Origin of the sequence: Nocardia stercoris (assembly GCF_003696265.1) — a bacterium.
Taxonomy (GTDB): Bacteria; Actinomycetota; Actinomycetes; order Mycobacteriales; family Mycobacteriaceae; genus Nocardia; species Nocardia stercoris.
This window is the reverse complement of sequence record NZ_RFFH01000005.1, coordinates 54,829-112,499: the sequence shown is the minus strand read 5'-3', so window position 1 is coordinate 112,499 and position 57,671 is coordinate 54,829. Positions and strand designations below refer to the sequence as shown.

Below are 57,671 nucleotides of genomic sequence, written 5' to 3'. Positions count from 1 at the left end.
AGGGACCGCTGGTGGTGCTCTCCCACGGGATGGGCGACCACCGCAACGCGTTCCGGCACCTGGCGCCACTGCTGGCGCGAGCCGGGTATCGGGTTGCGTCCGTGGACATCCGGGGGCACGGCGAGTCGAGCATGAACTGGACCTCGCACGACGGCAGCACCGCGATCAGCCGCACCGACGTCGGCGGCGACCTGGTCGCCGTCGTCCGGCACCTCGGCGGACCGGCGGTGATCGTCGGTCACTCGCTCTCCGGCGGCGCCGCGACGGTCGCCGCCGCGACCGCACCGGACCTGATCAGCGCCGTGGTGGAGATCGACCCGTTCACCAAGAAGCAGAGCCTCGCGTTCGGTGCCCTGTTCACGAACTCGCGGTACCGTCGCGGCCTGATCCGGCTGGCGACGACCGGCATGTTCAGCAGTCTCAGCGAATGGTTCAAGTACCTGGACATCGCCTATCCGCTGCGCCCCGCCGACCACGACGAGGCGATGGCGGCCCTGTCCGCGGTGCTGACCGAGCCCGGCCGCATGGCCGAATTCATGAAGACCACCAAGTCGACTCCCGCCGACGCCCACGAGCACCTGCCCGGCGTCAAGTGCCCGGCCCTGCTGGTCTTCGGCACGGCGGACCCCGACTGGGCCGACCCCCTCGCCGAAGCCGAAGCCATCGCGGCCCTCATGCAGCCCGGCCTGGCCACCATCGAACTCATCGACGGCTCCGGCCACTACCCGCACGCCGATTCCGCCGATCGGGTCGCGGCTGTGGTGATCCCGTTCCTGCGCAAGCACTTGCGCTGACCCACGGGGGTGCGGGCCGGTCCGGCACCGGCCCGCGCCCGCTACAGCGCGCCGAAGAACTCGCGGATGTCGGTGACCAGTTCGGTGGGCGCCTGCAGGGAGGCGAAGTGGCCGCCCACCGGGTATTCGGTCCAGCGGACAACGGTATTGGCCACCTCGGCGAGGCCGCGCACGGCCCGGTCGCCCAGGAAGTTCGCGACCGCGGTCGGCACGCCCGAGGGCGCCGGCTTGCTACCCCAGGACGCGCCGGACTCGCGGTAGAGGCGGGCGGCCGAGCCCGCGGTACCAGTCAGCCAGTAGGTGGTCACATCGGTGAGGATGCGGTCGCGGTCGACGGGCGCCCGGTCGGTGGCCGTCGGGTCCCAGTCGACGAACCATTCCAGATTCCACGCCAATTGCCCGGTGGGGGAATCGTTGAGGGCGTAGGCGATGGTCTGCGGGCGCAGGGCCATCTGGGTGGCGTAGCCGTTGTGGCCGAACCACCACATCTGGTTCGCGATCGCCTTGCGCTGGTCGTCCTCCGACAGGTCGCCGAGTTCGCGGCCCGAGCCGCTCACGGTCGCGGCGTCGGCGAGCGCGTTCACGTGCACGCCGATGACCCGGTCCGGTGCGACCCGGCCGAGCTCCGGCGAGATCAGGCTGCCGTAGTCGCCGCCCTGCGCGCCGTAACGGTGGTAGCCGAGCCGCCGCATGAGTTCCGCCCAGGCCCGGGCGATCCGGGGCACGTCCCAGCCGGTGTCGCGGGTCGGGCCGGAGAACCCGAATCCCGGGATCGACGGCGCGACGACGTGGAACGCGTCGCGCGGATCCCCGCCGTACGCCCGCGGATCGGTCAGCGGCCCGAGGATGTCGAGGAAATCGGCTGGCGTGCTGGGCCAGCCGTGGGTGACGATCAGCGGGGTCGCGTCCGGTTCGGGTGACCGCACATGCATGAAATGCACGTTCTGGCCGTCGATTTCGGTGGTGAACTGCGGGATCTTGTTCAGTTGCGCCTCGTGCTCGCGCCAGTCGTAGCCGGTGCGCCAGTACTCGGTCAGCTCGATCAGGTAGTCGCGATCGACACCGTAGGACCAGCCCACTCCCGGCAGCGCGTCGGGCCACCGGGTCCGGGCGAGCCGGTCGTTCAGGTCGTCGAGGTCGGCCTGCGGGATGTCGATGCGGAACGGAGTGATCGCCGAAGAAGTCATGCCCTGACCATCTCGTGCGTATAGGACACTTTCGGTCCTATATGTGCGCGATGATCGTGCCGTGCCCGAAACCACTTCCGCCCGCCTGCTGCGCCTGCTGTCCCTGTTGCAGACGCACCGGGACTGGACCGGAACCGAACTGGCCGAACGCCTCGACATCACCACCCGCACCGTGCGCCGCGACGTGGACCGGCTGCGGGAACTGGGGTATCCGGTGCACGCCGTGCGCGGACCGGTCGGCGGTTACCGGCTCGGCGCCGGCGCGGCACTGCCGCCGCTGCTGCTCGACGACGACGAGGCGGTGGCGGTCACGGTCGGCCTGCAGGCCACCGCGACCGGCGGCATCGCCGGCCTCGAGGAGACCTCGCTGCGCGCCCTCACCAAGGTGGAACAGGTGCTACCCGCGCGGCTCCGGCATCGGGTCGACGCGCTGCGCGGCGCTGTGGTGACGGTGCCGCCCCGAAGCGCGGCCGCCGTCGACCCCGGCACGCTGACCGCCGTGTCCGCGGCCGTCCGGGCCGCCGAGACCCTGCGCTTCGACTACCGGGGCCACACCGGCACCGAGTCCCGCCGCAGCGTCGAACCACACCGGATCGTGCACTGGCACGACAAGTGGTATCTCGTCGGCTGGGACACCGACCGGGCCGACTGGCGTACCTTCCGGGTCGACCGGATATCGCCGCGCACCCCCAACGGCCGCCGCTTCACCCACCGCCCCTCCCCCGACGGCGACGTCGTCGCCTACCTGCGCCGCACCATGGGTTTCGCCATGTGGCCCTACCGTTCGGTGCTGCGCGTCCACCTGCCCGCCGAGGACCTCGCCGGCCGCCTGCAAGGCATCGTCACCCCGATCGACGAGCACACCTGCCGCCTCGAAATGGGTTCGGACTCCTATCCGCTGGTGGCATTGACCGTGGCCGCGCTCGACGTCGACTTCGAGGTCGAGTCCCCGCCGGAACTGGCCGACGCCGTCCGCACCCTCGCGGCGCGGTTCACCCGCGCCACATAAGCCCATGTCACACGCTACTAACACGCCGTAGATCACCCGGCAACGCGGCGCGACCACACTCACGAGATGGGAGCGGATCTACATTACGTCCGGGTACACGGCTACCGCCGGGCCTACCGGATGGCCGGTTCCGGGCCGCCGCTGTTGTTGATCCACGGGATCGCGGACAGTTCGGTGACCTGGGAGCCGGTGTTCGACGAACTGGCCGAGCACTACACGGTCATCGCACCGGATCTGCTCGGACACGGCGAGTCCGCGAAACCGCGGGCCGACTACGCGGTCGCCGCGTACGCGTGCGGGATGCGCGACCTGCTCACCGTGCTGGGGATCGACCGGGTGACCCTGGTCGGACATTCGCTCGGCGGGGGTGTGGCGCTGCAGTTCGCCTACCAGTTCCCGGACCGGTGCGAGCGGTTGATCCTGGTGGCCAGCGCCGGGATGGGCCGCGGGGTGCATCCGGTGTTCCGGGCGGCGACCATGCCCGGCGCGGATCCGGCGATCTCGGTGCTGACCAGTCCGCCGGTCCGGGCGGCGGTGCACCTGCTGGCGCCGGTGCTGCGCCGCCTCGGCGGCATGGGTCTGGGCGAGGACCTCGACTACGTGCTGCGCCTGTACGGGAAGCTCGCGAATCCCACTGCGCGCCGGGCATTCCTACGCACCATCCGCGCGGCTGCCGATCCGTACGGGCAGGCGATCACCATGCTCGATCGCGGCTACCTCGCCGCTTCGATGCCCGCGATGATCATGTGGGGCACCGAGGACGCGATCATCCCCTATCGGCATGCCGAGACCGCGCATGCGCTGTTCCCGGGCAGCCAGCTCGAGGTGTTCGAGGGCGCGGGCCATTTCCCGCACCACGCCGACCCGGACCGGTTCACCAAGATCGTCCAGGCGTTCCTGCTCGACACCGAGCCGGCCGAGTACGACCGGGAGCACTGGCAGGCCCTGTTGCGTGCGGGCCGGCTGCACGCCCCGGAGGAGTCGAGCGGATCCTGACGGCCGGGCGAGCACTCGCCCACCCGGCTGCCGGTCCTACCCCGCCGGCAGCCTTCGATCGTGGCCGCGACCCACTTCGAACGATCTCCAGGATCGTGCAGCGAGCGCGATGTCGTTCAGCGATGGCAGGTGGGCCCCGGCCGCCTATATTGGGATCGGCGAGGCGTTGGCCCTTGCGGTTTTCGTTACGACACAGGGGTTCAATGAACGCGGGGTACTCGATACGGTGGGCGGCGGAGCACGGGTTGCCGCGGCTGGGGTTTCTCGCGCTGCGCGGCGTGGGTGACCCGTTCGCCCGACTGCTCAGCGGGGATGAAGGCTACGACGACCCTTACTCGCTGATCGATCAGCTGCGCGGCGCCGGCGGGGTGCAGCTCACGCCGTTCGGTTATGCCGCCTTCGACTACGAGCTGTGCCGGGAAATCCTGCGCGACAGACGATTCGGCGTGCGCGTGCCGATCGATCCGGCCGTGCCCCTCCTGTTGCGCCGCTACGCCGAGCGAGTTGTGTTGCCACCCAACCCGATCGAAGCGCCATCCATGTTCGCGCAGGACCCGCCGGAGCACGGACGCCTGCGCAAATCGGTCGCCTCCGCGTTCACCCCCCGCGCCGTCTCCCGCCTGGGCGATCAGGTCCGCGAAGTCATCGCGGAGCTGCTCGACGCGATGGCTGCGCGCGGATCCGCGGACCTGATCGCGGATTTCGCCGCGCAGGTGCCGATCGCTCTCATCGCGGAGATGATGGGCTTCCCGGCGGCCGATCGCCCGCTGTTCCAGCGTTGGGGGTACGCGGTCGCTCCGCTTCTGGATGTCGGAGTTTCCTGGCAGACCCACCGCCACGCGATGGCCGCGACCGCGGCGATGAAGGACTACCTCGCAGCTCACATCGAGAAGCTGCGCCGCGAACCCGGGGACGATATCTTCAGCCTCCTGGTCTCCACGAGCGACCAGACCGACGACGAATTGCTGTCCAGCGCCAGCCTGCTGCTGGGCGCGGGTTTCATCAACACCACGAACCTGATCGGTAATGCCGTCCCGCTCCTGTTGTCCCACGCCGGTCAACTCGACCTCCTTCGCCTCGAGCCCGAGCGCTGGCCACTTGCGATCGAGGAACTGCTGCGCTTCGACCCGCCGATCCAGATGACCGTCCGTCGCGTCCTGGAGCCGGTGGAATTCGACGGAGGCGTTCCCCTCGAGCCGGGAAAGTCGGTCCTCGTCTCCCTGGCCGGCGCCAACCGCGATCCCGTCAAATTCCCCGACCCGACCCGGTTCGACGTCACCCGCCCCAACGCCGGGGATCACCTCTCCTTCGGCACCGGCATACACGGTTGCCTCGGCGCGTACCTGGCGCGACTGGAGGCCCTGCATGCATTGCCTGCCCTCTTCGAACGCTTCCCGGATATCCGCCTCGACGGCGAGCCGACCCGCCGGCCGCTGTCCACTCTGCACGGGTATGCGCACATGCCCGCTCGGCTGAAGTCCCGCTGACACCGCGTTCGCACGATGTCCGCGACTCGAACCGATGATGGTAAGTTCGCTGTGGGAATCGAGTTGTCGCCCAGCGCCTTCCGCTGCGCGAGGTGGTGTCGGTAAGGCGGGTCGGTTTCGTATGACCTGCGCTGGAACAAGATTGAGGCAGTATGGGGTTCGCCCCGCGGCTCGGGAGTTTGGTCCTTGAATACTGAAGCAATTGTGCTGGATCCCACGGGTGCCGATGTTCAGGCCGAGAACGAGCGGATACGCCTGCGCGGGCCGGTCTCGGTGGTGGGATTGCCCGGTGGGGTACGGGCTTGGGCGGTCACCGATGCGGCGGTGCTGAAAGAACTGCTCGCCGATCCCCGAGTGTCCAAGGATCCACGGCAGCACTGGACGGCCTACAAGAACGGGGAGATCGATCACCGGTGGCCATTGCACCCGTGGGTCATAGCGGAGAACATGTTCACCGCTTACGGCCCCCAGCACCGCCGCCTCCGCAAACTCGTGGCCCCGGCATTCACAAATCGTCGTACCACCCTGATGCGTCCGGGGATCGAAGCCATCGTCGATGGACTGCTGAAACGGCTGGATGCCATTCCCGCGGGTGAAGTCGTCGACTTGCGGCCCACCTACGCGTACCCGGTGCCGATCCAGGTTATCGGTGAATTGCTCGGCGTACCAAAGCATTTGGATGCCAAAATCCACGCGTGCGTCGACGGGTTCTTCGACACTTCCTTCACGCCGGCGCAGGCGCAGGCCAATGTCCGCACCATGGTCTCACTCATGGGGCAATTGATCTTCTACCGCCGCGGCCACCCCGGCGACGACCTGACGAGTGCGCTGCTCTCGGCTGTCGACGAGGACTCCGACCGGCTGACGCAAAAAGAATTGATCGACACCTTGATTCTGGTGATCAATGCCGGTCACGAGACTACGGTCAATCTGCTCGACCAGGCGATCGTCGCCTTGCTGACCAACCCGGAACAGCGCGCCGAAGTACTCGCCGGCCGGGCGCCATGGTCGGAGGTGATCGAGGAAGCGCTGCGATACCAGCCGCCGATCACGCATCTGCCTCTGCGATACGCGGTCGACGATATCGAGATCGCCGGCGTTCGGATCGCCGCGGGCGAGGCGATCCTCGCCTCCTACGGGGCCGCGAGTCGGGACCCGAGGATTCACGGTGGCACCGCTGGGGATTTCGACGTGCACCGGGCAAACAAGGAGCACGTCGCCTTCGGATACGGTGCGCACCATTGTCTCGGTGCGCCATTGGCCCGGCTCGAGGCGGCGATCGCACTGCCGGCCTTGTTCGAGCGGTTTCCGAATATGCGATTGGCGGTGGACCCCGCCGAACTCCGGCCGCTGGGCAGCTTCGTTTCCAACGGCCATCGGTCGGTTCCCGTCCTGCTGTAACGCGGCAATCGCTCCGCCCGCAATGCGATTCACTGATTCGCCGCGAGGTCTCGCTGTGCCCACGGCGAATTATTGTGCGAGACTGCAACTATGGCTAATTCCGCTGGACCCGTTTCGAATGTCTCGGACACCGCCCATTGGGTGGCCGCGTATCGCGCGATCGAATCCGCCCGTACCGACGCGCTCTTTCACGACCCGCTCGCGGAGCGGCTCGCCGGCGAAACCGGCAAGGCCATCGTCGCGAATGAGCCACGGAACTCGCTGGCCGGCTGGAACCTGGTCACCAGAACCAGGGTCATCGACGATCTGATCATCGAAACCCTCACCGAAGGCTGCGATCTGGTCATCAATATGGCAGCGGGATTGGACGCGCGACCGTATCGACTCGATCTGCGCGCCGATCTCCGCTGGATCGAAGCCGACCTACCGGATTTGATCGCCGAGAAGAACCTTCTTCTGGAAAACGAGACCCCCCGCTGCGTGCTCACCCGCGCCGCAGTGGATCTCGCGGACCCGAAGGCGCGCGACCAATTCCTGGACCAGGCGCTCGAAGGCGCGAAGAAGGCACTCGTACTGACCGAAGGGCTGGTGTACTACCTGTCCGAAGACGAGGTCTCGGGATTGGCCGCGGCACTGGCGCGGCCCGAAATCAACTGGTGGATCATGGATGTGAACAACAAGCCGGTGGTCGATCGGTTCAACCGAGTCAACAAGAAGCTACTCGAGAATTCACCCTGGAAATTCGGGCCGCTCGAACCGCTGCGATTCTTCGCCGATGCGGGTTGGACCGCGGACGGGGTGGTCGGATTGTTCCGTACGGCGGCCCGATTCCGCCGCTTGCCCCCGCTCCTGTGGTCGCTCGCGGTGGCGCCCGTCGGCCCCCGGATGCCGATGGGCGCCAAGCGGATACCGTGGTGTGCGGCGGTTCGGCTCACGTATACCGGCGCATGATCGGATAGCTCGCGCCCGGCGCGGGATCTGCGGCCGGGAGGGCGAATCGCCCTCCCGGCCGAATCGTCATTCCAGCCCTTCCAGCCAATCGTCGACCGCCGCGGCGACCTGATCCGATCCGTCGTGCAGCATGGCGAAGTGGTTGGCATCCACCTGGACCACGCGATGGCTCTCGTCCCACGGCTGGGCTTGCCACGCATCGAAGTCCTCGGGGACGCCGGGAATCCGCTGTGCGCACTGGAGGAACAGGGTGGGCGCGGTGATCTTCCCGGGGGAAATACCGCGGAGGACCTGAATGTACTGGCCCATAGCGGTCAACCTGGCGGGGTCGAATCGATCGAAGGCCGCCTCGTTGGTCACCATGTTCTCGGCGACCGGCTTGAGGATCCACTCACTTCCGTCGCCCTCGGCTACCCGGTAGCTGTCCACCAGCACCACTCCCGCGGGCGCGGGACCGCCGAGAGCTTCCAGTTGTTCGGCGACGCTGTAGGCCAGGACCCCGCCGGAGGAGTACCCGAACAGGATGAACGGCTTACCCTCGGCGGCGTCGAGGATGGGCCGGACCAACGCCTTGGTGGCCGCGGCATAGTCGGTAGGCAGTGGCTGGCCCGCATGGGACCCGATAGGTGCGAGGCCGACCACGTCACGGGCTGTCCGCAGTTTGCTGGCCACTCTGGCGTACTGGCGCACACCGCCCGCCGCCATCGGCGGGGCGATGCAGATGATGCGCGGCGTGGCGGCGCCGTCGGTCAATCGGATGATCTCCGGCTCGACGTCCAGCTCGTCGTCGGCGGTGAACTGGTCACGCATCTGTGCCGTCAGGTGCAGGAGCAGGAAAGCGACCGAGAACTGCTCCCTCCCCACCGCGGTGCGGAACATTCCGTACAGCGAGTCGTCGGCAACACCCTCCTCACGATCTCGTTCGGCGGCCGTGCGGACAGCGGTCGCGAGGGCGCCCTCGCCTTCGGCCAACCTTTCGTCCAGTTGTTTCGCGAGAATCTGCGGCGTCGGATAGTCGAAGACGAGGGTGCCCGGCAGCTGCACGCCCGTAGCGTCGCGCAGGGCGTTGCGGAATTCGACCGCGGTGATCGAGTCGAATCCCATTTCGCCGAACACATTGTCGACCGCGATGAGATCGACATCCGCATAGCCGAGCGTCGCGGCCGCCTGCTTGCGCACGAACTCCACAAGCCGAGGAAGCCGCTCATCGGACGGCAGGCCGACCAGCTCCAGCAGCGCTGACGGCTGCTCGGGCTGTGCCGATATCGGTACCAGCCCGCGGACCAGGGCGGGTGCGTGGTCGGCTCGCGCGCGGAGCACGGCTCGGTCGACAGGCAACGCGGCCAGCTGGGCGACACCGGAGGCCACGGCGGCATCGAACAGCGCCAGTCCGTCGGATTCGGACAGCGCCGGAAAGCCCTGTCGCCGCATCCGTTCGAAATCTTCGTCCGACAGTTCCGTTCCCAGACCACTCGATCGTTCCCACAGGCCGTAATCGATCGACGTGGCCGTCCACCCGGCCGCCCGGCGGTAGGTGGCGAGGGCATCGAGGTACACGTTGGCCGCCGCGTAATTGGCCTGCCCGGCGGCCAGTACCAACCCCCCGGCGGAGGACACCAGAACGAACAGCGCCAGCGGCTGGTCACTGGTGAGTTCGTGCAGATGCCACGCGGCGTCGGCCTTGGGCGCGAACACGGCATCGATGCGACGGCTCGTCATCGATTCGATCAGGCCGTTGTCGGCGACGCCCGCCGCATGCACGACACCCGTGAGCGGGTGCTCGGACCCGATCCGGTCGAGCAGCGCTTTCAGCGCGTCTCGATCGGAGACGTCGCAGGCCGTGACGGTCACCTGCGCACCGAGTTCGGTCAACTGGGCGCGCAGCGCGTCGGCGCCGGGAGCTTGCGGCCCCCGCCGGGATGTCAGCACCAGCCGCCGCACACCGTATTCGGTGACCAGGTGCCGTGCGAACAGCGCACCCAGCCCACCGGTGCCGCCGGTGATCAGTACGGTGCCGGTGTCCAACGGCTCGACCGGCTCGCGGCTCGTCTCGGTGAGCTGATGCGGAACCAGCCGCGGCACCAGGAGATTCGCACCGCGCAGCGCGCCCTCGGGCTCGGTCGCCAGGGCCGCGGCGGCAGTGGCGACGGCGACCGGATCGTGGTCGGCCGAACCATCGAGGTCCAACAGTTGCAATCGGTGCGGATGTTCGGCCTGAGCCGCGCGCACCAAACCCCAGACCGGCGCCTGCGCCGGGCGTACCTGCTCGTACTCGCTGGTGCGTACCGCGGCGCTGGTCAGAATCACCAGACGGGACTCGGCGAATCGAGGGTCGCTCAACCACTGTTGAACGGTGGCCAGCACGCCGTGCACCGCCTCGCGGGCGGCGTGCGACGACGCGTCGTCGGTATCCGCGCAATGGAGCAAAACGAGCTCAGGGACAACAGCGTCGTCAGCTGCGTCGAGTTCCGCGACCAGCGTCGTGAGGTCCGGATAGCCGAGTACGTCCGCCGCACCCGGCGCGCCGAGCACCGCGGTACGCGCGGGGGCTACCGAACCGGTGGCGGCCGGCGTCGCGGCGATCCAATCCACCGTGAACAAGGCATCGGCCACCCGGTCGGCGCGCAGTCTGTCCGGGGACACCTGACGGGTGTCCAGCGAGTCGACCGACAACACCGGGCTGCCGGTGCTGTCGGCCAGCCACAGCGTGAAACGGTTGTCGTGCACCCGGATTCGGACCCGGGCGGCGCTGCATCCGGCCGTGTGCAGCGCGACGCCACGCCAGCTGAACGGCAGCGCCGGCGCGTCGAGGCCACCGGTGCGAATTCGATCCACGATGAGGGCATGCATGGCCGCGTCGAACAGTGCGGGGTGGAGGCCGTATCCCGCGGCGGCCGCCGGATCCGGCAGGGCCACCTCGGCGAACAGCTCGTGGCCGTCGGCGCCGTGCTCGCCGCGTCGCCACATGGCCCGCATGCCCTGGAAACAGGGGCCGTATCCGTAACCGGCATCCAGCATCTCGGTGTACGCGTCGGCGACGTCGATCGCCTCGGCGTCCGCCGGAGGCCAGGCGGCGAGATCGAAATCGGGCCGGCCGTCGTCGGCGGTGAGGTCGCCCTGCGCATGCAACGTCCATGTCACGGCATCCGGCTGGCGCGAGTGAATTGTGATGCGCCGTCGACCGGCATCGTTCGCCGCGCCGACCACCACCTGTACCGAGACTCCGTCGCGGGCGGGCAGTGTCAACGGCGCGTGCAGGATCAGCTCGTCCACTCTCGGGTGACCGAGCAATCCGCCCACATGGGTCGCCAATTCGACGAAGCCGGCGCCCGGCAACAGTGCCGTACCGAGCACGCTGTGCTCGGCCAGCCATCCGACCGAGTCCACCGACCATCGGCCGACGAAGCTCACCCCGTCCGAATCGGGCTGCGGGACAACCGCTCCCAGCAGGGGATGGGAGATCGGGTCCAATCCCGCGGCATCGGCGCCGATGGCTTCGGCGCCCAGCCACGTCGTCGACAGATACCGCTTCGCATCGAGCCAGAACCGCTCGCGTCGGAACGCGTAGGTGGGCAGGTCGATCGGTTGCGCACCGGGATGGAACGCGGACCAATCCACCTGGGCACCCGACACGTACAACGTCGCGACCGCGGTTGTCACCGTGGCAGTCGTGGCCTCGTCGCGGCGCGCCATCGCGACCGCGACGGTGCCTTCGGCGTCCACGGTGCCGGCCACCATCGGCGTGAGAACCGCGTCCGGTCCGATCTCGGCGAAGCGCACCACACCCGCGTCCGCCATGGTGTTCACCGCGTCGGCGAACCGCACCGTGGCGCGGACCTGACGCACCCAGTACGCCGGGTCCGACATCTCATCGGTTACCCGGGCGCCGGTCACGGTCGATACCAGCGGAACGGTCGGCCGGGCGAAGCTCAAACCCTCGACCACAGCGGCGAACTCCGCCGACATCGGTTCCATCAGTCCCGAATGGAACGCGTGCGACACCCGCAAACGGCTTGTCCGCCAGGACTTCTCGGCGAACACCTCGGCCAGCGCGTCGACCTCGGTCTCGATGCCGGAGACCACCACCGAGGTGGGGCTGTTCACCGCCGCAATCGAGACCCCGGCGGTCAGCAGCGGGGCCACCGCGGATTCCGGCGCTCCCACCGCGAGCATCGCTCCACCCGCGGGGAGCGCCTGCATCAACCGGCCGCGCGCGGCCACCAAGGCGCAGGCGTCCGACAGCGACAGCACTCCGGCGATATGCGCGGCGGCGACTTCGCCGATCGAGTGGCCCGCCACCACGTCGGGGCGCAGACCCCACGCCTCGAGCAGGCGATACAGTGCGACCTCGAAGGCGAACAGGCCTGCCTGCGCGAAGACCGTCTGGTTGATCAGGCCCTTCGCGGTCAGCGCCTCGCCGAGCGAAATCGGCTGGTCGAGAAGCGGATTCAGCTCGGTGACGACCTCGTCGAACGTCGCCGCGAAAACCGGGTGCGTACGCAGCCGCTCGGCCATACCGGCCCACTGCGCACCCTGACCCGAGAAGACGAACCCCGTCGAACCCGACACCGCGCGACCCGACACCACACCGGGTACGGAGTATCCGCGACCCAATGCCTCGGTACCCGACAGCAGTTCGTCGCGATCGGCACCGAGGACCACCGCTCGATGGCCGAGTGTGGCGCGGGTGGTGGCCAGGGAGTATCCGACATCGTGTGCCGCGACGGCGTTTTCGCGGACATACGACCCCAAGCGGACGGCCTGATCGCCGAGCGCACCGGAACCGGCGGCGGACAGCACCCAGGGCATGACCGCCCCGGCGGGCTCGGCCGGGGCCGCCACATCGGCGGGCTCGGCCGGGGTCGTCGCGGCGGGAGCCTGTTCGAGGATGACGTGTGCGTTGGTACCGCTGATGCCGAAGGACGACACGCCCGCGCGGCGTGGGCGATCGAGCAGCGGCCACGGCACCGGTTCGGTCAACAGCCGGACTTCGCCCGCGGACCAGTCGACCTTGGTCGACGGCCGGTCCACGTGCAGCGTGCGCGGCAGTGTTCCGTGCCGCATCGCCAGCACCATCTTGATCACGCCGCCCACGCCGGCGGCGGCCTGTGCGTGTCCGATGTTCGACTTCAGCGACCCGAGCCACAGCGGCCGTTCCGGCCCGCGATCACGGCCGTAGGTGCCGAGCAAGGCCTGCGCTTCGATCGGGTCACCCAAAGTCGTTCCGGTGCCGTGCCCCTCGACCACGTCGACGTCGGCGGCCGAGATGCCGGCATTGGTCAGCGCCTGCTCGATGACGCGCCGCTGCGCGGGGCCGTTGGGCGCGGTCAGCCCGTTGGAGGCGCCGTCGGAGTTCACCGCCGAACCGGCCACCACGGCGAGAATCCGGTGGCCGTTGCGTTGCGCGTCGGACAGGCGTTCCAGCACCAGCACACCGGCACCTTCCGCCCAGCCGACGCCGTCGGCGCTGTCGGAGAACGACTTACATCGGCCGTCGACGGCCAGTCCGCGTTGCCGGCTGAACTCCACCAACGTATCCGGGCCCGCCATCACGGTCACACCGCCCGCCAGGGCCAGCTCGCACTCGCCCGAGCGCAGTGCGGCGGCCGCCGAATGGATGGCCACCAGCGAGGACGAACACGCCGTGTCGACGGTGACCGACGGTCCCTGGAGTCCGAAGGTGTAGGAGACCCGGCCCGAGGCCAGCGATCCCGCGTTCGCGGCGGCCGGATAGTCGTGGTACATCATGCCGACCCAGACGCCGGTCGCGCTGCCGCGCAGGGTCGCCGGGTCGATTCCGGCGCGTTCGAATGCCTCCCAGGAGGTTTCGAGCAGCAGGAACTGCTGTGGATCCATGGTGGCCGCTTCGTTCGGGCTGATGCCGAAGAAGGTGGGATCGAAATCGCCGGCGGTGTGCAGGAATCCGCCCGAACGGGTGTGGGAACGGTTGGGCTGCTCGCCGGTCGGGTCGTAGATGCGCTCGATGTCCCAGCCGCGGTTGGTCGGGAGGTCGGTGACGGCGTCGACGCCGTCGGAGACCAGTCGCCACAGGTCTTCCGGTGACTCGACGCCGCCGGGGTATCGGCAGGCCATTCCCACGATCGCGATCGGCTCACGCAAGGCCGCGTCGAGCTGACGATTGCGCGCTCGCAACCGATCGGTTTCCTTCAGTGAGGCCCGCAGCGCAGCGGCGAGTTTTGCTGTGCCTTCAGGCGTTTCGGCGTTCGTCATATCGCTGTCAGTCCTCGGAGTTGTAAGCCAGATTGATCAAGTCGTCGATGTCGAGTTCGTCGATGGACTCGTCCGCGCTGTCCTCTGCGGTCTCGGCGCGGGCTGCTGCCTCGCCGGGGCGTCGCTGCCCGTGAGCGAGTCGCACGAGCGCCTCCAGTAGTCCGGCTTCGCGGAGCTGGGTCAGCGAAATCGTCTGGAGCGCACTGCGAATCTCGTCCTCCGACACACTTGCCGATGCGTCGGGACGGTGGTCACCGGCGAACTCTTCGGCCAGATGTTCGGCCAGCACCTCCGGTGACGGGTAGTCGAAGACCAGCGTCGCCGGCAAGGGCAGGCCGGTAGCGGTTTGGAGGGCGTTGCGGAATTCGACGGCGGTGATCGAATCGAAGCCCAGCTCGTTGAAGGCCCGGTCGGCCGCGACGGCCTTCGCGTTCCGATGCCCCAGCACCGCGGCCACCTGGTCACGAACCACATCGACGAGCACACCGAGGCGTTCGCCCTCGGGAATGCCGGCCAGCCGGGCGCGCAGTGCGGCCGGGGCGGCCGATACCGGGCGAGGGGGGACGAGCCCGGACAGCAGTGCCGTCGCGAACCCCGCGCCGCGGAGCCCGACCCGGTCGAGCCTGGCCAGAACAGGTGCCGCCGTGTCGATTTCGACGGCGGCGTCGAACAGCGCCAAGCCGTGCTCCGCCGAGAGCGGCAGCATCCCCGAACGGGCCATGCGGCGCCGGTCGACGTCACCGAGCTCGGCGCCCATGCCGCCGCCGCTCCACAGCCCCCACGCGAGAGACTGCCCGCGGCGTCCGGATGCCCGGCGGTGCGTCGCCACCGCGTCCAGGCAGGCATTGGCCGCGGCGTAGTTCCCCTGCCCCGGACTGCCGAGCGCTCCGGCCGCGGAGCTGAACAGCACGAACGCCTTCAGCGGCAGCTCGGCGGTCAGCTCGTGCAGGTGCAGGGCCGCATCGACCTTGGGCCGTAACACCGCATCCATCCGATCCGGGGTCAGCGAGGCGACGGCGCCATCGTCGAGCACACCGGCCGTGTGAAGCACACCGGTGAGCGGACGGTTCGCGGGGACCGCGGACAGTATCTCGGCGAGCGCGGCACGATCGGCGACGTCGCAGACGACGAAGTCGATTTCGGCACCACCAGCGCGCAGCTCGGCCGCCAGCTCGGCGGCGCCGGGCGCCGACTCGCCACGCCGGCTCAGCAGCAGCAGGTGCCGGACGCCGTGGGTGTTCACCAGGTGCCGGGCGAACAATCCGCCGAGGAAGCCGCTGGCGCCGGTGACGAGCACGGTCTCGTCCGGACCGAAAGCGACGCTCGGGGCCGGCGTGGTCGTCGCCGCGACCAGTCGCGCGCTGTGCACCCGCCCACCGCGCACGGCCACCTGCGGTTCTCCGGAGGCCAGTATCCCGCCCAACGGACCGGCGACGTCGGAATCGGTGTCCATCAGGACGATTCGCCCCGCGCTCTCCGCCTGGGCGGAGCGGACCAGCCCGGCCACCGCGGCACCGGCGAGGTTCGTAATATCCTGCCCGGCAACGGAAACCGCGCCGCTGGTCCGAATCACCAGCGCCGACCGACCGGATCGTGGATCGGCCATCCAGGTTCGAAGCACGTGCAGCACAGCGTGAGTCGCGGCGCGAACGGCGTCGGGATCATTGCCCGCCGGGGCATCCAGCACTACCGCGTCCGGAACCTCGTCACCGAGATCCGCCCACGACACGGAATGTATCTCGCTGTCGGACACCGACATCGGTATCCAATCGACCTGGTACAGCGCGTTGTCGACCGTGGACGCGAGCGCCGCGAGCTGCACGGTATCGATCGGCCGGGCGGCCAGTCGGCGCACCGTCGCCACCGGAGCGCCGGTCGGATCCGCGAGATCTACCCGCACCGTACGGTCGCCGACGCGGGTCGCGCGAACGCGCAAGACGTCGGCTCCCGGCGCGTGCACGGTGACCCCGGACCATTCGAACGGCAACGCCGGCCCGGGCGCGTCGGCGTGCCCGGCGTCGCCGATGAGCAGGGCATGCAGGGCCGAGTCGAGCAGCGCGGGATGGAGTCCGTATTCCGCGGCTTCCCGTGGGTCGGCCAGCGCGACCTCGGCGAACACTTCGTCGCCGCGCCGCCATGCCGCCCGCAAACCCTGGAAGGACGGCCCGTACTCGTACCCACCGGCGCGGAGGTCGTCATAGACCCCGCCGACCGGCAGCGGCTGCGCTCCGATCGGAGGCCACGCGGTGAGGTCGGCGGCCTCGGCCGCCGCACCGGCGGTGAGCGTGCCTTCGGCATGCAGCGTCCACGACGATGCGCGGTCGCTCTCGCCTTCGGGACAGGAGTAGATCCGTACCAGGCGATGACCTGTCTCGTCCTCGGCCCCCACGACACCGCGCACCGCGACCCCGCCCGCTTCCGGCAGCACCAGCGGCGCGTGCAGAACGAAGTTCGCCAGCGTCGAAAGGCTTACCTGGCTGCCGGCCCGCAGGGCGATTTCGACCAGACCGGCTCCGGGGAACAGCATGGTGCCGAGCACGCCGTGATCGGCCAGCCAGGGATGCGTCTGGACCGACAGGCGGCCGGTCAGGATCACACCGCCGGTGTCCGGTTGGGCGATCACCGTGGGAACCAGCGGGTGTCCGGTGGTGGCCAGGCCCATCGATCGAGCATCGCCCCTACCGGTGGATCCCTCGGGCATCCAATACCGGTGACGCTGGAAGGCGTAGGTGGGCAGGGGGATTCGCCGGGCTCCGGTGCCGTCGTACCACGCGGCCCAGTCGAGGTCGGCGCCGGAGACGAACAATCGGGCCGCTCCATCGGCCACCGACACGGCGTCGGCTTTGCCGCGGCGTGCCAGCGGCACCACCGTGGCCGGGTGCTCGCCGTCGAGGGTCTGCACGATCATCGGGGTCAACACCGCGTCGGGGCCGATCTCGGCGAACCTGGATACACCCGAATCCGCCATCGTGGCAACAGCATCCGCGAACCGCACCGTCTCCCGAACCTGACCGGCCCAGTACGACGGATCACACATCCCGTCGCCGACCCGCGCACCTGTCACCGTCGACACCAAGGCGATACTCGGTCGCCCGAACGTCACGTTTTCGATCGCCGTGATGAAATCGGCAACCATCGGTTCCATCAACGCCGAATGGAACGCGTGCGATACCCGCAGCCGATTCGTCCGCCAACCCTTCTGGGCGCACGCGCCGGCAACAGCCGCGACCGCGTCCGCGGCACCGGCGATCACCACCGACGACGGACCGTTCACCGCCGCCACCGACACCTCGCCCGAGAGCAACGGCAGCACATCGCTTTCGGCGGCACCGATCGCGACCATCGCCCCACCGGGGGGCAGGGCCTGCATCAACCGGCCTCGCGCGGCCACCAGCACACACGCGTCGGTCCGCGACAGCACTCCGGCCACATGTGCCGCGGCGACCTCACCGATAGAGTGACCGGCCACCACATCGGCACGCAGACCCCAGGATTCGAGCAGCCGGAACAACGCCACCTCGAACGCGAACAACCCCGCCTGCGCGAACACCGTCCGGTCGACGAGTTCCTCGGACGTCAACGCCTCCCCCAGCGAAACCGGCTGTGCCAGTAGTGGATCCAGCTCGTCCACGATGGCGTCGAAATGGTCCGCGAACACCGGGTGCGCCTTGCGCAACTCGGTCGCCATCCCGGCCCACTGCGCGCCCTGCCCCGAGAACACCACCGCCGTCGAGCCCGCCACCGCGTTACCCGACACCACACCGGGCGCGTCCGCGCCCGCGGCCACCGCGTGCACGCCCGCGGTCAGGTCCGCACGGTCCCCGGCCAGAACGACGGCCCGATGGGTGAACACGCTGCGCGTCGACGCCAGCGAGAAGCCGACATCGACCGGATCGAGCTCTGCCATCGGCGATGTCGGAACATCTACCTGCGCGGACAGCCGGGCCGCCTGCGCGGCCAGTGCCGCGCCAGTGCGCGCCGAAAGCACCCACGGCAGCAATCCACCCGCCGGAATCGCCCGTGCCGGGTGCTGTGTCGCCGTGGATTCGGGCATCGGAGCCTGTTCGACGATGACGTGCGCATTGGTACCGCTGATACCGAACGATGACACGCCCGCACGCCGCGCCCGACCGACCTCCGGCCACGGCACCGCCTCGGTCAGCAACCGCACGTGGCCCGCGGTCCAGTCGACCTTGGTGCTGGGAAGATCGGCATGCAGCGTCCGCGGGAGCACTCCGTGCCGCATCGCCATCACCATCTTGATCACACCGCCCACACCCGCCGCGGCCTGAGCGTGACCGATGTTCGACTTCAGCGACCCCAACCACAGCGGGCGGTCCGCAGCGCGCTCCTGGCCGTAGGTGGCAAGCAGCGCTTGGGCTTCGATCGGATCGCCCAGGGTCGTTCCGGTGCCGTGCGCCTCCACCGCGTCGACGTCGACGGGTGTCAGACCGGCATTGGCCAGGGCCTGGCGGATCACCCGCCGCTGCGACGGACCGTTCGGCGCGGCCAGGCCGTTCGACGCGCCGTCCTGGTTCACCGCCGAACCGGCGATGACCGCGAGGACTTCGTGCCCGTTGCGGCGAGCATCGGACAACCGCTCCAGCACCAGTACGCCGACACCTTCGGCCCAGCCCACCCCATCGGCGGTGTCGGAGAACGACTTACACCGACCGTCCGGCGACAACCCGCGCTGGCGGCCGAACTCGAGGAACATATCCGGCGTCCCCATGACCGCGGCACCACCTGCCAGGGCCAGGTCGCACTCGCCCGAGCGCAACGACTGCCCGGCGAGGTGCAGGGCCACCAGCGACGACGAACACGCCGTATCCACGGTGACCGACGGTCCCTCCAGGCCGAACACGTACGACACCCGGCCCGAGACCAAACTGCCCGCGGAGCCGCTGCCGGTGCCGGTGGCCCGGGCGTAGTCGTGATACATCAGACCGGTGAACACGCCGGTCGAGCTGCCGCGCAGCGCCGCCGGATCCACGCCGGCGCGCTCGAAGGCCTCCCAGGAGACCTCCAGCAGCAACCGCTGCTGGGGGTCCATCATCGTGGCCTCGTTCGGGCTGATCCCGAAGAAATCGGCATCGAATTCGGCTGCGGGGTACAGGAATCCACCGCTGCGCGTATAGGTCTTACCTGCCTTGCCGGGTTCGGGATCGTAGATACCCTCAAGGTCCCAGCCCCGATCCACCGGCATGTCCCCGGTGGCGTCCCCGCCCTCGACGACCAGTCGCCACAGGTCTTCCGGCGACGCGACCCCGCCCGGATAGCGGCAGGCCATAGCCACCACGGCGATCGGCTCGTCGTCGGCACGGACCCGGCGCACCGCGCGCTCCTCGACGGCGGCGGTGCCGGTGAGTTGCGCACCGATGAATTCGGCGACGGCCTGCGGGGTCGGGTAATCGAAGATCAGCGTGGCCGGAAGTCGCAGCCCGGTCGCGGTGTCGAGCCGGTTGCGGAACTCGATGGCGCTCAACGAGTCGAACCCGAGCTGCTGGAACGCCTGCTGCGGGGCGACGCCCGCATCGGAGGCGTGGCCGAGGATCCCGGCCGCCACGGTGCGGACGAAATCGACCAGCGCACTGTCGCGATCGGCTTCCGGGAGGCCGGCCAGCCGTCGCAGCAGTGCCTGACCCGCCGAGGTCGGCTCGCGCCGGCGCGGCGGTGCCGGGACGAGTCCGCGAACCAGGGGCGGGATCTGCTCGCCCCGGGTGCGCAGCACCGCCGGATCGATCCGCAGCGCCACCAGTTGCGGACTCCCGGCGGCCACCGCCGCGTCGAACAGGGCCAGACCTTCGGGCTCGGTCAGTGGCGGGAAGCCCTGCCTGCGCATCCGATCGAAATCGTCCTCGGACAGTTCCGCGCCGAGCCCGCTCGACCGCTCCCACATGCCGTAGTCGAGCGCGGTCGCGGGCAATCCCAGGGCGTGCCGGTGCGCGGCGAGGGCGTCCAGGAAGACGTTCGCCGCAGCGTAATTCGCCTGGCCCGCGGCCAGTACCAACCCACCTGCGGAGGACAGCAGCACGAACAACGACAGCGGTATGTCGCGCGTGAGTTCGTGCAGATGCCACGCGGCATCCGCCTTGGGACGGAACACGCTGTCGATGCGCTCCGCCGACATCGACTCGATCACACCGTTGTCGGCGATTCCCGCCGCGTGCACCACGCCCACCAGCGGATGCGCAGCGGAGACGCCCGCCAGCAGCGCCGTCAACGCCGGCCGATCCGACACGTCGCACGCCGCCACGGTGACCTCGGCGCCGAGCGCGGCCAGTTCGTCCCGCACCGCGGTGGCGCCGGGCGCGTCCAGGCCACGCCGGGACGTCAGAAGGAGATGGCGCACACCGCATTCGGTTACCAGGTGGCGGGCGAGCACCGCACCGAGTCCACCGGTGCCGCCGGTCACCAGTACGGTGCCGGACTCGATCGGCTCGGCCCTCGTGCCCGGTGCCCGCCGGGTCAACCGCGGCACGAGCACGGTCGAGCCGCGCACTGCGGCCTCCGGTTCGCCGGTCGTGGCGGCCAAGGTGTCGGCGGTGACCGAGCCGCCCGGCGCCACATCGAGGAGCTGGAATCGACCCGGGTGTTCGGCCTGCGCGGCGCGCAGCAGACCCCAGACCGGAGCTTGGTCCAGGGCGAGGAACTCGGAATCGTTCACTGCCACTGCGTGTTCGGTGAGCAGCACCAACCGCGAAGCAGCGAAGCGAGTTTCGGCCAGCCACCGCTGAACGGTGTCGAGCACACCACCCAGTACCCGCCGGGCCGCCGCTGTCGGTGAGCCGTCGTGGCGCGGGCATTCGAGCAGGACGACATCGGGCACGATCGGATCCGCGGCCTTGTCCAGCTCGGCGATCAGGGCGGCGAGGTCGTGGTAATGCCGGATCGAGCCGGTGTCGCCGCGGCCGGCACCGAGTATCGCGATGCGGTCCGGTTCGACACTGTCCGAGGACGGCGGCGCCGCAACCCATTCCACGGCGAACAAGGCGTCCGGCACCCGGCCCGTGCGCAGGCGTTCGACCGGCACCGGCCGAGATACCAAGGCGCCCACCGAAACAACGGGCCGACCCTGCTCATCGGCGATCTGGATGGCGAAGTCGTCGCCCGCGGGAACACTGCGGACCCGCACGGTGGCGGCACCGGACGAGTGCAGTACCACCCGGTTCCAGGCGAACGGCAACACCGCTTCCCCGGCCTTGCGGCCGTGCAGGATCCCGGCGTGCAAGGCCGCGTCGAACAGTGCGGGATGGATCCCGAAACCGTTGGCGTCCTGCGGATCCGGCAGCGCGACCTCGGCGAACAGTTCGTCACCGCGTCGCCAGGCCGCCCGCAGCCCCTGGAAGAACGGACCGTAGCCGTATCCGAGGGCGAGCAGATCGTCGTAGGCGCCGTCGACGTCCAGCGGCTGCGCGCCGACCGGAGGCCAGGTGGCCAGGTCGACCTCGGCGTGGTGCGGACCGGAAGTGTCCACGGCGAGAGCGCCCTCGGCGTGCAGCAGCCACGGCCCGTCGGCCGCCTGCCGGGAATGTACGCGCAGCCGCCGCCGGCCGGCGTCGTCCGCGCCGGCGACCACGACCTGCACCGCGACGCTGCCCGCGGCCGGCAGGGTCAGCGGGGTGTGCAGGACGAGTTCGTCGACGACCTCGCAGCCCAGCAGGCCGCCGACGTGGGCAGCCAGCTCGACGAATCCGGTGCCCGGCAGCAGCACCGTGCCGTACACGCTGTGGTCGGCCAGCCACTGCACCGCGTCCAGCGACCACCGGCCGGTGAAGCTCACCTGGCCCGAATCCGGATGCGACACAACAGCACCCAGCAGCGGGTGGTCCACCGTCTCGAGCCCGGCGTCGGCCACCCCGCCCAGTTCGGTACCCAGCCACGACTGCGCGAGCTGCTTGCGGGCATCGAGCCAGTACCGCTCGTACTGGAAGGCATAGGTGGGCAGGTCGATTCGCCGCGCGGAGCTACCGGCACAGAGCGCGGCCCAGTCGACCTCGGCACCGGACACGAACAATCCGGCCAGCCCGGTCAGCACGGTGGCGGCATCGGCCCGGTCTCGCCGCGCCAGCGCCACCCCACCCGGCGCGATCTGCGCGACCATCGGGGTCAGTGCCGCGTCGGGACCGATCTCGGCGAACCTCGACACACCCGAATCCGCCATGACGGCAACAGCATCGGCGAACCGCACCGTGCCGCGGACCTGACCGGCCCAGTACCGCGGATCGGTCATCTCGCCGGTGACCACCGCACCGGTCACGGTCGACACGAGCGGAATCACCGGCTCGGCAAACGTCAAACCCTCGATCGCCGAGGCGAATTCGGCCAGCATGGGCTCCATCAGCGCCGAATGGAAGGCGTGCGAGACGCGCAAACGATGTGTGCGCCAGCCACGTTCGACGCACGTCTCGATCACGGCGCCGACCTCGTCCTCGATTCCGGAGACCACCACCGACGACGGACCGTTCACCGCCGCGATCGAGACCCCCGCGGTCAGCAGGGGCGCCACCTCGGCCTGCGACGCACCGACGGCGACCATCGCGCCGCCGCCGGGCAGGTCCTGCATCAACCGGCCCCGGGCCGCCACCAGCACACAGGCGTCGGTCAGCGAGAGCACCCCCGCCACATGCGCGGCAGCCACCTCACCGATCGAATGGCCCGCGACCATATCGGGCCGCACGCCCCACGATTCGAGCAATCGGTAGAGCGCGACCTCGAAGGCGAACAACCCGGCCTGCGCGTACACCGTCCGGTCGACGAGGTCCGCGGCCGCCAACGCGGTACGCAACGAATCCGGCTGTCCCAGCAGCGGATCGACCTCGGCGACGATCGCATCGAAGTGCTCGGCGAACACCGGATACGCCCGGCGCAACTCGTCCGCCATCCCGGCCCACTGCGCACCCTGACCGGAGAACACCATCCCGGTCGAGCCCGCGACCACGCGCCCGGACACCACACCCGCGGACTGCGCGCCTGCGGCGAGCGCCCGGGTCCCCGACAGCAGCGCACTTCGGTTGTCCCCGAAGACAACCGCGCGATGCTCGAAGACGCCGCGTGTGGTGGCCAGCGAGAAGCCGACATCCGCCGGATCCAGCTCGCGCTCGACCACCGCCGCCACCAGCCGTCCGGCCTGGTCTGCGAGCGCCGCATCGCTACGCGCCGAGATCACCCACGGCACCACCGCTGCGACGGCATCGCCCGCGCCCGGGGCGCGAACAGGTTGCGCCGCCTGCTCGATGACGACGTGCGCGTTGGTGCCGCTGATGCCGAACGACGACACCCCCGCGCGGCGCGGCCGATCCACGTCCGGCCACGCCACCGGCTCGGTCAGCAATTCGACGTGCCCCGCGGACCAATCCACCTTGCTCGACGGCCGATCCACATGCAGCGTCCGCGGCAGTACCCCGTGCCGCATCGCCATCACCATCTTGATGACGCCACCCACACCCGCGGCGGCCTGCGCGTGCCCGATGTTCGATTTCAACGACCCCAGCCACAGCGGCCGGTCGGCGGCGCGCTCCCGACCGTAAGTGTCCAGCAGTGCTTGGGCCTCGATCGGATCACCCAGCGTCGTGCCGGTGCCGTGCGCCTCCACCGCGTCGACCTCGCTCGGCGCGATTCCCGCGTTCGCGAGCGCCTGCCGGATCACCCGCCGCTGGGAGGGACCGTTGGGCGCCGTCAAACCGTTCGACGCACCATCCTGATTCACCGCCGAACCGGCGATCACCGCGAGCACCTCGTGCCCGTTGCGCCGGGCGTCGGACAACCGTTCCAGCACCAGCACACCGGCGCCCTCGGACCACGCCACACCGTCGGCGGCGTCGGCGAACGACTTGCTCCGCCCGTCCGGGGCCAACCCCCGCTGGCGGCTGAATTCCACGAACACCTCCGGCGTGGCCATCACGGCCACACCGCCCGCCAGCGCCAGGTCGGACTCACCCGACCGCAGGGACTGCCCGGCCAGGTGCATGGCCACCAGCGACGACGAACACGCCGTGTCCACGGTGACCGACGGCCCTTCCAGCCCGAGGACATACGAAACTCGGCCGGAGGCAATGGATCCCGAATTCGCGTTGGCCGGGTAGTCGTGATACATCATGCCCGCGAATACTCCGGTGGCACTGCCCCGCAGCGTGGCCGGATCGATGCCGGCCCGTTCGAGGGCCTCCCACGAGGTCTCCAGCAGCAGGAACTGCTGCGGATCCATCGACGCCGCTTCATTGGGGCTGATCCCGAAGAACGCCGGATCGAATTCGCCTGCGGAGTGCAGGAATCCACCCGCACGGGTGTAGGTGGTGTTCGGCTTCTCGCCGGTGGGATCGTAGATCCGCTCGGTGTCCCACCCACGGTTGCCCGGGAACTCGGAGGTCGCGTCGACGCCGTCGAAGACCAGTCTCCACAGGTCCTCGGGCGAGGTGACGCCGCCCGGGTACCGGCACGCCATGCCGACGATCGCAATCGGTTCGTCGGCAACGACTTTCGCGGTGACCGCGGTGTCTTTCGCGGTGCCGGCCAACTCATCGGCCAGGTGCTCGGCGAGCGCTCGCGGTGTGGGGTAGTCGAAGATGACGGCGGCCGGAAGCGACAGTCCGGTGGCGGTTTTGAGGCGATTACGCAGTTCGACGGCGCTCAGGGAGTCGAAACCCAGGTCCCCGAACGTGTGCCCGGGCTCGATCGCGGACACACTGTCGTCGCCTCGCACGGCCGCGATCTGGGTGCGGACGGTGTCGAAGACCAGCTGCCGTTGCCGTTCGCGGTCCAGTCCCGAAAGTCGTTGCCGCAGACCGGAAACCGGCGACGACATGGCCGCGCGGTGGCGGGCCGCCGGGGCCAGTTCGCGCAGCACGGCGGGCAGCAACCCGGCTTCGGCTCGAGCGCGCAACGCGGCGGTGTCGACGGTCGCGATCACCGTGTGCGGCGCATTCCGGCGCAGTGCCGCGGCCCAGCCGCGCAGCGCCTGTTCGTCGGTGAGCGCGGTGAACCCGCCCCGGCTCATCCGCGCCACGTCGGACTCCTGCAGGTGCGCGGTCATGCCGCGCGACCGGGCCCACGGACCCCACGCCAGCGACCGACCGGCCAGCCCGCGTGCCCGGCGGTGGGCCACCAGCGCGTCGAGGAAGGTGTTCGCGGCCGCGTAGTTGCCCTGCCCGGGGCCACCGAGGGTGCCCGAGACCGACGAGAACACCACGAACGCAGCCAGATTCGCGTCCGTGGTTGCCTCGTGCAGGTACCAGGCGGCCTCGGCCTTGGGTGCCAGTACCGCGTTCATCCGCTGCGGGGTCAAGGACGCGATGGTCGCGTCGTCGAGCACACCCGCGGCATGGATGACACCGGTCAGGGGCCGCTCGATCGGGACTTCGGTGATCAGCTCGGCTACCGCCGCGGCGTCCGCGACGTCACAGGCGACGACCCGCACCTGGGCGCCCAGCCGTTCCAGGTCGGCGCACAGGGCTGCCGCGCCCTCGGCCCGCGGGCCGCTGCGGCTGGCCAGCAGCAACGACCGCACGCCGTGCTCGGTCACCACGTGCCGGGCCAGCACCGCGCCCAAACCACCGGTGCCACCGGTGATCAACACGGTCCCCGCGCCGAACGCGGCCGCGTCGTCGCTGCTGTCCGTGGGTTCGTCCGTGGGCCGGACCAGGCGAGCGGTGTGGGTGCTGCCGCCGCGCACGACCACCTGTGGCTCGCCCACCGCCAGCACGGTGGACGCGAGGTGTTCGTCGAGGCCGGTGTCGGTGTCCACCAGGATGATTCGGCCCGGTTCCTCGGCCTGTGCGGCACGTACCAAACCCCACACCGCCGCACCGGGGAGATCGGTGAGCTCCTCGCCGGTCAGGGCGACCGCGCCGCTGGTGGCGATCAGCAGTGTGCCGGCCGCGAACCGTTCCTGGGCCGACCATTCCTGCAATACCGCGAGTATGCGCGCGATTTCGTCCCGGGTGCCACTGACGACATCGGTTCCGCCGGTGTCGCGCCGGCCCGTACCGGCTTCGACGAGCACCACCGGAGGTATCGGCGCGGCGTCGTCCAGCTCGTCCCAGCGCCCCACCTCGATATCGATCGCGGGCTGCTCGGCCGTGGCAGGCGACCACACCAGTTCCAGGACCGGGTCGACCACGCCACCCGACGCGGTCGCGAGGAGCTGCGCGAGCGGCATCGGACGTGCCGTCACCGATCCCGACAGGACCGGTTGCCCGTATTCGTCGGCCACCCGCACCGACACCGACGATCCGGTCGGGGTCAGCCGCACCCGCAGCACGGCGGCCTCCGTGGCGTGCAGTTCCACCGTGTCCCAGGCGAACGGCAGCGCGACCTGCCCGGCCGTACCGGTGAACGGCGAATCCAGCTGTCCTGCATAACCTTCCGACGCACCGGCCAAGTACCCGGCGTGCAACGCGGCGTCCAGCAGCGCCGGATGGATTCCGAAACCTTCGACGTGCACCCCGGAGTCCGCCTCGGCGGCGATCTCGGCGAACACCTCCGCGCCGCGCCGCCACAGCGCCCGCACCCGCCGAAAGGCCGGACCGTACTCGTAGCCACGGGCGAACAGGCTCGAATACGCCGCTGCGACCTCGATTTCGGTCGCCGCGGCCGGCGGCCACGCCTCGGCCCGAGGTTCGGACGCACCGCCGGCGACGGTCAGCATGCCGCGCGCGTGCACTACCCACTCGTCGTCCTGGTCGTGTTCACCACGGGAGTAGACGGCCACCGGCCGCTGCCCCTGCTCGTGCCCGCCCACGACGACCTGGACCTGCGTGCCGCCCGCCGCGGGCAGCGGCAGCGGAGCCTGCAGGGTCAGCTCCTCGATCACCGGGCAGCCGACCTCGATTCCGGCCCGCAGGACCAGCTCCGCGAAACCGGTGCCCGGCAACAGTGCCACGCCGCCGATCACATGATCGGCGAGCCACGGCTGGGTCGCGAGCGACAGCCGCCCGGTCAACAGGACCGTGCCCGATTCCGGTGCCGACACCACAGCGCCCAGCAGCGGATGCTGGACCGCACCCAGACCCGCGGCTTCGACTCCGGCGTTACCGCCGACCGGGTCGATCCAATAGCGTCGACGCTGGAACGCATAGGTGGGCAACGGGACTCGCGCGACCGGGCGCCCCGCGAACAGCGCCGTCCACGTCACCTCGGTACCGACGGCATACGCGTGCGCGAGGCAGGTCACGAACTGCTCGACCTCGCCCCGCCCGCGGCGGGCTCCGGCGAGCACCGCCGCCTGTGATTCGACATCCTCCGGGAGGCACTGCCTGGTCATCGCGGTCAGTGCCGCATCGGGGCCGATCTCGAGGAACCGGCGGATGCCCGAAGCCACCAGGGTGTCCACGCCGTGCGCGAACCGGACGGCCTCCCGAACGTGGCGGACCCAGTAGGCGGGCTCGAGCATCTCGTCGCCGGCCATCCGGCCGGAAAGGTTCGATACCAGTGGAACCTTCGGTCGCTGGTAGGTCACTGACCCTGCGACGGCGGCGAATTCGGCCAGCATCGGATCCATCAGGTGGGAATGGAAAGCGTGCGACACCCGCAGCCGCGAGGTCTGCCGGCCGCGCTCCACGCACCGCTGCGCGAGCGCCGTCACCGCCGCTTCGTCGCCCGAGACGACCACGGCCACAGGCGAATTCACGGCGGCGATCGCCAATCGCCCCGCCTCGTTCGCGAGCAGCGCGCGGACCTCGTCCTCGCTCGCCGCTATCGCTAGCATCGCGCCCCCGGCGGGCAGCCGCCCCATGAGCCGGCCGCGGGCCGCGACCAGGCGGCACGCGTCGGGCAGCGACCACACACCGGCGAGGTAGGCGGCGGCCAGCTCGCCGATCGAATGCCCGAGCAGCGCATCCGGTGTCACTCCGAAGGATTCGAGGAGCCGGTACAGCGCGACTTCGTACGCGAACAGCGCGGGCTGGGTGAACTCGGTCCGATGCAGCGTCTCCGCATCGTCGGGACCGTCACCGGCCGCGCGGCCGGTGAACATCAGCTGCCGCAGGGAAACGCCGAGCAGCGGGTCGAACTGCGCGCAGAGCTCGTCCAGCGCGGCCGCGAACACCGGAAACGCTTCGTACAGTTCGCGACCCATGCCGGCGCGCTGGGCGCCCTGTCCGGTACACAGGAAGGCGGTCTGGCGCGTCACCGCCCGGCCTGTGACGCCGTCACCCGCCGATCCGTGCTCCGCGAGCTCGGTCAGTCCGGCGAGCATGGCGTCCCGATCGGCTGCCACCACAGCGGCCCGCCACTCCAACCGGGAGCGGCCCGTGACCAGCGAATAGCCGAGGTCACCGACCGTCAGGCCGGGACGTTCGCGCACCCAGTCCAGTAGTTTGGCCGCCTGCGCGCGCACTCCGTCCTCGGTCTTCGCGGACAGCGGCAACACGGCGATCTCGGACGTCACCGCCGCGACGCCCGCATCCGGTTCGTCCGCCCCAGCGGCCGTGGGCTCCACCGGAGCGGGCGCCTCTTCCAAGATCACGTGAACATTGGTGCCGCTGGCGCCGAAGGACGACACACCGGCGCGGCGCACCCGCTCACCCGCGGCCCACGGCTCGGCCGAGGTCAGCAGCCGCACGGATCCCGCGGACCAGTCCACATGCGGTGTCGGGGTGTCGACATGCAGTGTGGCGGGCAGGGTTTCGTGCCGCAGCGCCTGCACCATCTTGATCACGCCACCGACGCCGGCCGCGGCGGAGGTGTGCCCGATATTCGATTTGAGCGATCCGATCCGCAACGGTTCGCCGACGCGATCGCGACCGTAGGTGGCGATCAACGCTCGCGCCTCGATCGGATCGCCGAGCTGGGTGCCGGTGCCGTGCGCCTCGACCGCGTCGATATCGGCCGGGGTCAGACCGGCATCGGCGAGGGCCTGCGTGATCACCTTCTCCTGCGCGGGGCCGTTCGGCGCGGTCAGCCGGCTGCTGGTCCCGTCCTGGTTCACCGCGCTGCCGCGCACTACCGCGAGGATCGGATGGCCGTGGCGGCGCGCGTCGGAGAGACGCTCGACCACGAGGATGCCGAGACCGTCGGAGAATCCGGTCCCGTCGGCCGCCGCCCCGAACGCCCGGCATCGGCCGTCGGGGGACAGCGCGCGCTGCCTGGCGAAGCTGATGAGCTGAGCGGGATCCGACATCACGGTGACACCGCCGACCAGGGCGAGCGAAATTTCACCCCGGCGCAGGGCCTGCCCGGCAAGATGCAGGGCGACCAGCGACGACGAGCATGCGGTATCCACCGACAGCGCCGGACCCTTGAAACCGAGGCTGAACGACACCCGCCCGGACAAGATGCTGGCCGAAACACCCGGGTGGGCATTGCCTTCGGATTCCGCGCTGTGACCGGGCGCGCCCACGCGACGGCCGTAGTCGAAGTGGATCACGCCCGCGTAGACACCGGTATCGCTGTCGCGCAACGACACCGGATCGATGCCCGCGTCTTCCAAAGCCTCCCAGGACGCTTCGAGGAACAGCCGCTGCTGCGGATCCATCGCCTCCGCCGTGCGGGGGCCGAGACCGAAGAACCCCGCGTCGAAATCGGCTGCCGCATGCAGGAATCCGCCCTCGCGGGCGTAGACGGTCCCGGGCACGTCCGGGTCCGTGTCGAACAGCCGCTCGAGATCCCAGCCGCGGTCGGTGGGGAACGGGCCGATCGCGTCGGTTCCGGCGGCGACCAAGTCCCACAGCCGGTCCGGAGTGTCTGCCCCGCCCGGGTACCGGCAGCTCATGCCGATGATCGCGAGCGGCTCCCCGGCCTGTTCCTCCAGCTGCTGGATTCGCTTGTTGGCCGTGCGGAGATCCCCGGTGACCTTCCGCAGATACCGGCTGAGGCGTTCCTCGTTGCTGCTCGGATTGGTCATGCTGGGCCGAACTCCTCGTCGATCAGGTTGAACAGTTCATCGTCGGAATGGGCTTCGAGGTCGTCGTAGCCGCTGTCGGACCAGGCGTCACCCAGATGGGCGTGCAACCGGTCGGTGATGCCCCGCAGCGCCGCGCGGGTCTCCTCGGTGTCGCCGCTGTCGGCGATGATCCGCTCGACCATGGCCTCGAGCTGTGCGACGTCGGGCGGCACCGCCGCGGCCGACGGCGCGGGTGCCACCGTCGGCGCGGGTGTCTCCGCCAGGGCCTGCTCGAGCAGGTAGCCCGCCAGATCTGCCGCGGTGGGGTAGTCGAACACCAGGGTCGAGGGCAGCGACAGCCCCGTCAGCTTCGACAGCCGGTTGCGGAACTCCACGCCGCCGAGGGAATCGAAGCCCAGTTCGTCGAAGCCGCGATCGGGACCGATGTCGTCGAGCGACTCGTAACCCAGCACCGTGGCCGCGTGTTCGCGCACCAGGTCCAGCACGACTGCGCGCCGCTTCGCTTCCGGCACCCCGTGCAGCCGCTCCCCGAGCGAGGGCCCGTCACTCATCGTGGTGGCCGTCCGGCCCCCCGCGCGAACGAATCCGCGCAGCACCGCCGGAACCGACCCGGCGTGTGCTTCGACGCGCAGCTTGTCGGTGTCGAGATACAGCAGTGCCGGCACCGGCTCCGCCGTGGTCAGCGATTCGTCGAACAGCCGCAGGCCGTCTTCCTGGTCCAGCGGCGCCAGGCCCAGCCGGTCCAATCGGCTCGTTGCGGCGTGATCCAAGGTGCCGGTCATGCCGAAGTCCGGTCGCCACGGACCCCAGGCGAGCGCGAGCCCCGGCAGCCCGTCGGCCCGGCGGCGCAGCGCGAGGGCGTCCAGGAAGCCGTTGGCGGCAACGTAATTCGCCTGCCCGGCCGAACCGATCATGCCCGCGATCGAGGAGAACATGACGAACGCCGACAGGTTCAGCTGCCGGGTGAGCTCGTGCAGGTGCCACGCCGCCTCGGCCTTCGGAGTGAATACCTGGTCGATCCGGTCGGTCGTGAGGCTGTCGAAGGTGCCGTCCGCGAGCACACCGGCGGCGTGCACGACGCCGGTGAGCGGGTGCTCGTCCGGCAGGTCCGCCAGCAGTTCCGCCACGGCGTCGCGGTCGCTGACATCGCAGGCGGCGATGCGCACGTGCGCGCCGTATCCGGACAGTTCCGCCGCGAGTTCCGTCGCGCCGTCGGCACGTTCACCGCGCCGCGAGACCAGCAGCAGCCGATCGACACCGTGCGCGGTGACGAGGTGGCGGGCCAGCAGCGCACCCAATCCCCCGGTTCCGCCGGTGATCAGAACGGTTCCGGTGCCGAATGAGATCGGTTCACCCGCAGCGGATGTCACCGGCTCCAGCCGCGGTGCCAGGACGCTGTCGTCCCGCACCGCCACCTGTGGCTCGCCGGCCCCGATCGCGGCTCCGATCAGATCGGCCGAAAGTCGTTGCATGCCAACGGATTCGTCCACGTCGAGCAGCACGATTCGATCCGGATACTCGGCCTGAGCGCTGCGGATCATTCCCGAGACGGCGGCCGCCGCCGGATCCGGCCGGGAATCGGGCATTGTCGCCGCGCCTTCGGTCACGACAACCAACCGCGACCGTCCGAACCGTTCGTCGGTCAGCCAGCCCCGGACCAGATCCCATGCGGCGTGGACGCGAGCGCGCGCGGACGGCCGGGAAGCATCCGGCAGACCAGCGGCTTCGGTCCAGACCACGACGTCCGGAACGGTCGGGGTGGCGGCCAGTGCCGCCAGATCCGGATGCCGCTGCTCGATTCCGGTCACGACCGCCGCCCCGAGCACGGCCGCGGTCCCGATCGGCGCGTGTGCCTCTGGTATTTCGACCGGCGCCCAACGCAGCCCGTACCGGCCCGCGCCTCCTCCCGACAGCGTCGCGCGGAACTGGTCGACGTCGTAGGAACGCATGACGACCTCGTCGATGGACACCACCGGGTTGCCGGCTTGGTCCACGGCCACCACGGCGATCGCCTCGCTGGTACGCCGCACAGCCATCACCCGCATCGAGGTGACCGGCGCATTCGTGTGGAATTGCGTTGCACCCCAGCGGAACAGCAGTTTGCCCTCGGCCGGGTTGCTGTCGAGATCCGACCAGACCAAACTGACGAGCCCGGCGTGCATCACCATGTCGAACAGGCCCGGATGCAGCTGGAACCCGTCGCCGGGCACCTCCGGGTTCAGGGTGATCTCGGAGAACGCCGTGTCGTCGCGGTGCCAGGCGGCGCCGATTCCGCGGAACGAAGGACCGTATGCCAGCCCGGCGACCCGCGTCGCATGGCTCGGAATCCACTCGGTATCAACCGGTTCGGCGCCGACCGGCGGCCACGGCGTACTGCGCAGCGTCGCCATCAGGCCGAGGTCGATCGGCTGTCGCCCGCTCAGCATGCCACTGGCGTTTCGCGCCCACTCGCCGTCGGGCACGCGGTAGTGGAACGTGAAGGACCGGCGTCCCGCAGCATCCGGTTCCCGCACCAGCACTTGGAGTTCGACCTCCTCGTCCGCCGGCGGCAGAACAGGCCGTTCGAGGATGAGTTCGTCCACGACCTCGCAGCCGATGCGCCGACCGGCGACCAGCAGCATCTCCATCAGCGCGGCACTGGGGACGACCACCACACCGTAGGTGGTGTGGTCGGTGATCCACGGGTGCGTGCGCAGCGAGAATCGACCCGTGAACATCCACTCGTCCCGATCGGCCACCCGCACCACGTCGGTGAGCAGGGGGTGTTCGCGGGCGTCGGACCGCCGCTCCCCGAGGCCGGGTTCGAGCCAATAGCGCTGGCGTTGGAAGGCATAGGTGGGCAGGGTGATTCGTGGCGCCGGGCGGTCGCCGAACAACGGCGTCCAGTCGACGGTCACGCCCGCGGTGTGTGCCTGGGCGAGCATCGTCACGAATTGCTCGACCTCGTCGTGGTCCCGGCGAGCCGCCGCCGCGACCACCGCACGCGACTCGATCTCGGTGGGCAGGGTCTGCCGGGTCATCGCCGCCAGCACCGCGTCCGGCCCGATTTCGAGAAAGCGGCGCACGCCCGAGGCCACCAGCGTCTGGATACCGGGTGCGTAACGCACCGCGCCGCGCACCTGCGCCACCCAGTAATCCGGCTTCAGGATCTCGTCACCGGCGATCTCGCCGGAGACAGCGGATACCAAGGGAATCCGCGGGGGGCTGAAAGTGGCCGCGGCGGCGACGGTCTCGAACTCGCCCAGCATGGGCGCCATCAGGTGCGAATGGAAGGCGTGTGACACCCGCAGCCGGTTGGTCCTGCGGCCCCGCTCGGTGAACTGCCGGTCGAGGGCGTCGACGGCGTCGGCGTCACCGGAGACGACCACGGCGGCTGGTGCGTTCACCGCCGCGATCGAGATCCGATCACGGTATTCGGCGATCGCGGCGACGACCTCGTCCTCGGGTGCGGTGACCGCGAGCATCGCACCGCCCTCGGGCAATGCCTCCATCAGACGGCCGCGGGCCGCGACCAGCTCGCAGGCATCCTCCAGGGACCAGACGCCGGCCAGGTACGCCGCGGTCAGTTCCCCGATCGAATGGCCCACGAGAACATCGGGTGTCACGCCGAAGGACTCCAGCAGCCGGTACAGCGCCACCTCGAACGCGAACAACGCGGGCTGGGTGAACCGGGTGCGATCGAGAATCGCTGTTGCCGTGGCAATTTCACCGTTGTCGCGCAGCCGGCCGGTGAACATTACTTGCCGCAGCGAACATTCGAGCAGCGGATCGAACCGCGCGCACACCTCGTCGAGCGCGGCGGCGAATACCGGGAAGGCCGCGGCGAGTCCCGCACCCATCCCGACCCGCTGCGCGCCCTGGCCGGTGCACAGGAAGGCGGTTTTCCCGGCGCCCACGGTGCCGGAAACGACTCCGGCGGTCACGAATCCGGCAGCCAGTTGCGCCAGTCGGGCGAGCAGTTCGTCGCGATCGGCGCCCAGGACCGCCGCCCGCGCCTCGTGCTGGGCGCGGGTGGTGGCGAGCGCGTGCGCGACCTGTGCCGGATCGGTGTCGGGGTGGCCGAGCAGCCACCGCTGGAGCTTCGCCGCCTGCGCCCGAAGCGCGGTGTCGTTCTTGGCCGACACCAGCCAGGGCACCGTACCGAGCGGATGGCCTCCGGCTCGCGCCGCGATCACCGGCTGGGGGGACTCTTCGAGGATGGCGTGCGCGTTGGTGCCGCTGACACCGAACGACGACACGCCCGCGCGACGCGGCCGGTCACCGGCCGGCCACGGGTGCGGCTCGGTCAGCAGCGCGACGTCTGCGGCAGACCAGTCCACGTGCGGGCTCGGTTCGTCGACATGCAATGTCCTGGGCAGAGTTTCGTGCCGCAACGCCTGCACCATCTTGATCACGCCGCCCACACCCGCGGCGGCCACGGTGTGGCCGATATTCGACTTGAGCGAGCCGATCCACAGCGGGCGTTGCGCGCGGTCGCGCCCGTAGACCGCCATCAGCGCCTGCGCCTCGATCGGATCACCCAGCGTGGTGCCGGTGCCGTGCGCTTCGACCGCGTCGATGTCCGACGGCGACAGGCCGGCATTCGCCAGCGCCGCGGTGATCACGCGTTCCTGGGACGGGCCGTTCGGCGCGGTCAGGCCGTTGCTCGCCCCGTCGGAGTTGATCGCCGTGCCACGCACGAGGGCGAGAACGTGGTGCCCCAGGCGTTGCGCGTCGGAGAGCAGCTCGAGCACCAGCACCCCGGCGCCCTCGGAGAAGGCGACGCCGTCGGCCGCCGCGGAGAACGCCTTGCACCGGCCGTCCGGCGACAGTCCGCGCTGCCGTGCGAAATCGACGGACAGATACGGGCTGGCCGCGACCGTCACGCCACTGGCCAGCGCGAGGGAGGTCTCCCCGTTGCGCAGCGCCTGAGTGGCCAGGTGCAGCGAGACCAGCGAGGAGGAGCAGGCGGTGTCCACGGTGAGCGTCGGACCCTCCAACCCCAGCGCGTACGCCACCCGCCCCGACATCACGCTGCTGGTGGTGCCGGTGAGCCGATAGCCCTCCAGATCACCGCCCACCAGGTCGACGTAGCCGGATGCGCCCGCCCCGACGAACACCCCGGTATCGGTGCCCCGCAGCGAGTGTGGGTCGATACCGGCGTCTTCGAGTGCCTCCCAGGACGTTTCGAGCAGCAGGCGCTGCTGCGGGTCCATCGCGGACGCCTCCCGGGGACTGATCCCGAAGAATCCCGGATCGAAATCACCCGCGTTGTCGAGGAATCCGGCGCGCCGCGCGTAGACGGTCCCGGGCTTGTCCGGATCCGCGTCGAACAGCCGTTCCAGATCCCATCCCCGATCGGTCGGGAAATCGCCGGTCGCGTCGATCCCGGCGGCGACGAGATCCCATAACTCGTCAGGTGATTCGACGCCGCCGGGGAACCGGCACGCCATGCCGACGATGGCGATCGGTTCGTCGGCCCGCACGCGCCGGGTCGTCTTCGCGACCGGTGCGCCCGTCGCCGGCTCGACGCGGGACAGCAGCAGCTTCGCCACCGCCGCCGGGGTCGGATGATCGAATACCAGCGTCGACGGCAGTTGCAGCCCGGTGGCCTTCCCCAGCCGGTTGCGGAACTCCACGCCGCCGAGCGAATCGAAACCGATCTCGTCGAAACGCTGATCCGGCCGAATGTCGGCCGCGGAATCGTGACCGAGTACCGCCGCGGCTTCGGACAGGACGGTCTCCAGCACCACGTCGCCGCGCCGTGCCGCGGGCATTTCGGCCAGGCGGGCACCGAGCGTCCCGGCCGCACCGACGGCGGCCGGCGTGGCGGCACGCGCCCGGCGCGGGAGGAATCCGCGCAGGACCTCGGGCACTTCGGACTGGTCACCGGTGCGCAGTGCACCGGCATCGAACCGGATCGGCGACAGTCGCGCCGAGCCGTGTGCGACTGCTTCGTCGAACAGGCGGAGGCCGTCGGCGTCGGTGAGTGGACTCAGCCCCATCCGTTCCCAGCGCACCAGCGCACCACGATCCAGTCCGCCGGTCATACCGCTGGACTGGTTCCACGGACCCCACGCCAACGAGGTCGCCGCGAGACCGGCGTCGCTGCGGCGCTGGGCCAGGGCGTCCAGTGCGGCGTTGGCCGCGGCGTAGTTCGCTTGGCCCGAGGTGCCGAGGACGGCCGCGATCGAGGAGAACACGACGAATGCCCGGACGTCTCGGCCCCGGGTCAGTTCGTCCAAATGCCGAGCGCCGTCGACCTTCGGCGCGAATACGCGGTCGATGTGCGCGTCGGTCAGCGCGGAGACGGTTCCGTCCTCGAGCACGCCGGCGGTGTGCAGCACCGCGATCGGAGCCGCAGCGGAGCCGATGTCGTCGAGCAGGGCGCGTACCGCCTCGCGATCGGCGACATCGCACGCGACGACCCGGGCTCGCGCCCCCAGCCGGGCCAATTCCGCCACGAGGTCGGCGGCTCCCGCCGCACCCGGGCCACTACGTGAGGCCAGAACCAGTTCGCGCACACCGTATTCGGCAACCAGGTGCCGAGCGAACAGCCCACCGAGGCCGCCGGTGCCGCCGGTGATCAGTACCGTCGCTCCGTCGAAGGTCGTCGTGGTGGGTTCGACTGCCGCAGTAGGAGTCTCGGACGCACGCCGGAGCCTGGGAACCAGAACGCGTGTGCCACGCACCGCGACCTCCGGTGCACCCAGCGCCAGCGCGGCGGCGATCCGATCGAGATTCGCCACAGGTGCGGCGGGATCCTCGTCGAGCAGGACGATCCGATCGGGATGCTCCGACTGCGCGCTGCGCAGCAGCCCCCGAACCGCGGCCGACGACGGATCGAGGGTTTCCCCCGGCAGCCCGGCCCCACCCGCGGTCACCACTACCAGCCGGGTGTCGGCCAATCGTGGCTGTGCGAGCCACGAGCGCAGGAACGCCGCGGTCGAGTGCACCCGGGCGCGTATCGCCTGCGGTTCGTCGCAATCGTGTGCGGCCGAGGGCGAAACGGCACGCCATACCACTGCTCGAGGAAGGTCGGCGGCGGCGACGAGATCGGCGAACGATGCGTATCGCGTATCGAAACCCAGTGCCGCACCGGTTGGTTCCGCATCCGTGAGCAGCGCGAGGGTGGGCACGGACCCGGCGAGCGCCGTGCTCGGGTTCGGATCGTCCTCCCAGCGCACCTCGTAGAGCGCGGCCTCGTCGGCCGCGTGCGCACCGCGGAATTCCTTGACGTCGTAGGGCCGCATCACCACGGCGTCCACCGAGACAACGGGATTGCCCTCCGGGTCGACGGCCGCTACCGCCACCGCTTCCGGCCCCTGGGCGACCGCGATGACCCGGAGTGCGGATATCTCGGCGGGCCTGGCACCCGCGGTCGACGCATGATGGAACCGGGCCCCGGCCCAGCGGAAGAGCAGTTTGCCGGTGTTCGGATCGGGGTTGCCGTCACGCCAGATCAGCCGGGAGAACGCGGCGTGCATCACCATGTCGAGCAGCGCGGGATGCAGGGTGTGGCGCCCCGAATGCGTTGCGGCCGTGCCCAGGTCCGAGTTCAGGGCGATTTCGGAGAAGACGGCGTCGTCTCGCTCCCATATCTGCCGCACGCCGAGGAACGCCGGACCGTACTCGAGTCCCGCGTCCGCGGCGATCTGCGCGGGTAGACCGGCACTGTCGAGGTGTTGGGCCTCGGCGGGCGGCCACGATTGCGCCCGCAGTCGGGAGAGCACTTCCGGTTCGTGCCCGGCGGAGGTGACGAGCGAACCCGTCGCGTTGTGGATCCATTCGCCGGACGTCGTTGTGCGGAAATAGAATTCGAACGGGCGATGCCCGGTTGCATCGGGTGCCTGTACCAGTACCTGAAGCTCGATCTCATCGCTGTGACCGGGCACGATCGGCGCCTGGAGGGTGAGCTCTCCGACTGCCGCGCAGCCGATTCGGCCACCGGCGACCAGCAGGAACTCGATCAGTGTGGCGCTCGGCAGGACCACGACGCCATACGACAGGTGGTCGGCGATCCACGGATGCGTCGCCGTCGACAGCCGGCCGGTGAAGAGCCACTCGTCCGAACCGGCCAATCCGAGTACTCCGGTGAGGATCGGATGGTCCGACAGGTCCGCGGCCGCGCCGTGGTCGGGGTTCAGCCAGTAACGGCGACGTTGAAAAGCGTACGTGGGCAAGGCGACCGGAGCCGTGCCGTGCTCGGCGAAGGTCGAGCGCCAGTCGACGCGCGCGCCGGTGACCTGGATGTGGGCCAAGGCCGCGACGAACTGCCCGACCTCATCGGTCGACCGTCGTCCCAGGGCCACAGTCGCCGGGGCAGCCGCGAGATCGGTATCCGCGCCCAGGCATTCGCGGGTCATCGCGGTCAGTACCGCGTCGGGGCCGACTTCGACGAAGCGGCGTACCCCGTCGGCGCGCAGGGTGTCGATCGCGGGCGCGAAGCGAACGGTGGCGCGGACCTGCTGCACCCAGTACTCGGGATCGGTCACCGAATTGCCGGCCGGCTCTCCGGTGACGGTCGAGACGATCGGCAGGTTGGGCGTCCGGTAGTCGAGTTTCTCCGCGACCGAGCGGAACTTGTCGAGCATCGGCGCCATCCGCGCCGAATGGAAGGCATGGCTCACCCGTAGTCGATTGGTCCGGATGCCCGCCGCGGTGAGTTCGCGCTCCAGGCGCTCGATCGCCTCGGTATCGCCGGACAGGACCGTCGAGGTGGGACCGTTCGCCGCGGCCACCGAGACTCGTTCCGACACTGCCGCAACGAGTTCGGATGCGCGCGCCGTATCGATTGCCACGGCGAGCATCGCGCCGCCTTCGGGCAGTGCGCCCATCAGACGGCCGCGGGCCGCCACGAGCGCGCAGGCGTGCGGCAGCGACAGCACTCCGGCGACATGTGCCGCCGCCAGCTCGCCGATCGAGTGACCGACCAGCACATCCGGTGTGACACCGAAGGATTCCAGCAGCCGGAACAGTGCCACTTCGAAGGCGAACAGCGCGGGCTGAGTCCATTCGGTGCGGTCCAGCAAGCCCTCGGAGTCGGTGAACATCACCTCCCGCAGCGACCGTCCCAGTACCCGATCCAGCACTGCGCACACATCGTCCAGTGCGGCGGCGAAGGCGGGATATGCGCTGTAGAGATCAGCGCCCATCCCGACGCGTTGCGCACCCTGACCGGTGAACAAGAACGCGGTGGTTCCGAAATCGGCCTTCGCCGCAACCGTGTTCGGCCCGTTTGCGGCCAGGTCTGCCAAACCGTCGAGCACTTCGGCGCGGTTGCGCCCGGTGACCGCGCCGCGCCAATCGAGCAGTGCCCGCGAGCTCACCAGGGCACGCGCCACCTCGTGGACATCGACATCGGGGTGCTCGGTCAGCCACTGCCGCAACCGATCCGCTTGCGCCCGCAGCGCGACATCGGACTTGGCCGAAACCACGAGCGCGACGCTGTCGGCCGACACGCGGGGCGAGGTATCGGGTTCGGTCGCAGCCTCCACCGCGGCGGGGGCTTCCTCGAGAACGAGGTGCGCGTTGGTGCCACTGGCGCCGAAGGAGGATACGCCCGCTCGGCGCACCCGCTCCCCCTGTGGCCACGGGCGATTGTCCTGAAGTAGCCGGACGGTGCCGGCGGACCAATCCACGTGCGGCGTGGGTTCATCCACGTGCAGCGTTCGCGGCAGCACACCGTGGCGCATGGCCTGCACCATCTTGATCACGCCGCCGACACCCGCGGCGGCCGAGGTGTGACCGATATTGGATTTCAGCGAGCCCAGCCGCAACGGCTCACCCCGGCGACCCGCGCCGTATACGGCGATGATCGCCTCCGCCTCGATCGGATCGCCGAGCATCGTGCCTGTTCCGTGTGCCTCGACGGCATCGACGTCGGCGGGTTCCAGCCCGGCGTTGGCCAGTGCCTGGGCGATGACCCGCTCCTGTGACGGTCCGTTCGGGGCGGTGAGGCCGTTGCTCGCACCGTCCTGATTGACCGCGCTTCCTCGAATGACGGCCAGCACGTGGTGGCCCGCGCGCTGGGCGTCCGAGAGTCGTTCCAGCACCAGCATTCCGAGTCCCTCGGAGAAGCCGGTGCCATCGGCGGCGGCCGCGAACGCCTTGCACCGGGCGTCGCCGGCCAATGCCCGCTGCCGAGCGAAAGCGATCAGCAGCGACGGGTCCGACATGACGGTGACGCCACCGGCCAGAGCCACGTCCGTATCGCCCTGGCGCAGGGCCTGGCAGGCCAGATGGATCGCGACCAGTGAGGACGAACACGCGGTGTCGACCGCGATCGCCGGGCCGGTGAATCCGAAGGTGTAGGCGATGCGCCCGGCCAGGACACTGTTCGAAACACCCAGGTAGGCATGGCCTTCGGTCTCCGCGCCGATGGCGGGCGAACCGATTCGGGGGCCGTAGTGCTGGTGGATGACACCGGCGAATACACCGGTTCGGCTGCCACGCAGCGAGATCGGGTCGATACCGGCGTCCTCGAGGGCTTCCCAGGAAGCCTCCAGCATGAGCCGCTGCTGCGGATCCATCGCCGCCGCCTCGCGCGGGCCGATGCCGAAGAAGGCGGCATCGAAATCACCGATATCGTCGAGGAATCCCCCGTCGCGCGTATAGATGGTGCCCGCCGCGTCGGGGTTCGGGTCGAACAGCCGCGCGAGGTCCCAGCCACGATCGGTCGGATAGCCGCCGATGGCGTCGACGCCGTCCACGGTCAACTGCCACAGCTGCTCGGGAGAGCGCACGCCGCCCGGGTACCGGCACGCCATACCGACAATGGCGATCGGTTCCCGCATCCGATCGGTGAGCGTGCGCAGCCGCTGCTTGGTCTCGTACAACTCCTTCGCGGTCTTCTTGAGGTACCGGCGCAGTTCGTCGTCGTCAGCCATCAGTGAAACTCCTGGTTTCTATCAGCTCAGAGGCTGTCGATGAATTCGAAAAGCTCGTCGTCGTCGGCAGATTCGAGATCGTCGGCGTCACCGCCGGGATCGGTTCGATCGGCCGTTACGTCCTCGAGCTTGCGTAGTAGCGCGGACACCTTCTCGGCCAGGTCGGAACGTTGCGACGAGGTCAGTTCCGCGTCGGCGAAATGTCTGGTGAGCGAGTCGATTTCGGCGGCGAGGGCTCCCGCGGCCGCGTCGGCGGGCACCAACTCCCGACGGAGGAACTCGGCCAGGGCCGCCGGTGTCGGGTGATCGAACATCGCGGTGGCCGACAACTGAACTCCCGCAGCCGATTTCAACCTGTTGCGGAATTCCATCACCCCGAGCGAGTCGAACCCGATCGCGACGAACGGTTTGTCCGGCTCCATCGTCTCGGTACCGGTATGCCCGAGCACGGCCGCGGCGTGCACACCGATCACGCCGAGCAGGACACGCTTCTGCTCCTCGGCCGAACGACCGAGCAGGCGAGTGACCAGCTGTCCCGAATCGGCGGCGATCTCTGCCGTAGCCGGTTCGGTGACCGGCCCGCGCCGCGCCGCCGGCCTGGACAACGCTCGCATGATCGGGCGGACACCAGCCGTATCGCCCGCGCCGAGCGCGTCGCGGTCCAGGTGGACCGCCACGAAGGTCGGCCGACCGGCGGTCGTCGCCGCGTCGAACAGGTCCATGCCTTCGTCCGCATTCAGCGGGAGCAGGCCGTCTCGGCGCAGCCGCGCCAGATCGGCTTCGGTCAGATCGCCGGTCATACCGCTGCTCTGCTGCCATGGCCCCCATGCGATGGAGGTCGCGGGCAGCCCCTCGGCGTGCCGCTGGTGCGCCAGTGCGTCGAGGAAGGCATTGGCGGCGGCGTAGTTGGCCTGGCCCGCCGTACCGAGCACCCCCGCGACCGAGGAGTAGAGCACGAAGGCCGAGAGGTCCATGCCCGCGGTGGCCACATGGAGATTCCAGGCGGCGTCGACCTTGGGGCGCAGAACCCGTGTGATCTGCTCGTCGGTCATGGTGGCGAGCAGACCGTCGGCCAGCACACCTGCCGCGTGCACGACCGTGGTCAGCGGGTGCTGGGCGGGGATCGTGGCGAGCAGCCGGTCGAGCGCCGCCCGATCGGCCGCGTCGCACGCGACGACGTCCACGTGTGCGCCGAGTGCGGTGAGTTCGGCGACCGTTTCCGCCGCACCCGGCGCCTGCGCGCCGCGTCGACTCGCGAGCACGAACCTGCGCGCACCGTGGGCGGTGATCAGGTGGCGTGCGGCCACCACACCCAAACCGCCGGTGCCACCGGTGATCAGCACGGTTCCGTCGGTGCGCGGCGGGGTCGGGACGATCAGCACGTTCTTGCCGACACCCCGAGCCTGGCTGAGGTGGCGGAAGGCCGCGGGGGCACGCCGCAGATCCCATGCGGTGATCGGATACGGCTTGAGCTCGCCGCGGTCGAACAGTGCCACGAGGGCTGCCAGAACCTCCCGCAGCCGCTCGGGTCCTGCTTCCATCAGCATGAAACTGGCGTAACGCACACCGGGGTGCGTCGCGCCGACCTCGACCGGGTCGCGACGGTCGATCATCCCCATCTCGACGAATCGGCCGCCGCGAGGGAGTAGGCGCAGCGAGGCGTCCACGAATTCGCCCGCCAGCGAATCGAGCACGATGTCCACGCCTGCGCCGCCGGTGCGCTCCAGGAATTTCCGTTCGAATTCCAGGGTTCGGGAATCGGCGATCTCCGAATCGTCGAAACCCATGTCGCGCAGTACGTTCCACTTGGGTTTGCTAGCCGTAGCCAGCACGCGCAGCCCCAGGTGCCGGGCGAGTTGCACCGCCGCCATGCCGACGCCGCCGGTCGCCGCGTGCAGCAGCAGCGTCTCACCGGACCGGGCGTCGGCGAGGTCGACCAGACTGTAGTAGGCGGTCGCGTACACGATCGGAACGGCGGCGGCCTGTGCGAACGACCAGCCCCGTGGCATCGGTGCGAGCAGTCGCCGGTCCACCACCACAACCGAACCCATGCCGGGGGTGAAGCCGAAAACGTGATCACCGATGGCGAATTCGGTGACGTCGGCCGCGACCTCGACCACGACGCCCGCGCCCTCGCCGCCGATTCGGCCGAGTGGATCCGGATAGTTGCCCAACGCCATGAGCACATCTCGGAAGTTCAGGCCCACCGCTCGCATGCTCACCCTGACCTGGCCCGGCTCGAGAGCGGTTGTCGCGCCCGCGGCTTCGTCGAGTCCGAAGTTCTCCGTGGCCAGGGTTCCCGTGCCGCGGAGGGTCAGCGCCCAGGCCGCACCGTCGGGGGCGGTCAGGGCGCCGGAGTCGCGGGTGACTCGCGGGACGTACACCCCCGAACCCCGCACGGCCAGCTGGGATTCGCCGGCGACCGCCACGGCCGACTCCACGCCCGTGCGCAGGGCACCGCCGCCGCCGACGTCCACGAGTCTGATCCGATCCGGGTTCTCGCTCTGCGCGGTGCGGAGCAGGCCCCACACCGCAGCGCTCGCCGGATCGATCTGCTCGCCGGCCTCGGCCGCGACAGCCCGGCGGGTGACCACCACGACGGGATCGTCACCATCCAGCAGTTGCCGCACTCGCGCGGCGGCGGCGATGACCGTCTGTCGCACCGTTTCCGGCACGGATCCGGTCGCGGTCACCGGTTCGAACGCGGCGATCACATGCCTGCGCCCACCGATCGTGGCGATCTCGTGGTCCTCCCAGACGACATCCACTGTGCCGCCGTCCGGTTGCTGCCCGGCCACCCAATCGACGTGGTAACCGAGGCGGTCGCGCCCGGATTCGGTGAGCGCTCCCGGTGCGACGGCACGCAGGGTCAGCGCCCCGACCTCACCTACGGGGGTGCCCGCCTGGTCGGTGAAGGTCAAGGTGATGCGTTCGGCGCCGGAGTCGGAAACCCTCGCGTGCACCCGAAGTGCGTTCGATCCCGTGCTGCGCAGGTCGACGTACTCCCAGGAAAACGGCACGGCGATCGAACCGTTCGAGGGCGCGGGTATCAGCCCACCCAGCAGGATCGCGTGCAGCGCCGAATCCAGGAGGGCGGGGTGCATCCCGAACTCCCCGGCCTGGTCGCGCACCGAATCCGGTAGTGCGATCTCGGCGAACGCCGCACCGGGACGCACCCACAACGACCGCACACCGCGGAAGGCAGGTCCGTATCGGTAGCCGAGTGCCTCCAGTGCCGCGTAGCCGTCCTCGACGGCGATCGCTGTGGCGTCCGCGGGCGGCCAAGGGTACGAGCCACCCGGGTTCGACGGCGCGAACGCTTCGGCGGTGAGGGTCGCCGTGGCGTGGCGCACCCACGGCGATTCGCCGTCGGGTCCGGCGGTCTCGATTCGTGAATAGAACTGTGCCGTCACGCTGTTCGAGTCGTCCGGTGCACCCGCTACCAGGCGCAGCTGTACCCCCGCGTCCGCCGGGATCGGCAGCGGCGCCTCGATCACCAGTTCGGCCAGCCGCGGCCGCCCGGTGACCGCGCCGGCGTGCAGCGCGAGCTCCGCCAAGGCGGCGCCGGGCAACAGCACCGTGCCCGCGACCGCGTGGTCTTCGAGCCAGGGATGCGTGCTTCGCGACAGCCGGCCGGTGAACACGACCTGCTCCGAGCCCGGTAGCGCGACGATCGCGCCGAGCAGCGGATGCTCCGCGTTTTCCAGTCCCGAACGCCACACATCGTTTGCCGCAACGGGCCGGGCCCAATAGCGCCGGCGCTGGAATGCGTAGGTGGGCAGTGCGACACGGACAGCGGGCCGGTCGTCACCCTGTGACCAATCGACGGGAATACCGGCGGCATCCGCCCGAGCCAATGCGGTGACGAACGCGGTCGGCTCGTCCATCGACCGCCGCGAGGCCGCCACCACAACGGATCTCGGCTCCACTTCGGGGTGCCGCGCCATACAGGACGACGTCATGGCGGTGAGCACCGCGTCCGGGCCGACCTCGATGAACTTCCGCACCCCACTCTCGATCAGGGTGTCCACTCCCGGCGCGAAACGCACACAGCCACGCACCTGCGCCACCCAGTATTCCGGGTTGCGGACGGCGTCGCCCGCCTCGGTGCCGGTGACGTTCGAAACGATCGGCAGCAGCGGCTGTCGATAGCTCAATCCCTCGGCGACAGCGCGGAATTCGGCCAGCATCGGGTCCATCCGCGCCGAATGGAACGCGTGGCTGACCCGCAGCCGACTCGTCCGGACACCGCGCTGCTCGAACAGCCGGTCGACCTCGGCGACGGCGTCCGCATCGCCCGAGAGGACGACCGCGGCAGGACCGTTGACCGCCGCCACCGAGAGGCGATCGGCGTAGTCGGCCACCACCGCAACCGCGTCCTCCTCGGAGACGGCCACCGCGAGCATGGCGCCGCCTTCGGGCAGGGCACCCATCAACCGTCCGCGCGCCGCCACCAGTGCGCACGCATCCGACAGTGACCACACGCCCGCGACATACGCCGCGGCGAGCTCACCGATGGAATGCCCGGCAACCACGTCCGGTACGACGCCGAAGGACTCCAGCAGCCGGAACAGCGCCACTTCGAAGGCGAACAGCGCGGGCTGGGTGAATTCCGTTCGGTTCAGCCCGCTTTCGGGCGCATCGAACATCACCGCGCGCAGCGATCCGCCGAGACGGCCGTCGAATTCGGCGCACACTTCGTCGAGCGCACTCGCGAAGGCCGGGTAGTCGCGATACAGCCCGGCACCCATGCCGCGGCGCTGCGCACCCTGCCCGGTGAACAGGAACGCCACCAGCCCCGGTGTCGCCGTGCCCGCGATGGCGGTCGGGGTGGACTGCCCGTCGGCGAGGGCCGCCAATCCGGCGAGGAGTTCGTCACGGTCGCGACCGATGGCCCCGGCGCGCCGGTCCAGTCGCGCCCGGGTGCCGGTCAGGGCCGAGGCGACATCCCGCACGGCGAGGGCCGGGCGTTCGATCATCCACTGCCGCAACCGATCCGCCTGCTCACGCAGGGCCGCCTCGGACCGCCCCGAGATCATCAAGGCCGCGACGTTCGGATTCGCCGGGGCGAGGGCGGGTTCGGGCGCGGTCGCGGGCGCCTCCTCGAGGATGACGTGCGCGTTCGTCCCGCTGATGCCGAACGACGACACACCGGCGCGGCGCAGCCGGTCACCGCTGGGCCACGGCTCGGCCGCGGTGAGCACGCGCACGGATCCCGAGGACCAATCGACGTGCGGGGAAAGCTCTTCCGCGTGCAGAGTGCGCGGCAGCACGCCATGGTGCATGGCTTGAACCATCTTGATGATTCCGCCGACGCCCGCGGCCGCTTGCGCATGCCCGACATTGGATTTGAGCGAGCCGATCCGCAGCGGTTCCCGGTCACCGCGAGCTTGTCCATAGGTGGCGATCAGCGCTTGCGCCTCGATCGGGTCGCCCAGGGTGGTTCCGGTGCCGTGCGCCTCGACGGCGTCCACCTCGGCGGGTGTCAAGCCGGCGTCGGCCAGTGCCTCGGCGATCACCCGCTCTTGCGCCGGTCCGTTGGGCGCGGTCAGGCCGTTGCTGGCGCCGTCCTGGTTGACCGCGCTGCCACGGACGACCGCGAGCACGGTGTGGCCGAGCCGCTGTGCGTCCGAGAGCCGTTCGACGACCAGCACGGCCGCACCCTCCGACCACGCCACGCCGTCGGCGGCCGCGGAGAACGATTTGCAGCGCCCGTCCGAGGCGAGACCACGCTGCCGGGAGAAGTCGAGGAAGACCGTGGGCGTGGCCATGACCGTGGCCCCGCCGACCAGGGCCAGGGAACTTTCCCCCTGCCGCAGCGCGCGGCACGCCAGATGCAGCGCCACCAGCGAGGACGAGCACGCGGTGTCCACCGTCAGCGCGGGGCCTTCCAGCCCCAGCGCGTAGCCGATCCGCCCCGACACCACGCTGCCCAGCGATCCGGTGAGCGCGTAACCCTCGACCTCCGGACCCGCGTGGCGGGTCAGCGATTCGTAGTCCTGGTACATCACGCCCGAATAGACACCGGTGTCGCTGCCGCGCAACGAGAGCGGGTCGATTCCCGCGTGTTCGAGTGCCTCCCAGGACACTTCGAGCAGCAACCGCTGTTGCGGATCCATGGCGACGGCCTCGCGGGGACCGATGCCGAAGAAGCCCGCATCGAAATCGGCGGCGCCGGTGAGGAATCCGCCGCGACCCGAATAGGTGGTACCAGGGTTGTCCGGGTTCGGGTCGATCAGCCGGTCCAGCTCCCAGCCGCGGTCGGAGGGAAAGTCGCTGGTGGCGTCCGTTCCCGTGAACACCAGATCCCATAGTGCGTCGGGGGATTCGACACCACCCGGGTAGCGGCACGCCATGCCGATGATCGCGATCGGCTCATCGGTGTGCGCGGGGCTCGACGCCACCGGCTTCTCCACTCGTGTGGCCGTCGGCGCGACCCTCGACTGGACCAGCTTCGCCACCGCCGCGGGCGTCGGGTAATCGAAGATCAGCGTCGAGGGCAGCGAGAGACCGGTGGCCTTACCGAGCCGATTACGGAGATCCACTCCGCCCAGCGAATCGAAACCCAGTTCCCGGAACGGCTTCCCGGCATCGATCGAGGCACCGGAATCGTGTCCGAGTACCGCGGCGACCTGGGCGAGCACCGTCGCGAGGATCAGATCGGCACTACGGTCCGAACCTGCCTCGTCCAGCCGCGCGGCGAACGTCCCGGCCGCCGCATCGGAGGATTTCGCGACGCCGACGCGGCCTCCGTACCCGCGCAGTACCGCCGGAACTACGCGACCATCGGATTCGCGACGCGGTGCGGTGGCGTCGAAACGAAGCGGAACCAAGCGCGCCGCTGGATGCGCGAGTGCGGCACCGAACAGGCGCAAGCCCTCGGTGTGTTCGATCCGCCCGAGTCCGAGGCGATCCCATCGCGCGACGGCGACGTGATCCAGGCCGCCGGCCATACCGCCCGCCTCGCCCCACGGCCCCCACGCCAAGGACGTCGCGGCCAGTCCGGCAGCGCGTCGCCGCTCGGCCAGCGCGTCCAGGAAGCTGTTCGCCGCGGCATAGTTGCCCTGCCCCGCCGAACCGATCACCCCCGCGACCGAGGAGAACAGCACGAATGCGGAGAGGTCGACACCCTCGGTCGCTTCGTGCAGGTACCACGCGCCCGCCACCTTCGGTGCCAATACCCGGTCGACCTGCTCGCTCGTCAGGGAAGCGATGGTGCCGTCGTCGAGGACACCCGCGGCGTGTATCACCGCACTCAACTCCAGACCGCTCACCAGCTGTCGTACCGATTCACGGTCGGCGATGTCGCAGGCGATGATCCGAGCCCGGGCACCCAGGGCCGCCAATTCTTCGACCAAGGCCGCCGCACCGGGAGCGTCGGGGCCTCGGCGGGAGGTCAATACCAGGTGCCGGACACCGTATTCGGACACGAGCTGCCGGGCGAACAACACGCCCAATCCGCCTGTCCCGCCGGTGATCAGCACCGTTCCGGTTCCGAACGGGGTGGCGTCGACCTCGACGTCGGCGGCCACGGCGCGAACCAAGCGCGGTACGAGCACGTCGGAACCGCGCACCGCGACCTGCGGTTCATCGGTGCGCATGACTTCGGCGAGCGCTTCGGCGTCCAGCGGCGCCGCCGGGTCCTCGTCGACGAGGACGAAACGATCGGGATTCTCCGACTGCGCGGTACGCACCACACCCCATACCGCCGCCGCGACGAGATCCGGGGTTTCGTCGGCGACTCCTACTCCACCGCTGGTGACGACGACCAGCCGCGAATCCGACGGCTGTTCGTCTCGCAGCCACGAATTCAGCAGGGCGAGCGTCTCGTGCACGGCCCGCCGGGTCGTCGAAAAGATATCGGCGGGTTCGTCACTCGGGAACTCCGCACGGTGTACCACCGCGGTCGGAACCCGCTCACCGACGGTCGCGCCGCCGTCCAGGCGCTCCCAGCGCACCTGATAGAGATCGGCCGGGTTGCCGGACAGGCCTTCGAAGAATCCCTGCACGTCGTACGGACGCATGACGACGGCATCCACCGAGATGACCGGCCGCCCGACGGAATCGACAGCGGCGACCGAGATGGTCTCCGGCCCCGTCGCGACGGCGGCGACCCGAAGCGAGGTCGGCTGCGCCGATCGGTCGGCCATCGGCCGGTGCAATCGCGCACCGCCCCAGCGAAACAACAACTTTCCCGCGCCCGGTTCGTAATCCGTTTCGCGCCACAGCAATTCGGCGAGTCCGGCGTGCACCGCCATATCCAGCAGCGTGGGGTGCAGACCGAAAGCGCGGGCCGTGTCACCCGCCTCGGTGTGCAGGGAGATCTCGGAGAACACAGCGTGTCCCTGTCGCCATACGGCATGGACGCCGCCGAACGCCGGGCCGTATTCGAGCCCGGAGCCCTGTGTCATCCGGCTCGGAATCAGTGTCGCGTCGAGCGATTCCGCATCGAGCGGCCGAGCCTGGCCCAACAACCGCAATGCCTCCGGCTCGCCCGAATACCGTTGCGTGAGTGCGCCGGTCGCGTTCAGCACCCACGGCGCAGCCACGGACTTGCGGAAGTGGAATTCGAAAGGCCGACGCCCGGACTCGGGAGCCCGGACCGCGACCTGGAGCTCGATCTCATCGTCGTCGGCGGGCACGATCGGAACCTGCAACGTGAGCTCGTCGAGCACATCCCATTCGATCCGCGCGCCCGCGCTGAGCAGGAATTCCACCAGAACCGCGCTCGGGACGACCACGACGCCGTGTGCCGTATGGTCGGTGATCCACGGGTGTTCGCGCATGGACAGTCGACCGGTGAACAACCATTCATCGGTACCCGCGATACCGACGACGCCGGTCAGAATCGGGTGATCACCAGGCGTGCCCGCAGCGAGACTCGGCCGCAGCCAGAACCGTTGATGCTGGAACGCATAGGTCGGCAACGGGATTCGTCGCTCGACGGCGGGCAGCAGTGGCCGCCAGTCGACCGGGCCACCGGTGACATGGAGCTGCGCCAGGGCAGAGAGCAGCTGCGGTACTTGATCATTCGACCGTCGCGAGGTGGCCACGACCGAGGTCGACGACTCCATGGCCGGGTCGGTCGCCAGGTACCGGGTGATCGCCGCGCCGAGAACGGCGTCCGGTCCCACTTCGACGAATCGCCGCACTCCGCTCGTCAGCAGGGTAGCGATCGCGGGTGCGAAGCGGACGGTGTCCCGCACCTGCCGCACCCAATACTCGGGGGTGGCGATGATCTCGCCCGCGAAGTCTGCGGTGACGGTCGAAACGATGGGCACCCGGGGCGGGTTGTAAGTGAGGCTCTCCGCGATCGTGCGGAATTCCTCCAGCATCGGATCCATTCGCGCCGAATGGAAAGCATGGCTGACGCGTAGTCGGGTGGTCTGAATTCCCTCGGCGGCCAGCTCTCGTTCGACGGCGTGGATCGCGTCGGAGTCGCCGGAAAGCACTGTGGCGGCCGGGGCATTGACCGCTGCGAGCGCGAGGCGGCCGTCGAGTCCGGCGAGGACGGCGTTCGCCCGAGCCTCGTCGAGGGCGACGGCGAGCATCGCCCCGCCCTCGGGAAGTTCGCCCATCAACCGGGCCCGGGCCGCTACGAGTGCGCAGGCGTCTGGCAGCGACAGCACTCCGGCCACGTGAGCGGCCGACAGTTCGCCGATGGAGTGGCCCGCGAGGACGTCCGGTGCCGTTCCGAACGATTCCAGCAGCCGGTACAGCGCGACTTCGAAGGCGAACAGCGCGGGTTGCGTCCATTCGGTGCGATCGAGCACGCCGGTGGCATCGTTGAACATCACTTCGCGCAGTGTTCTTCCCGCCCCGGGGCCCTTCGCCCCCTGTCCGAGAAGCGGATCGAGGTGTGCGCACACCTCGTCCAGTGCGGTCGCGAAGGCCGGGAAGGCGCTGTAGAGGCCGGCGCCCATGCCGATTCGCTGGGCGCCTTGTCCGGTGAACAGAAACGCGGTCCGGCCCGCGACGAGGCTTCCGGTGACGATGTCGGTTCCGGTATCGGCACCGTTGCCCGCATCGGCGACGGCGCGCAGCCGTTCGAGCAGCTCGTTCCGGTCGCGTCCGAGCACCACCACGCGCGAATCGAAGTGTGCCCGGGTCGAAGCCAGCGCACCGGCAGCCTCGGCGATATCCAGCTGCGGACGTTGCGACAACCACATGCGCAAGCGGGCGGCCTGCGCGCGCAGCGCCGCCTCGCTCTTACCCGAGAGGACCAGCGGCACCGCGCTCTTGCCCGAAAGATCCGAGCCGCTGCGCGGAGTGTCCGATGTCGCCGCGTCGGCGGGCGCTTCCTCGAGGATCACATGTGCGTTCGTTCCGCTGATCCCGAACGAGGAAACGCCCGCCCGACGCGGCCGATCCCCGCGCTCCCACGGTTCGGCCTCGGCCAGGAGCCGGACCGCGCCCGCACTCCAATCCACATGCGGGGAAGGCGTTTCCACATGCAGTGTGCGCGGCAGTCGTCCGTGCCGCATCGATTGGACCGTCTTGATCACACCGGCGACGCCGGCGGCGGCGACGGTATGGCCGATATTCGATTTGAGCGAACCGATTCGCAGAGGTTCCCGGTCGCCGCGAGCCTGTCCGTAGACGGCGATCAACGCCTGCGCCTCGATCGGATCGCCCAGTCTCGTACCGGTGCCGTGCGCCTCGACGGCGTCCACATCGGCCGCCGATATCCCGGCGTCGGCGAGAGCCTGTTCGATCACGCGTTGCTGCGACGGACCATTGGGTGCGGTGAGCCCGTTGCTCGCACCGTCCTGGTTGACCGCGCTGCCACGCACTACCGCCAGCACGTGGTGTCCGAGTCGGCGAGCATCGGAGAGTCGCTCCAGAACGAGCACCCCCGATCCCTCGGACCAGCCCACACCGTCGGCAGCGGCAGAGAAAGCCTTGCAGCGGCCGTCGCGCGACAGCCCGCGCTGCCGAGCGAAGTCGACATACAGGTCGGGAGTCGCGGCGATGGTCACGCCTCCGGCGAGAACCAGAGAGCTCTCGCCCCTTCGCAATGCCTGGCACGCCGAGTGCAGCGCCACCAGCGAGGAGGAGCACGCGGTGTCCACCGTCACCGCCGGCCCCTCCAGGCCGAGGACGTAGGCGAGCCGCCCCGAGATGACGCTGTGCGAGGTGCCGGTCAGCCGGAATCCCTCCAGCTCGCCGGTGACGAGACCGGAATACCCTGACGCGCAGGCTCCTACGAAGACGCCGGTATCGCTGCCGCGCAGCGTGGTCGGGTCGATTCCGGCGTCTTCGAGGGCTTCCCACGCCGTTTCCAGGAACACCCGCTGCTGCGGGTCCATCGCCAGCGCCTCGCGCGGGCTGATCCCGAAGAAGCCGGGATCGAAATCACCTGCGCCGCTCAGGAAGCCCCCTCGGCGGGTGTAGACGGTACCCGCCTTGCCGGCATCGGCATCGTAGAGGCGATCGAGGTCCCAGCCGCGGTCGGCCGGGAAATCTCCGATCGCGTCGCGTCCCGCCGCGACCAGGTCCCACAGCTCCTCGGCAGAGGAGATACCGCCCGGGAACCGCGCACCCATGCCGACGATCGCGATCGGCTCGTCCGACGAGGTTCGCCGCGCGACCCGGCCGCGCTTTTCACCGGCCGCGGTGGCACGTGAGCTCAGCAGGTCGGCCACCGACGTGGCGGTGGGGTGATCGAATATGAGCGAGGCCGGCAACTCCACACCCGTCGCCCGGGTCAGGCGTTTTTGCAGTTCCACGCCACTGAGCGAATCGAAGCCGAGATCGGTGAACGGCAGGTCGCCGCGCACCGACTCGGCCGATTCGTACCCCAGGACGGCGGCGGCGTGCTCGCGGACCACGGCGAGAACCGCGGCGCGGTGCTGATATTCGGGCATCGCTCGCAGCTGGTGCGCCAGGGCCGTCGGGGCGGGCGCTGCCGGCGGCGACTCGACGGACTCGGGATCCGCGGTGTTCTCCCGGCGACGAAACGCGTACGGCGGCAGCTCTACCCGGACACCGGTCGTCCGGGCCGTCGAGTCCGCCGGCAGTTCGGTGCGGTCCGAACCGCCGCCGTGCTCGGCGAGCGCTCCCAGCTCGACCAGCAACTGCTCGGAGCTCGACACGACAAAGGTTGCCCGCCAGGGCATCTGGGCGCGGAACGTGAGCAGTGAGTACGCCACGTCGGCAAGGGCGAATTCCGGATGGCGCACCAACCAGTCACGGAGCCGACTCGCTTGCGCGCGGAGGCCGACCTCATCGCGCGCGGAGAGCACGATCGGCACCTCGTCGGCGTCGTCGGGCTCGAAGGTCGTCGCGATGTCCGCGACCGGAGCCTCGTCGAGGATCAGGTGAACGTTCGAACCACCCATACCGAACGCGGAGACGCCTGCCCGCCGAATGGTGGTCGCAACCCACTGTTCGGGTTCGCTGACCACACGCAAGCACAGTTCGTCCAGTGGAATCGCCGGATTGGGCCGCTCGAAGTTCAGGCTGGGCACGAGTTCGCGGTGCCGCAGGCACAGCGCGGTCTTGATGAGGCCGATGATCCCGGCAGCGCCCTCCAGATGGCCGACATTCGTCTTGACCGACCCCACCGCCAGCGGCGAACCCGGCTCGCGCTCGGCGCCATAGGTCGCGCCGAGCGCGGCAGCCTCGACCGGATCGCCCGCCGGCGTTCCCGTGCCGTGCAACTCGACGTACTGCACGGAATCGGCGGGCGCATCGGCCGCCTCGAGCGCGGAGCGAATCGCGGCGACCTGCGCTTCGCGACTCGGCGCACTCAACACCCGTCGCTCATTGCCGGTATTGACCGCGCTACCACGGATTACGGCGTGAATCCGGTCGCCGTCGTCGATCGCTCGAGCCAGCGGCTTCAGCACGATCACGCCACCGCCTTCGCCGCGCACGAATCCGTCCGCGCGCGAGTCGAAGGTGTAGCACCGCCCCAGTGCCGAGTGCGCACCGAAGTGTTCGATCCGTTCACCACTGGTCGGTGAGAGGATCAGATTGACGCCACCGGCCAGCGCGATATCGGTTTCGCCCGCCCGCAGGCTCTCGCACGCCAGGTGCACCGCGACGAGTGCGGAAGCCTGAGCGCTGTCGACCAGGAGGCTGGGGCCGGTGAACCCGAAATAGTTGGACACCCGGTTGGCGATGATTCCACGCGTCGCGCCCCACAGAGAGTGGCGCGTGACGCCGGGCCCTTCGGCGGCCGTGACGAGTTCCGCGAAGTCACCGCCGGTACAACCGAGAAATACCCCGCCCCGGCGCGATTCGCGTGCCGCATCGGCCAGCCCCGCATCTTCCAGGGCCTCCCAGCTCAGCTCCAACGCGAGCAATTGCTGTGGATCGATCGATCGGGCCTCATGGGGGGCGATGCCGAAGAACTCCGCGTCGAAATCGCTCACGGAATCGAGGAAACTCGCGCGTTCGCTGAGGTTCGCGCGTGCCGCCGGGGCGGCGCCGACGGTCTCGCGTCCCTCGCCGAGCAGCCGCCAAAAAGCATCGAGATCAGCAACTCCCGGCAGCCGGCACGCCATTCCTACGACAGCGACGGGGAAATCTGATCGGGTCACCACTCGAGAACCTTCCTCACGACGAGCACGCACCTGCGCGTCTCGGCACCGCGCGTATATGAAATGTCCACTACACCAGGAGTTTCAGTGATCGTTCGAAGTGCCGGACCGGGCCGGGATGCTCGGCTCGCCGATGCCGAAGTAGTCGGAGACGCGATTGGCGAGCTGTTGCGGGTCGATCGCCCGCGCCGATCCGGTCACCTCTGAACACCCTTCCGCATGACACACACGAACCCCGAGACGCCGGCTGTCGAATTCTCGACAGCCGTGACAACCGACCAATTTCTGGTACTTCCCCGAATCGATCTGCGGCCGACCACCATTCGCCGCAACCACGCCGCTCGACGGATCGCAGCAGCGGATTTCGTACCGATGCAATGAATTGCGCCGCGATCGAAGCTCCACACGATGAGCTCGCATGTGCCGGAGCAATTCCGGGGAACCGAGCCCGGAGGCGCGGTGCGCACCGGTGCCGACCGGACTCGGACCGCGTCGCCGGGGGCGGCGCTACGTGGGCATACCGCGAGTTACAGGCATGCGCACGCGGTCTTTCGAGTTGGAAGGTTCATCGTACCGAACAGTAGCTTCGGCGATCTCAGGCTGTCAATCGACCTAATTTCCCAACACTGGGAATAGTCGGCGGCATCACATTCGCGCAACGTTCAACTGCCGCACAGCCGAATTCGGTCATCTCCGGGACCGATTACCGCACTCCCGGCAACCACTCACCGACCCACCCGCCCAGCCAGGAACTCACGCAGTCGCTCGACCGCCGGGGTCGGCCGATGACGGCCGGACACCAGCCCGATCGTCCGATCGTGCGTGCCGGTCACCGGGACCCCGACCAACCCCGGATGCGGAAGTTCCGGCGCGGGCAACAGGGCTACGCCGAGCCCCTGCGCGACCAGCGCCCGCAGTGTGTCGAATTCGGTGATCTCGAAAACCACCCTCGGTACGAAACCCGCGTCCGCACACCAGGAATCCAGCTGCCGCCGCAGATGGTAGGCCGGAGGATTGGCCACGAACGGCTCGCCGGCCAACTCCGCGAGATCGACCCGATCACGGCCCGCCAGCCGATGTTCGGCCGCCACGTACAACTGGATCCGCTGCCGCCCCAGCACGATCGCGGGCAGATCCGCCGGTGCCGGGATCATCACCGCCAGGTCGAGGCGGCCGTCGCGGATCTGCTCGGCCAGCGCCTCGCCGTGCGCCTGCACCAGATGCAGGCGGATCCGCGGTGCGGCGGAATGGAATTCGGCGAGCACCGACGGAATACTCACCGGGCCCAGGGTCAGCGGGAAGCCGAACCGGACCAGGCCGGCCTCGGGATCGGCTTGGCTGCGCACCACGTTCACCGCGTCGTCCAGCGCGCGGATCAGGCCCGTGGTGCGCGCGTGCAGTTCGCGACCGGCCGCGGTGAGCGCCACCCGCCGCCCGGCCGGCTGGAACAGCTCTACCCCCAGTGCCTGCTCCAGGGCCCGTAGCCGCCGGCTCAGCGACGACTGCGGGACACCGAGATACTCCGCCGCCCGCGTGATGTGCCCCATAGCGGCGGCCGCGTCGAAGGCCGCCAGCAGCGGCGCCACGGCCGTGACCTCGGACGTCGAGTATTCATCCATATTCGGATGATAATCCCGCCGATCGAGCATTGGACGGATCGGTTCGGGCGGCGGCATCCTGAACCGACATCCCGACGAGGAGGTCACCGTGTCGCACAGCCGAACGAAAACCGCTGTCCACCACGAGGAATTCGATGTCGTCCTGATCGGCGGCGGCATCATGTCGGCCACGCTGGGCGCACTGCTGGCCACGATCCAGCCCGACTGGTCGATCACCCTGTTCGAGCGGCTGGACACGCTCGGCGCGGAAAGCTCGGCGGCCTGGAACAACGCCGGCACCGGGCACTCCGGGTACTGCGAACTCAACTACATGCCCGATCCGCGCGACGCGACGCGGGCCGCGGAGATCGCCCGGCAGTTCCGGCTGTCACGCCAGTTCTGGTCGGCGCTCACCGCGGCCGGCGACCTGCCCGACCCGGGCCGTTTCGTGCACGGCGTCCCGCACCTGGACGTCGTGTTCGGCGACCGGGACGTCGCCGCGTTGCGCACCCGGCACGCGACACTGCGGGCGCTGCCGCTGTTCTCGGCGATGGAGTACACCGAGGACCCGGCGGTCATCGCCGAGTGGGCGCCGCTGCTGATGGCGGGCCGCGCACCCGGTACCCCGATGGCGGCCACCCGCTATCCGGCGGGGACCGACGTCGACTTCGGCGCCCTGACCCGTGATCTGGTGGCGAGCATGGCACCGACCGGGGCCCGGATCCGGTTGCGGCACGAGGTGATCGGGCTGCGGCGGCTGCCCGGCGGCCGCTGGTCGGTGCGGGTGCGCGACCTCGAACAGCGCGCCACCCGCACGGTGTCGGCCCGGTTCGTCTTCGTCGGCGCGGGTGGCTACGCGCTGAAACTGTTGCAGCGCGCCGGAATTCCCGAGGTGCGCGGGCACGGCGTGTTCCCGCTGGGCGCGGAGTTCCTGCGCTGCGACAACCCGGAGGTGGTGGCCCGGCATCGGGCGAAGGTGTACGGCCAAGCCGATATCGGCGCCCCGCCCATGTCGGTGCCACACCTGGATCTGCGGGTGGTCGACGGGCAGGAGTCGCTGCTGTTCGGCCCGTACGCCACCTTCAGCACGCGGCTGCTGAAACGGGGGCGCCTGATCGACCTGTTCACCACGCTGCGACCACACAACCTGCCGGTCCTGCTGGCCGCCGGGCTGCACAATCTCGACCTGGTCGGCTACCTGTTCGGCCAGCTGATCGCCACTCGCCGCCGCAAATTCGAGGCACTGCGCCGTTTCTTCCCCGACGCCGACCCCGCCGACTGGTACCCGATCGCGGCCGGCCAGCGCGCCCAGCTCGTGCGGCCCCACCCCCACCGCATCGGTGAACTCGTCTTCGGCACCGAGCTGATGACCTCCGCTGACGGCAGCATCGCCGGCCTACTCGGCGCCTCCCCCGGCGCCTCGACCGCGACCGCGATCATGATCGACCTGCTCGCCCGCTGCTTCCCCCGCGACTACCCCCGCTGGGAACCGATACTGCACCACCTCCTCCCCGGCCTGACCGACGGATTCGCCCTCGATCACACGGCCGTCGACACCGAACTGGCCCGCACCGGCACCGCCCTCGGACTGTCGTCGGCCGCGAACCCAGCGCGCCTCTGATATTCCCGCCGGGAGCGCGCGCCAGACTGCGCGCTCCCGGCGTGCGCTCGCGGACCGGGCCGATATTGTTGCGCGGCAATGGCCGTCGGGCACGCCCACTCGGCGCCGGCTTCGACCAGATCGTCGGCGGCTATACCCGG

At 69.7% G+C, this 57,671-nt stretch carries 13 protein-coding genes and 2 pseudogenes (2 of these 15 only partly in view); 8 read left to right on the top strand and 7 right to left on the bottom strand.

Features of this window, described 5'->3' with window-relative positions:
* Positions 1–794: the 3' portion of an alpha/beta fold hydrolase gene (locus EBN03_RS14140; RefSeq protein ID WP_122188488.1), read on the top strand. 58 nt of this gene lie to the left of the window's left edge; the window shows 794 of its 852 coding nt (coding positions 59–852); its start codon lies beyond the left edge, outside the window; it ends in the stop codon at positions 792–794.
* Positions 795–835: 41 nt separating this feature from the next.
* Here the strand turns inward: EBN03_RS14140 and EBN03_RS14135 are convergent, their stop codons facing one another.
* Positions 836–1,981 carry an epoxide hydrolase family protein gene (locus EBN03_RS14135; protein ID WP_122188487.1) on the bottom strand — a complete coding sequence of 382 codons (1,146 nt, stop codon included), beginning with the start codon at positions 1,979–1,981 and terminating at the stop codon, positions 836–838.
* Between the two features lie 61 nt (positions 1,982–2,042).
* Here EBN03_RS14135 and EBN03_RS14130 point away from each other — a divergent pair, with 61 nt between their 5' ends.
* From EBN03_RS14130 to EBN03_RS14110, 5 genes are all read left to right on the top strand, one after another.
* Positions 2,043–2,990, top strand: a complete 948-nt coding sequence (locus tag EBN03_RS14130) for a helix-turn-helix transcriptional regulator (protein WP_122188727.1) — start codon at positions 2,043–2,045, stop codon at positions 2,988–2,990.
* Between the two features lie 66 nt (positions 2,991–3,056).
* On the top strand, positions 3,057–3,986 hold the full coding sequence (locus EBN03_RS14125) for an alpha/beta fold hydrolase (RefSeq protein ID WP_122188486.1): 930 nt from the start codon (positions 3,057–3,059) through the stop codon (positions 3,984–3,986).
* A 203-nt stretch (positions 3,987–4,189) separates the two neighbouring features.
* The gene (locus EBN03_RS14120) at positions 4,190–5,473 is read left to right on the top strand and encodes a cytochrome P450 (protein WP_122188485.1); all 1,284 of its coding nucleotides are present in this window, start codon (positions 4,190–4,192) and stop codon (positions 5,471–5,473) included.
* 186 nt (positions 5,474–5,659) lie between these two features.
* Positions 5,660–6,874 (top strand): cytochrome P450 family protein, encoded by a 1,215-nt coding sequence (locus EBN03_RS14115; RefSeq protein WP_122188484.1) that lies wholly within the window; start codon positions 5,660–5,662, stop codon positions 6,872–6,874.
* Positions 6,875–6,964: 90 nt separating this feature from the next.
* Positions 6,965–7,825: a class I SAM-dependent methyltransferase gene (locus tag EBN03_RS14110; RefSeq protein WP_122188483.1), complete on the top strand. Its 861-nt coding sequence runs from the start codon at positions 6,965–6,967 to the stop codon at positions 7,823–7,825.
* Positions 7,826–7,891: 66 nt separating this feature from the next.
* Here the strand turns inward: EBN03_RS14110 and EBN03_RS35980 are convergent.
* The 6 genes and pseudogenes from EBN03_RS35980 to EBN03_RS14085 all read right to left on the bottom strand — a co-directional run.
* Positions 7,892–8,533: pseudogene (locus EBN03_RS35980) on the bottom strand (thioesterase domain-containing protein); the annotation flags it as partial.
* Between the two features lie 201 nt (positions 8,534–8,734).
* Positions 8,735–14,020 (bottom strand): annotated as a pseudogene (locus EBN03_RS14105) (type I polyketide synthase); the annotation flags it as partial.
* Between the two features lie 43 nt (positions 14,021–14,063).
* Positions 14,064–29,897 (bottom strand): type I polyketide synthase, encoded by a 15,834-nt coding sequence (locus EBN03_RS14100; protein ID WP_122188481.1) that lies wholly within the window; start codon positions 29,895–29,897, stop codon positions 14,064–14,066.
* Complete coding sequence (locus tag EBN03_RS14095) at positions 29,894–40,765, bottom strand: type I polyketide synthase (protein WP_122188480.1); 10,872 nt, start codon at positions 40,763–40,765, stop codon at positions 29,894–29,896. The genes EBN03_RS14100 and EBN03_RS14095 overlap by 4 nt, the downstream gene beginning before the upstream one ends.
* 26 nt (positions 40,766–40,791) lie before the next feature.
* Positions 40,792–54,312 (bottom strand): type I polyketide synthase, encoded by a 13,521-nt coding sequence (locus EBN03_RS14090; protein ID WP_233608378.1) that lies wholly within the window; start codon positions 54,310–54,312, stop codon positions 40,792–40,794.
* Positions 54,313–55,037: 725 nt separating this feature from the next.
* Entirely contained in the window at positions 55,038–55,931 is an 894-nt protein-coding gene (locus tag EBN03_RS14085; RefSeq protein WP_122188726.1) for a LysR substrate-binding domain-containing protein, read from the bottom strand.
* Positions 55,932–56,091: 160 nt separating this feature from the next.
* Between EBN03_RS14085 and mqo the strand changes: the two genes are divergently transcribed.
* Positions 56,092–57,531, top strand: coding sequence for a malate dehydrogenase (quinone) (mqo, locus tag EBN03_RS14080; protein ID WP_122188725.1), 1,440 nt, complete (start codon positions 56,092–56,094; stop codon positions 57,529–57,531).
* Positions 57,532–57,572: 41 nt separating this feature from the next.
* Positions 57,573–57,671, top strand: partial view of a GDSL-type esterase/lipase family protein gene (locus EBN03_RS14075; RefSeq protein WP_158675624.1) — the 5' portion only. The gene runs 312 nt beyond the window's last position; 99 of the gene's 411 nt are visible here — the first part of the coding sequence; the start codon lies at positions 57,573–57,575; its stop codon lies beyond the right edge, outside the window.

Coding starts and splice junctions, on each gene's coding strand:
- EBN03_RS14135 (WP_122188487.1), bottom strand. CDS start 1,981: ATGACTTCTTCGGCGATCACTCCGTTCCGCATCGACATCCCGCAGGCC.
- EBN03_RS14125 (WP_122188486.1), top strand. CDS start 3,057: ATGGGAGCGGATCTACATTACGTCCGGGTACACGGCTACCGCCGGGCC.
- EBN03_RS14120 (WP_122188485.1), top strand. CDS start 4,190: ATGAACGCGGGGTACTCGATACGGTGGGCGGCGGAGCACGGGTTGCCG.
- EBN03_RS14110 (WP_122188483.1), top strand. CDS start 6,965: ATGGCTAATTCCGCTGGACCCGTTTCGAATGTCTCGGACACCGCCCAT.
- EBN03_RS14100 (WP_122188481.1), bottom strand. CDS start 29,897: ATGACCAATCCGAGCAGCAACGAGGAACGCCTCAGCCGGTATCTGCGG.
- EBN03_RS14095 (WP_122188480.1), bottom strand. CDS start 40,765: ATGGCTGACGACGACGAACTGCGCCGGTACCTCAAGAAGACCGCGAAG.
- EBN03_RS14085 (WP_122188726.1), bottom strand. CDS start 55,931: ATGGATGAATACTCGACGTCCGAGGTCACGGCCGTGGCGCCGCTGCTG.
- mqo (WP_122188725.1), top strand. CDS start 56,092: ATGTCGGCCACGCTGGGCGCACTGCTGGCCACGATCCAGCCCGACTGG.